Origin of the sequence: Ensifer sp. Root127 (assembly GCF_001425225.1) — a bacterium.
Taxonomy (GTDB): domain Bacteria; phylum Pseudomonadota; class Alphaproteobacteria; order Rhizobiales; family Rhizobiaceae; genus Ensifer; species Ensifer canadensis.
In genome coordinates, this window is record NZ_LMDX01000018.1 from 1 (window position 1) to 57,671 (window position 57,671).

Here is a 57,671-nt window from a genome sequence, read left to right on the forward strand (position 1 = left end):
CATCTTCATCCATGATTTGGTGTCCACCTATCTTTTGGTGGACACTTCATGCCTCAGAGCACTGCGCTTCAGAAGGCGCGCAGAAATTCGCGCTTACCCTTTTCACGCTTTATTAAATTGGCTGCGTCATGGGGAAATTGATCAAGAGAAGGTCTAGACTATTGAAAAACATATTCCTGGGACATTCATCAGAAAGCAGTCGGTTGGCGGACGCCATGCAGGATCAGTTCAAGCATCCTCTTGTTTGTGGTCGAGCTACCGACAACAGTGGGGTATGCGCCTTTAAGGTCAACGACAGCCACTTAGACAATCTCATACGGATAACGAAGCAAGTGGATTTTGCGGTTTTCTTGTTGACGCCGGATGACGCTATAGATCATCGGAACACGATGGCCTTTGCGCCAAGAGACAATGTAATTTTAGAGCTGGGGATGTTCATGGGAGCGCTGGGAAAGAAACGAACGTTCTTTGTCGCCCCAAGTGATTACGAGACGAGGATTCCGTCGAATTTCCGGGGCATTACGCCGATAATCTACGACTTCCTAGCGAGCGACAGCGATCCTCACCGCAGCGTTCAAGCAGCTTGCAGGCAAATACGAGATCTGATGGAAGACCTCCCGCCACTCCCTCGTAACGACGATCCTGTTGAGACAGGATCACAGCCGCCCGTACCTGAAGGCTTGCTAATCGCTCGTAAAATGAACAAGCAGGTTGTGTTTAGTGGCTCATTCGCGATGCAAAAGCGCGTCGTGGCGCTCGCAAATGCACAGTGGGATACGAACCTCGATGGCTGGAAGATCAGCGAGAAAGACTTGTCCCGAGCCGAAGCGCGTTGACGATGAATTAAGGCCGCCCCTATCTGAGACCTATGCTCATCTCGATTGCAGGCTCCCATTCCAAAATATGGTCACCATCTCGGAATGGGAAACTGGCAAGACAGGGGCAGTTAGTCGTTACAACCCTTTCGATGCCCCGAGCTTCTAAATGGTGGATCATGATCACCGCTGACGGATCATTTTCAGCTCGGAGTTCGTCAAGAGTCTGAAGCTTGCCGCCCAGATAGTAGGTTCCACTGATCTTCGGTTCCGGTCCGTGCCCGGGCTCCCGTGATTCGAACCAGAAGGCGTAGGGTTGGACTCCTCGCTCCAAGGTTAGCCGGTGGGCAATTCCGGCCGCCGCTTCGACGTCCCAAGACGATGTTTCGACGACGTACTCTGTACTTTTGAATGAAGCGTCAAAAAGAAAACGTATGTGTTTTGTGCTCATGTGGTTAGGTCCTTTTCGGAGGTCTAATTGGGCTCTCCAATCTTGCAAGGAACAACGGGAAGCTGGTTTGATCAACGCTGTCGTATTACCTTCTTGAGGATCCTGAGTTCGATTTCGGTTCGCCCAAGCGTGGCCGTCGCGGCAGATGCGCCGGTTCGCCCGCGCCCTATGCGTTTCGCAGCATCCTGGAACGCGTGTTATTGATCAGCCGTTTTGACGCGCCGAGCGCCTGTTCAATTAGTTGATTTAGCATCGCAGGTCTCGATGCGAGATTTTCCCACAACGTCCAAGTCGCATATCCAGCGTCTATGTTGTCCTGCAATCGGGCGGGCTTCCAGGTCCCTTGCCCTTCCCATTTGATTGTCGGAAGACCAATCCCCACCATGCCCATTTGCTGATGAAGTGAGGCATGAATTTCCCAATCGACATAGCGGCGATTTGGCGTCTCGGCGCCACACAAAACGATCGTGCAGGAGCTTCCGTGCAGGTGCGTTTCTCGGATCCGTCTCATGACATATTCAAAACTGGCGCTGTCGATCGCCCGCTCCAACGAGTTGTCGGTGATCATCTCGTAGCCGTCATGGAACAGCCTAGAGAAGCTGTCGTAGAAGGTTTGATCATTGCGGTGGTGGTAGCTCACAAACGCCTTCCTGCGGACTGGCTGTTGGGGGAAGAAGCTCACGGCGCTAGCCTTTTTCTCTCTCGTTTAAAAACGAACAGTTGCCGCCGATCGTATTTGGATCTGGCAATAGATCAACCGCGTATACGCTTGATCTAACTGATCTTTGTCCCCTCGCGACGTCAGGCGTGGCCGCTTTCTGTTTTTTCAAATCAAAAATATGTTGCGAAATTGCGGGTGGAATGGGTTGTCCGCACCCTACCGAAGTTCTTCTTGATCCTTGGCGGCGACGGCGCAGTCTTCGCCCATCATGCTCATTCGCGGTTGTTGAGAAGAGCCCTACTCTCCGGACCGGCCGTCGAGAACTCGCTCCCGTCAGGATCGACAATACTAATTTCTTCGCTTGGGTAATCACCATTCATCCGCTATCAAACCCTCAAGGGACTTTCGAAAAAAGCCGCGATGCGAATGTGCGAGGCACTGGACGTCAAATCGTAAGTCCCAGACCCAATTGCTCACTTAGCGTCATCGGAAGCATGCGCCGCCGATAGACTGCAAACAACAGAGAACACCAGCTATTGCGAAGGCTGATAGGATAAGGCCGACGAAACTTGGTGGGAAAGCTCACTGTCGGCTTTTGACAAATCGGCGTGTCCCGTCGGTTTTCACGATCCTGATCGAGTTGAATTCACTTGAAAGCACCTTGTAATCGACGATGAGGTTCCGCGCCAACAGGTAGCTCAGCGCCGGGTTAATCCGCCTTGGATCCCATCCATATCGCCGAGCGACCTCAGCCGTGTCGTGCGGGAACATAGGATCGTTTACAAGTTCCACCGCCATTCTCAACGCGTCATCTTCCGGAGACCATTCCATAAAGTGCTTGTCGAACTGAGCAAACAATTCCGGCTTCGGCATGGCGCGATTAAGACTCAGCTTTATGAAGTCTCGAAGCTCGTAAAGGGCGTCCTCAACGTCTTCCTCCGAAGCCGCAATCGCGGAAGCAAGCTCGTCGACGCCCTTTTGCGGATCAGCAAACATCGCCGTCTTGGTTTCCTCGACGAAGACCTTAGCAATCGCGGTGGCGGTTTGCGAATAGCTTGTCGATGGAAGAGATGTCGTCGCGGGTGCCGGTCCGAGCTGGGGTTTACTGGAAATCTCATGGATGTCGTTCGCGAGATCGCGTACGGCCGCATCGAAATTATTCGTGTCCAGTTCAGGTGAGAGCATCCCCGTAAGAAGTGTCGGCAGCTCGGTTGTGGACACGCCGTACCGAATGGGGATGAACTTCGCCTGACCCGAGACCCGTCTAACGAGCCCAGCGTCCATCTCAAGCTTTACCCACGGCTTTCCGATTGCGACTGGGGTGAGCAGTACAAGGAAGTGCGTGCAGTTGCCCAGACCCTCATCGATCTTTTGACGCAAACTGTCGCCTGAACCGATCTCCCATTCAGCCCACCAGATGTCGATACCTTTCGCCATCAACCCCAGCGCCAGCTTCTCGGCCAGTTCAGAATCTTCGAACGAATAGCTCAAAAACGCTTTGGGCGGCGCCTTTTGAACGGGCTGAAACAAAGTAACTTCCTGATCCTCGGGGCTCATCCGTTCCTTGACCACCGTCAACAGATCGGCCGACCCTTCGATGCTCAAGCGCAAATCATCGAGACTTTCACCGTGAACAATGACCGTCGGAAACTCGCCTGTCTCGGGATGCCTAATAGCGGAAAAGCGCTCCCTAAGCTGTTCCTTTGCGCTCTCAATCATCGCCTTCTCAATGCCTTCGGCGAAGTCGTTAGCGTTAAACGGACGTCCATTAAATTTCAGACCCATTTCTATATCTCCCGTCGCGCTCCTAAGTATGAACGGAAGGGGAACACGTCAACATTTCTGGTCGCTCATCTCAGGTTTTTGTCGCTAAAGGTTGCACAACAATCGAACGCGTGGCGATTTTGGCCCCCCACTAAGGAGCCATTTCTCTTTCACCGGGTTTGTGGCCCAAGAAATTCTTCGCGTAACTCCTCAACCATTCCTCCACGCGGACCGACTGCTCACCTGCCAGATCTTCGATGATCGCGTCCATGAAAAGCTTATCGCCGATGTGCTCACCAAGCGACCGGTAGGCTTCGAACTGCGTCTCCGTAAAGAATTGGTCGGCCGTCGAGTGATGTGGGAACGTTGGCTCGTCTAAACGATAGCGTCTAAGGAATTCACCTTCGTTGCCAGTCAATGACAGCTTCACGTAGAGTAGATAACCGATCTCCCATGGCTGCTCTTCGTTTCCAGTCGGGTATCGGATTTTGCAAAACCGGAAGTGGGACCGGCTGAAACCAGACTCTAGCAATCGCAATTCATCGAGCTCGGCATCGATATGGATGCCCATATCAATATATGCCAGCCGCTGCACATTGGTCAGGCCATGGAAGGTCATCCCGGGATCTGCCTCGCCGTCTATAGCGACGATGTACCGGCAACGACGCCGTAGTAACTCGTAGACCCCCAAGTTTTCAATGTGCCCGCCATCAGAGATGTTGACATAAGGGAGGTGCTCGTTGGCGCTCGCCGTAAACTCTCGAACTAGATAACTGAGACCGGGCCCCCTACGCCACCAAGTCCGTTTTGGCGAAGCCTGTTCGTCTTCGTTGTCGTCAGGTTTTTCCAGCCACGCGTTCAGTCTCGCATTGAACAGCGTCAGCCAAAAACTCGCGCGTCGTGTCGTCCGCAACCCCATTTGAGGCGACACAGCAGCACCAGAGAGAGCCATGGCCGCCGCGAGGTCAAGCTTCGGATTACATTGCTCCCACGCCTTGGTCTGATGATAGTCAACGAGCTTGCTTCCGGTCATGAGCGGCGTGAATGCGAATACATCCGAAAGACGACCGCGCATTTTCGGTTCTTCAGATCCCGGAGCATTCAACGCGCAATTGATGATCGGATAGAAGGAAAACTTAGGCTCAAAGTCGCTCAGTCGCGGCGGTGCCTCACCAGTATCTGTATAAATGAACGCGGTGGCGAGCTTCGACCGATAGTAACGGTAGAGTGAGGTCTCGTTCACATCGACCGCACACCAAAGAATGAAGACCATTGCTGCGATCGCGGCCAAAACGATAATTGTATTTGCTGGGGGCTGCTGGCCAAAGATCGCGAAGAAAGCATGTTCGACGAGAAGGAGAAAAATGATTGTTAAGATGGTCATCGCGACAGAACGCGCGTTCGCATACACCGCGAAAATTGCACCAAGAACCGCGATAAAGATCCCGCCAACGAGTAGGGTCGCGGACAAGTCGTCTATCCCCAAGGCTGAAACGAAATTTCTAGTCAGCCAGGCAATTCCATTGTGAAAAGCCCCCAGAACGAACCATATGAGTGGCAAGCAGAACATAGTGCCCAACAACAGGTGCCACCTTGTCAGCTGCTTTAATTGCAGCCTTTCTGATCGAGAAATGATACTAAGTGCGATCAAAGCTGCAACTGGAAAAACCCAACCTAGCCACGTCGGAGCCTTCATGTGCTCTAGAGCTACTCCGACAGTGAGTTCCAGCGCAGAGAAAAATGCTATCGCAGCGAATAAGACAATTACGTTCACGAAGACCCCGTAGGTCGATCGCATGACCAAGAGCAAACGTTCGGCAAAACCTCCGGAAAGGAAGCTGGCCCGCTGCCGAACCCCCATCAAGAGTTCGGATTCCTGCTCAGTTCGCTTAAATGGCTCCTGTTCGAGGCGCAGCCCGATATTGTCAGTGGAACGGGCTTGACCGACTAAAGATGTAAGGAAACATCCCGCATATCCGCCGCCCGAAACGGTCGAAAGGTAATCGAATTCCGGCAAGAGATTTCGACGAGCAAGTGCAGCAAGAACGCCAAGGGAGAACGTGGCGCTTCGTATCCCACCTCCAGATAGCGCAAGCCCCGCCGCCCAATCATCTCGGTCAATCTCATAATGCGCCCTGCGATCTCCGACGGCCGCCCGCTCCAACTCCATGAAAGGTTCGATGCCACCCGCCGGTCTCCATTTGGCATCCGGTAAGCTTTCCTCGTGCTTTCCTTGGCCGATTGACACGCCCGGATCATAGGATGCTGATCCGCCCTCCAACAAAGCTAGACTGCGCTCCAACTCCCGCAGGGCACCTTGGGTGCAATAAAGTTCAGCTCGAAAATCATCACTGGAGTCAAGCGCGTCCAAGGCACCGCTCTCACCCAATGGATGCCATTTTGCCGTGAACGGCCTGACTGATGAGTTCAGGGCATGCCAAACCAAGATCTCGAACGTGCCGCATCCGACGTTCTCCGCGGTAATCTCTCGCGCCCTCTTGAATAGCTCAACAATGCTTTTCAGAGCACTCTTTTCGGTACCGCTGCCGTAGGAGAGTCGCGCGGTTGCAATTCGAGAGACAAGTTCGGTCCGGAACTGATGGGCAGCGGCCTTGTTAGGCTTGTCTTCCATCCATTCGCTGTCGCCATATGCTTCGAGAAACTTTGGTCCGAAGAGGCTCGATTCGGAGCGATCCGGCAGTTTCGATCTGATGTTTAAGCTTGTCACGCAAGTCTCCGGATCGTCGTCGTTGGTCACATCTAGCAGCTTCAGTTGAAGCGATAGCAGTCATCTGAGCATCAGCAGTCAGACTGCTTACGCCCCTCTGCCCGAATAGCCTGCTTGTAACTGCGCCTAGTCCAAAATCTTGTCATCACTCACTGAATATCGCGAGGCGCTCTGATGAAACTGGAAGGGATCGTTGACAACCCGGTTCAAGTTCGACGATTGCGTCGTGTTCAACCAGTCAAGAAGGTCTGGGCACTGGTCGTCCATGTACACGCGATGACCCCTGCTGTTTTTGTAGCCGATATTTTCGAGAACTTCCTTAGGGACCTCCGGCGCTTCCTTGCCGAAATAGAAGAAGCGATCCGAAATCAAAACGCGATCAGTCCCCGTATCCGTCTTGATATTATAGATGTCGGGCGAACCGTTTGGCCGACTGTGATGGGAATCTAGCTGCTGCCAGCTGCCGTTATGCTGATGATAGATATTGTCGCCCAACATCATCGTTCGGCTCCCATTACGAACAGGTCGCTTGTCTTTAAATCTTGGATCGGCCCAATAATCGTCGAAGGACAACGCTTCGGTGACTTGCATCGCAAAAATGCAGCGCCCGACGGCACCGAGCTTGGTGCCGCCCATCCCGATCACCCAGTCGCCCTCCTGAGCCATTCTTCGGACCACCGGTTTGCAAGTTGCGAGTGTGCAGAGGCCATGGAATGGGTTCGGGGCAAAACCAAAGTCCCGTGCGACAACGTATATATAGACCGCCATGAATCAGCAGCGCGAGGTGGACGGCATGTGGACGGGAGCGCGTGAAGATCCGTCAGGCTCTTGGAAATCATTGTCCGTACCCTCCACCGCGCCGATAACTTTGTCCGGGTTCCAGTTCACAAGAGCGCTGCCGTAGTCCTCAAAGGCAGGCGGAATATCCGCTTTGGTGCCTCCCCTGGTGAACACGCCGACAATCCGCTTGCCGAGTTCGTGAGCCTTCTTGATTTCCCAGTTCACCCAAGGTCGAGCGTGCGTTTCTTTCCCGATCAAAACGATGACAGTCGACGCCCAGGACATCTTTATCCTCAGAAGACGCTTGATCGCGCGGTCGCTGACTAGCCCCTTGGCCAGGCGTTCCTTGTTGGCTGGCTTGGCCCGAATAGAACTGTTTCGGATCTCGTACCCCTTCCGGCTCAGGGAGTCGGTAAGTTTGGTGACGTGCTCGTCATCGGCATGATGGTGACTAACAAAAACGTGCCGCCTGCCAGGCATTTCGTTTCTCCACTTGTTTGACGAATCGTATACCATGGGTTGAATCAGGAAGCGACGGTTTGGGTGAATTCATGGCTGGAAAGCTGTTCATATTCGAAGGACCCGACGGGGTCGGCAAAACGACCATCGTGCAAGGGCTGAAAAGGAAATTGTCCAACAATACCTTTGAGTTTTTGAGCTTTCCTGGTCGGGACGAGGGTACCCTTGGCCGAGCCATTTATCGGATCCACCACGGTCCTGAAGAGTTTGGCATCAAGGTTATGTCTGAACTTGCTCGACAGGCGCTCCATGTTGCTGCCCATATCGATGTTATTGAAACACGCATCAGACCGTGGATTGCAGAGGGCAAAAATGTTGTCGTCGATCGGTTCTGGTGGTCGACCCTTGTATACGGCAGCGTCGGCGGCAGTGAACAGAAGGCATTGAAAGAACTTGTCGCGGCTGAAGAGACTGTATGGGGCGAAATCAAGCCAGCGGCAGCATTTCTGATCGACCGGGATAGCCCGATTGATCGTGGAGAAGACCTGAACTATTGGCAGGCGCTTCGCGAAAGCTACGCCCGGCTCTTAGCGCAGGAGAGCTGCAAATATCAGGTTCATACGGTCAGGAATATTGGATCCGTAGCTGAAGCGGTTGATGGCGTCGAAGCCACAATTGCGGAAGCCCTGCGTAGCTAGGCATCGTCTGCGAAATAAAATGTAGAAGTTGAGTTACTTGCCCGTTGCCCGCCTTTCTAGTTGTGTCAAGCTAGCCGGAATTTAACGTGGGTCGTGAACATGTCAGGTTTCATAAAAAACGTATTCATCAGCCACATTCATGAAGACGACCATGGTCTGGAAAAGCTGAAGAAGCTTCTCGGCGATCACAATCTTGCCGTCCGAGACTCTTCCATAAACTCAAACAACCCAAATAACGCAAAAAGCCCCGAATACATCAAAAACTCAATCCTTGCGCCTCAGATCCAATGGGCTGGGACTTTGATCGTCTACGTCACGGCGGATACCCGCCAAAGTGCGTGGGTGAATTGGGAGATCGAATACGCGGCGAAACTAGGCAAGCGGATCGTCGGCGTTTGGGCAGAAGGTGAACACGGCTGTGAGCTTCCGGATGCCTTAAGAGAGTATCGCGACGCGATGGTGGGTTGGCACGGCAACTCCATCGTCGAAGCCATCGTTGAGGATCAAGACAAGTCTGAGCTGCCTGACGGCACTGCAGCGCCAATCTTGCCAATCACACGACATCCCTGCGGTGCAAGATAATGAGCATTTATTCTTACATCGTCAGGTACGACAGCGGGTTCGCGCCCAATCCTTTCTATGGGATTTGCACCCTTGCGACATGCAAGCCGCTGATACGGAAACATGCCGCGATTGGCGATTGGATCACAGGCTGTGGCAGCGCAGACCGAGCGGTCAAGCGTGGCGACCATATCGTTTATGCAATGAGGGTCACCGAAACGCTGACCTTTCATCAATACAATGCCGATCCTCGTTTCGAACGAAAAAAGCCCGTCCGAAATGGCAGCCGAAAGCAAAGTGCCGGGGATAACATCTATTTCCCAGCAGCAGGAACCGGTGGTTGGTCTCAGCGTGACTCATTTCACAGCTTAGCCAACGGCATCCCGAACCCGAAGCATGTGGCAAATGACACGCAGGTTGACCGTGTCCTGTTGAGCGACGACTACGTCTACTTCGGCGGCGAGGGCCCCGGGTTTCCTGCCGACCTTCAGGACAAGAACGGCAGACACATCTGCAAGACTGGAATCGGCCGCTCGAAATTTACTGATGTCGGAATGGAGAACAAGCTCACCGCATGGCTCCACTCGATCGGCCCAAAGGGGTTACAGGGTTCACCATTTGAGTGGCTAAGCTTACGGTAAGGAGGACTTCTATGACTGCTTTGTCGCTCGGACTGAACGAATATCAAATACTGGCATCCCGGAGCGACCGGACACGTGACAAAGGCAATGGGTTTGATTTACCGGTTCTTGGACTCGTCGGCGAAGTTGGAAGCCTTCTCAGCGAAGTAAAGAAGCGGCAGCGAGATAAAGCCGCGATCATCGGCTACGAGCAAACGGTCCTTGAAGAACTTGGGGATACGCTCTGGTATTTGGCCATAACTGCTGATCATGCCGGCATCAAACTAGCGGCTCTGGCTGGCGCAGACCCCGGGTCTGACCTGCCATTCACCGCCTTGCAGCCGCAACACTCCCTGCCCCTCAATACGCCAAGCGCACAGTTCGAAAAAACGCTTCTGCGCCTGACGGCGGCGACCGGCGAGCTTGCTGCCGAAGTCGATGGATCTCACGGCGACGGGATTTTCTTGCAGACCCGATTGGGCAGCGTTTTGACGCATCTTGTGCAAGCGGCAAATGAGGCAGAGGTTCTTCTCGAAGCTGCTGCCCGCGCCAACATTCAAAAGACCGAGGACCGGTGGCCGCAAGAGCGCGTATATCCCGAATTGTTCGACAGCGCTTTCCCTAGCGATGAGCAGTTGCCGCGAACTTTGGAAATTGACATCTACGAGCGTGATGCGAGCAACGATAAAAGGTATGTGCTCCAAAGCTGCAACGGGCTTTTCATCGGGGATCGACTAACCGACAACATCATGGAGCCAGACGACTATCGGTTTCACGATGTTTTCCACTACGCCTATGCCGCCGTTCTTGGCTGGTCTCCTGTTACCCGGGCGCTCCTCAAACGGAAACGAAAGAGCAAAGCCCGCGTCGACGAGGGCGAAGATGGTGCTCGCGCCAGCCTAATAGAAGAAGGCGTCGCTACATATGTTTTTGGTATCGCGAAAGATTTTGACTTTTTTGCCAATCAGAAGCCAGGTGACCTGAGTTTAACCCTTTTGAAGAACGTCCGGCAATTCGTTCGTGGATACGAGGTCCACACCTCTCCTCTTTGGCTGTGGGAGGAAGCAATCCTCCAGGGAAATCACGCTTTCCGGTATCTGCGAGAAAATCGTCGCGGTCGGATCAAGCTTGCTGTAGAGAAGCGGTCGCTGTCTATAGAGGAACTTCCAAGATGAACACCGCTCAGTTCGTTGAGACGCTGGCCGACCTTTCGTTCACGGATGCCTTCAATCCCTATTCGGATGCCTGCGGCGATTTCGATCAGCATGACGCCCCCGCCATTCGGCGAAAAAACTTGAAGCTCGTCCTCGACGCGGCAATTGAGCGAAAGGTCGATTCGATTTGGATTGCCCGCGATCTTGGATACCGTGGTGGACGTCGCACCGGCCTCGCGCTGACCGATGAAGCGCATCTAACCGATCATTCGGTACTATACGGCGACCTTCCCCTTGTCCGCGCCACGAAGGGTCCAGCACTGGCAGAGCGAACCGCGAGCGTAATCTGGCAGACCTTGAACCGTATCCAACGCCCCGTCTTCCTCTGGAACGTATTTCCTCTTCATCCCCACGAACCTGGCGCCCCTCACTCCAATCGCTGCCACACCCGCACCGAGCGCAATGCTTGCCGTCCCCTGCTTAGCTGGCTGCTAAACGTGCTTGACCCTCGCGTGGTCGTAGCAGTTGGGCGGGACGCCCAGCTCGCGCTTGCCGATCTTGGTATCGGCGCAATGCAGATTCGGCATCCGAGTTATGGTGGCCAAAGCGACTTCATTTCCGGAATAGAGGGACTGTATGGCTTGCCGACCAGCGCGGAATCTCCTCAGCAGCTGGCGATGTTTTGAGAACGAGGGATGTCTTTATCTCGTAGCGGTGCGCTTGACCTAAGCCGGGACCGTTTTCTCAGGTTTTCTGCCGCTCTGCCCTACTCAGCTCAGCGACCGTTGGAGGGAGACACAGTCCTCATTATCCCGCAATTTCGACCGTTGCTATTTCAATGGCCAATCTTGTCGGTGATAGAGGCGCAGCACGATACCCAGCACCGCCCCTGTTCGAGACGTATTGAACGTACTTCGCGCCATGGTTGGAAGGCGGCCGACTAACAGCTATAGTCGCTCCGCCGTCCGATTGTTTGCGGTAACGGTAGCGGGGAATCGCATGGTTGATACAGCTCGTCCGTTTATCGTGATTTACGTCGTCTGGCACCCGAGCTTCGCTATGGGACATGCGGTGGCCAAAGGCCTTTTCGAACATTTCCGGCGCGAAAGTTATGTAAAGATTACAGGCGGCACCGGAATCAGTGTCCTATACCGCTACGCGCTGGCTAATGGTTCAGACCAACCGCTCCCTATTGACTTCACAATGGCCGAGACCTCTTCCGTCATTGTGCTGGCCGATGAGAATTTCGTCAACGATCCCGTCTGGATGACTTTCCTTCGAAAAATTGCTGATCAGACAGGTTCAACCGGACTTTCAACGCGACTTTTCCCGGTTGCGATGGCGCCAGGCATTGTGGCTGCTCTCAAGGTCGATGAGCAAATTTTACGATGGGCGGACTGGAAAGGCAGCATCGATGATCTGACGGCCACACTCATCGGCCATTTGACATTCCAATTCTGCCGAATGCTCCGCCATTATCTTGAGCACCTCAGACGACCAAATGAGACGACCGAAGCGCTTCTCGGATATCTGAAAAAGGTCGACATCTTCCTCAGCCATTCCAAGAACGACACAAACGACGCAGGCGTGCATGTCGCGATGGCCATCCGAAAGAAGCTAACCCAGAGTGACGGGATGGGCAGTTTTTTTGATGTTTACGACATCCCGCCTGGCCTCAAATTTCAGGATGTTCTTCTCACCCAAATCTCGGTGAGCGCGGTTATCGCCATTCACACTGACTCCTTCTCATCCAGGGAATGGTGCCGCCTGGAGATCATCGAAGCAAAACGCCACAACAGGCCACTCGTGATCGCCAACTGCATTTCTGACAAGGATGAACGTGGCTTCCCCTATCTCGGAAACGTGCCGATTATCCGGCTGGATCAGAAAAAAACGAAGCGGATCGATGTCGTTATCCGCGCTTTGCTAGACGAGATTTTGCGGAATTTTCTGTGGCAATGCCGAGTTGAACTGATGCGTCCCAAAGCCACATCCGGCGTGACTTTCCTCCCCCGGCCACCCGAATTGATTTCCCTCGCAGCTCTCGTTCCAGCTACAGACGGCAAGCCATCGATCATTGTTTATCCAGATCCGCCGCTCGGTGCCGAAGAAGAGCGCTTGTTTTATGCGATCGCTCCGCACATACAACTTCGCAGCGCCACTGAGTGGCTGGCAGGAGCAACCCGTTGACCTATCGTGAGGTTTTCGACAACAAGTCGATAGCTGTTTCTACATCGGAAAGCCCCGATATGGCCGGTCTTGGATTGCATAAAGAGCACCTGCGAGACGCGATGGCCGAGATTGCAAGGCACCTGTTGGCCCTTGGCGCAAAACTTGTATATGGGGGCGATCTTCGTGCCGAAGGGTTTAGCAACCTCCTATTTGAACTCGCCGCCCGTTACAGGCGCGACACCACAAATCGTTCCACAGTGGCTGTGACGAACTACCTCGCCTGGCCTGTTCACATTCTTCAACAGCCCGAGCAGATCGATCAGGCCGTTGCCGACCTCCAAGGTACCGCAGAGTTACGCTTGCTAGATATCGACGGCAAAAACCTTGGTCTGGAAGAGCGTCACAAATTGCCGACCCATCAGCCGTCGGAACCCGAGTGGGCTAAAGGCTTGTCGGCCATGCGGCACACCATGCTTGCCGAGACGGACGCGCGGATAATCCTTGGTGGCCGCGTTGACAAATTCAAGGGCGATATGCCCGGCATCGCCGAGGAGGCCCTCTATTCGCTTCAAGGCAAACAGCCACTTTACGTGATGGGGGGGTTTGGCGGTTGTGCCCGGGATGTGGCCGAAGCGATTGGTGTCCTGGATTATCAGACCGCGAGAGCATGGCCCGGGCTAGAAAAGTTTGCCGCATTCAACAGCGATCAACTGAACAACGGCTTATCTAAAGAAGAAAACAGGATTCTCGCGAGCACTCCGCATGTGGATCAGGCCATTGTTCTGATCTTGCGTGGATTGACCAGAGTACAGCGTCGCGTCCAAGGCGGCATGATTGCGTAATCAGCCTTCTGTCATAGGTGGCGGAGCTATGTGGCTCAAATACACGCCGTCCGTGTCATGATCGCGGGTACCCAAACCAGCCCGGCAGTTTAGCACCCAGGCCCAAGCCATCATGAATGCACCATCTCTGCCCCGCGAAATGCTAGCTCCTGGATCGACTTCGAATTCTTCACTAGCCTCTGAAGTTGAGGCGAAGATACAACTGCTATCCCGCTGTTAGCTGATCTGAACCCTTCAAACTGGACCGATTTTGGTTAGAGTTTTCCGGTGATTTTTCCTGGCTGGGAAAGGAACGGAAGACGATGAAGGCATCGCAGTTTTCGGACGCGCAGAAGGCGTTCATTCTGAAGCAGGGTGATGAAGGGGTGACGGTTGCGGAGATCTGCCGCAAGGCGGGGATCAGCCAGGCGACCTACTTCAATTGGAAAAAGAAATATGCCGGTCTGTTGCCGCCGGAGATGAGGAAGCTGAAGCAGCTCGAGGACGAGAATGCGCGATTGAAGAAGATCGTTGCGGACCTGACGCTGGACCGCGAGATGCTGCAGGATGTCATTCGGCGAAAGCTTTAAGGCCTGCTCGGAAGCGGGAGGTGGTGAAGGGTATGTGCCGGGATTGGACGATCTCGATCCGGCGTGCTTGCGGTGCACTCGACTTTGATCGGTCGACTTACCATTACACCTCCCGTCGTGCCGATCAGGCCGGTCTGGAACGTCGTATTCGGGAGATTTGCGAGACGCGCGTGCGCTACGGCTACCGCCGTGTGCATGTGCTGCTGGAACGCGAAGGTTGGGGCACCAACATCAAGCGAACCTATCGCATTTACAGAGACTTGGGCCTGCAGTTGCGCAACAAGACGCCGAAGCGCAGGGTCAAGGCAAAGCTTCGGGAAGATCGACAGATGGCGATCGGTCCGAACGACGTGTGGGCGATGGACTTCGTGCACGATCAGCTCGCGACCGGAAAGAAACTGCGGGTTCTGACGGTGGTCGACACCTTCTCACGCTACGTGCCAGTGCTTGATCCGCGTCACAGCTATCGAGGTGAAGACGTGGTGCAAACGCTGGAACGGGTATGCCGCCAGGTTGGCTATCCGAAGACGATCCGTGTCGATCAAGGTACGGAATTTGTGTCCCGCGATCTCGACCTTTGGGCCTATGCCAAGGGCGTGATCTTGGACTTCTCACGGCCGGGTAAACCCACGGACAATGCTTTTATCGAAGCATTCAACGGCCGCTTCCGAGCGGAGTGCCTGAACCAGCATTGGTTCCTGACCCTTGCGGACGCCCGCGAAAAGATGGAGGATTGGCGCAGAGACTACAATGAGTTTCGGCCCCATGGTGCGATCGGCAACAAGGTACCGATCTCACTGATGAATCCGGGAAGCGCCGCCAGCCCGCTTCCCTGAGATAGGCCGGAAAACTCTACCATCCGCTGGTCCAGAAACTTGGGGCGGTTCAAAACCCGCCGAGACTCTAATCGCCGCCGGATGAAACTTTGGTGGCAGGTCAAGCCCGATTAAAGCGTCGACTGTTCGGATGCAGTCGCACCCGACCAAAGATCACGATTTCAGACTCGGAGGCAGCAACGGCCCCACTAACCCAGGAGCTGACTGCGCGCTAAAAGGACTTCCCGGCGTCGTCGGACGTTAGGGGTTTTCACCAGGCTTCAAACCGCTCCAGCAGCGCCTTGAGCTGATTGTTCTGCAACCGTAACTTCTCCGCCAATTGGCCCCTCAACTGCCTGACTTCCTCGTCAAGCGCCGCGACCTCATCGCTGAACGTCAGTGGCGGCCGCACATCGAAGCTTTCATCTTCTTCACGCTTGTCGGCATCGACGTCTGCAACATTCCTGACCGCTCTTTGACTGCGTCGCCGCGTTTCCGTAGACCGTTCTTGGGGAGGCTGTACGCGCTTAGGGGGAAGTTGATTGTCAGCGCTTGGCTGGTCAACCGGAACGGCGGCGGCCTTGTCGCTTGGGTCGGCCGGCACAGCAACGGTGTCGGGCGCGATATCGGGGATGCCAGCGGACTCATTTGACGTTTCTACCGTCGGAGTTGTGATGCCGTCAGCCGTGCCCAACGGCATCCGTGTTTGCTCTGCCGGCGCCTTTGATGTCTCGTCCAGTTTCGAAGTCTCGATTTCTCGCGGGCTGTCCGGCTCCTTGGCCTTGCGTCCCTGTGACGCCAGTTCAACCAGATACTTCCATGGCGATTTCATAGCGTGCCCTTACCGCGAACGATCGCACCGGCATCCATTACCCTGTGGCGTGTGGTGCGGCCGACCTACTCGATCGGTCTTTCGCCGGATGGTCAAGCGAGACCGAGCCGCTTGCGTAGCTCCGCATTCTCAGCCCGCAGCTTCTCGGCAAGTGCCTTCCGGAGCCGCGCGTTCTCTTGCTCAAGCTGGAGTAAATCCGCTATGTCCTCTAGGACTAGGACTGGGACTGGGACTGGGACTGGGACTGGGACTGGGACTGGGACTGGGACTGGAGCCATCTTTGTTTGCTGTACAGCTCGATTTTTCTCCTTGTCCTTTGCCTTGTTTTTCGCAACCGACGTTGCGGACGCCCCCCCATCGTTCGACTTTTCTGCGCGTTTTTTACGTCCCCTCGTGGTTTTGGCACCGTCTGCTAAGGGTGCTTCAGCGGTTGCCTCTGAGACCACATTTTTCGGCTGCGGACCCCTGCGCTTTTTCGGCGGCGCGGCTTCTACCGGAGTTGTCGTCTCGACGATCTCGGTGTTGTTTTCGTCTGCCACTAGTTATTCCCCTCTCTCCAACGGTCTATCTTTCTCTAACGGGGAGAGAGGAGTCAATGACGGCGTGTGCCACCCGGCCTGGTTTGACCGAACACCTAGGAGGAATGCGGGCCCATCTACTTGCTTGGAATCTCGTGAATGACAGGCGATTTCTGTTTTGGCCGTCAGATTTTTTTGGGCGGGACTCTAACGTTGGGGGCCACCAAATCTACGCTCTGTTAAATTTCTTTCGCTAGCTTCGGACCCCAGAATATTGAGGGGTCCATCCAATGAATACCGCGTCGCAGATGATGCACCATCACTTCCTGAACAAAGAAGAATCTTTCATGTACGATCGCGAAACCACGTTTCCGATGGAGGACACGAGGAACGAGGCACGCATCGAGTACACGGAAAAAGGCATGACACAGTTGAGCTCCCGCCGCTGCGAAATCATCAAGCTATCGAAGAGTGGTGCGATCCTCGGTATCCTGACCAAGTATCAGCTGCCGCAGAATTTCTATCTCGATATTCCTAGCGCCCGGATCCAGATGGTCGGCTGCCTGCTTAAGCGCGTTCACGCCAATAACATCGTTGAAGCGCGGTTCCTGCGGCTTTTGACCGACCGCGATCTCAATCGCATCTTCGTCTACAGTACGCATCCGAACCACCGGAACCGCACGCTCGACATCTATCGCTGAACGAGCCGCGCTATAAGCGACCGATACCTCTACGCGGCGACATATGTGCAGACAAAGAGCATCGTGGCGTGTCATCGACTGCCCCAACCACATTCCAATTCCTAGCGAGCGGCTGTTGCGCTCTAAATCTCAATCACGTAGCCGGGCCGAAACCCGTTGTTCTGCCGCTCATGGAAATACCCTCTTGCGTTGCAAAGGAAGCGGGTTTCGTCTTGGAAATAATCCAGAAATGATGCACATGTCCGTGTACCCAGTACCAGCGCCTGCCTTTCTGGATGACGGCCGTCAGATCGGACGCAAAGGCCGCATTCGAAGGGAAACCCACGAAGTTCGGGTGGAGGGATCTAGGCGATGGCGCATGATGGCTTAGCACCATCGTTTTCCCGTCGAACGGCCTTCCAAGCTCCGCCTGGATGAAAGCGCGGCTCTGCCGATGGCGAGCGATCATTTCCTGAATAGTGATGAGACCAATTTCGCCCGGCTTGCGTTCATCAGACCGATAGATTTCGGAAAAGTCCATGATTTCTCTGAGACAAACATGGAAAGCCAAATCGCGCCGCTCGTCAACCGGCAGCTCCTCAGCGCCGTCAGGGGCGCCAAACGGAACCTCGAAATCTGTCCATAGTGTTGCCCCGATTACCCGAAGACCATCGATTTCGAAGGTATCGTTTTCCAGAACGTGGACGTCGGTCCCGGCGGTTTGTTTCCTGACGAAATCCAGCGCCCAGTCGATGCTATTACCGTAATAGTCATGGTTGCCGAGTGTCGCGACGACGGGCACGTGCGACGCGATCACGGCGTTGAGAAAGCCGAGCGACCTGTCGATACGTCCCGAAATGTCGCCCGCGCAAATGCAAATATCTGCATCCGACACGACCGCCGGAGGAAGCTACTGCGAAGAAAACATCGTCACCGTCGTATTCGAAGCTACCAATCAACATTTCTGTCTCCTGATTTGGTTGAGCGCCTTGTGAATCTCATCTCGCCCGTCGAAGTTGAGATCGTCAACCTGCTGCCTGCCAAGGCCGTCGGCGAGCTTCAATGCATCATGCGGGAATGTGAAGGGCTTTCCAGGGAGCGTAAGGGATCTGTCAGCGAAGAGGAAATCAGCCGCCTGAAGAGCCGGCGAAGGCACTTCCCTCGCAGTTGTCGAGCCGACGGAGGGGAGCACTCAGGCAGCGGGGGAAAACGCGACCGACGTTACGACGGCAGGTCACGGTGACACGATTGCAAAGGCAGATACCGCCTCGTCCACGGCTCGTTCATTCAGCCCGATGCAGGACAACCACTCGGCACCGACGGGGTCTTTCCAGTGGCCCCCGGAACCCCGATGGTTAAGCAGTCCACTTGTGGCTATTTTGACGGTTAAGGTGTCCTTCTATTCCGCCGCAACGACACGGAAGCCACCTGTCCTCCCGGCCTCTTCGAGGTCGTGCAGGCGAACGCTAGGGCAGACCTTGGTCCCAATGTTGGCGAGATGCTTATGATGGGTAAGATAGATCACCTGTCCATGCATCCCCATTTCGGCGAATAGGCGAAATGCTTCTTCTGCCCGGAAGTCGTTGAATGTTTCCATAATATCGTCGGCGACAAATGGAAGGGGGGTACGGTTGGCGACGAACTCATGATACCTCACGCAATGCCAGATACAACTGGAAACGAGTCCCTTTCGACAATTCGTTCGCCGCTTTCGATCCGCCTCCGGCAGATACCGCAATCAGGATGTCCCCGTCTTTTCCGGGTTGGGCGGCGACGCCCTCGTACGCACCCCGACTTATAGTTTTGAACGCATCGGACGCACGGGCCATCATTCCGCTGCGGTGACGGTCTCGATATATTTTCAACCCGTGCTCGGCAGCCGCTATGCCTGCGCGCAGGTCCATGTAGCGGCGAGCGCTTTCTTCTATTTCGAGCAGCGTTGTCCGTCGTTGCTCGTCCAACGTGGCCACCTTGGCATCGCCGCCGACGGCATCCAACGCGTCCTGTGCCTTCGACTGGCTGTGAAAGAGCTCCCGACATCTGACGTCCTGGTCTTCGACAACCGGCGTTAGTCTGGCGAGTTCGTCTTCAAGCGCAGATCGGTCGACCCCAACTGTCAGTCGCTCAACCTCCGACACCGCAGTCGCGCCGGCGGTCTGAACAAGTTCGAGCTCAGCCTCAGAAACAGAATTTTCCAACTCGTGGCGACGTGCCGCAAGTTCGATGCGGCTCTCCACGTCGTCGAGAGTAACGACACCGAAAAACTCGACCATTTGCGCGACCTGTGCCACAAGAAGGTCCTGCGCGAGGTTCATGTCGTGCTCTTCTCGACGAGCTTCTGCAAGATCACGCTCCAGCTTTTCACGCCGGTCAGCATCCAGGCTCGCTGTCTTGATCCGCTCCTGGATCGCTTGGTACAGCGTCAAAGGCGCCTGTTCGGTCACTACATCGAGGTTTGTCGATAGCTCGACGACCTTCAACTCGAATAGCGACTTGTCCTTCTCCATTTTCTCAATGCGATCGATAAAGCCTTCCCTCTCCGTGACTGCTGAAGCAAGCCTCTCGAGAACCGAGAGGATTTCGGTGACGGCCGCCACGTTTGGTACGTCTCCAAGCTCGCGGAGCCAACATCCTCCACAAACGGTTTCCCATTGCACGCGCCAGGCTTCCGCAGCTTCGTCGGCCACACAAAGGACTCGGGTCCGCTCGGCGACATCGTTCCGAAGTCGCTCAACATGCGCGGCCGCATTAGCAGCAGCATGAAAGGCATCCAGCGCTTCCTCGGCGACAGCAACGAGTGCGTTGTAATCGGCGTTTGGGTTGAAAGGGATCATCGCGCCGCTCAGCGCTTCAAGGAGCAATCGCTTAGCCTGCTCATTATGATCGCGGATGTCGGCGACTTCCCCGTCTACGGCCATCAGCTCGCCTCTGGCTTTGAGCGCCACGTCTCGCTTGCGAAACCACTCTTCCAGCTCCCAGGGGTCGTTCGCAACAGCGATGCTGGAAGCCGTGGCTCCGAGCGATTGCCGGACCTCCGAGCGAATAGCTTCCCTGCCCGATGTTGCACTTTCCAGCACCTTCTGCTGGCTTTGAATATCCGCTCCGACGGCCGCTCGGCGTTGATGGAGCTGGTTGAGCCTGCCGACCTCCGCGAAGTGAATGAGCCGCTGCGCTGTAAGTTGATCGTCGGCCCGCATCACCTCCAGGAAGGCGTCGGCGGTGGCAGCGTTGAGGGCATGCCGATGAGCCGCCCAAGCCATTTCACGCGCTGCGCGGCTGGCAGCCGCGCCCGCCTCGTCTACGCTCCCGGTCTGCTCCCGCAGGCTTGCGATTTCAGCATCGAGACGCCGTGCCTCCGGCTCTAGTCTTTCGAGTTCCGATCGCGACGCTCGATGCTGCTCATCCAAAAGCGAGAAGCTTGATTTCCATGCTTCCAACCGAGTGCCCGGCGGCCGAACCACAAATCCCAGATCATCGGCAGTGCCCTCCCAAGGCAGAAGCGCTGCTTGCGCCTCGGAGAATGCCGTTGACGCAGCATCGCGCCGCCGCGCGAGCGAACGGAGTGCTATATCTTGGTCCGATTTCGGAGCGGCCTTGAGCGTTGCTTGAAGCGCGTCGAATGCCTTCACTCGCTCCGCCGATGTGCAAAATTCGAGGTCGGTTCCTTGGCTTTCATGCTCGAGCGACCGTGTGATCCTTGCCAATTCTTCCTGGGCCGCGCGGCGTTTTTCATCGACCCCCGACTTCGAGGCGATCAATGCCCTGAACGAGCCTCCGGTGAATGCGTCTAAAACAAGCCGCGCCGGCGTTGGTTCTTCCGGTCTGCCGAGCTGGAGCAGTATGCTCCCGATCGATAATTCAGCCGCCCGGGCTGTAAGCTTTGGTATGTCCCTTTCGGCGGTTACGTAACGAGCTCGAAGTTCCGAGAGTTCATCGATCTGGCCAGCCGCTTGCAAGGCAGCCGCGTCCACAACGATCCTTGAAATCCCATCTTCGACGGACCGGATCGAGTTCGACACATCCTGCCGCTTCACGCGCAGTTCGATCTCTTGCCTTTTGAGTTCGGGGACCTGCCGCCGCCAGGCAGCGGGCGGCTCACGAACGACTTCAAAACCAGCAAGCCTGTCCTTGAGCGTACTGAGCCGTGTCAGGACGGGCAGCGCATTCAATATGTGTCTGATCTCGTCGATCCTTCGTTGCGTCCCCGCCCTCGCACCGATCGTGTCCTCGTATTGTCGTACCAGTCGGTCGCGTTCGAGAACAAGTCGCTGATGTTCGCTTGCCTGGAGATCTAGTGCATCGCGCTGCTGCTTCAAATCAGCGAGCCGTGCCTTCAACTCGCCAAGCACGCCGCTTTTTGCTCGATATTTATAGAAGCCGTCGGTGTCCGACCGGATGGACATCAACTGCCTGCTTAAATCCGAAAGGCCTGCGCTGGCGGCGAACAGCAATTCTCCAAGATTGCCCTTGCTGGCGAGGATTCCCTCCCCGCCTTTCACGAGACTCTCGTCGTCGAGCGAGAACATAGGACTAAAAGCGTCCCGATCGATCCCGCCAAAATCGGCCCTTATGTCGACGTCTGGCAGGACGCGCTCCATATCGTCGAGGAGACTGTTCTGGGGTCTTTTGATCCGGACGAACTCACGGTCTTTCCCAGCAACGTTGATATCCGCCCCGATGCACATCGTCGGATAGGGGTGCAAGAACCCATACTTACTGGAATTGCCGATCCCGAAGACGAGATCGAGAATCGCGTCGAACGTCGTCGATTTTCCCGCCTCGTTCGGGCCGTAGATGATGTGTAGGTCCGGCGAGCCATCGGGCCGAGGTCCGAAATCTATAACCCCATCCGTGAATTTGCCGTAGCGGGCGAGATCCAGCCGGTTGATCCGCATCTATTCCTCCTGCCCGCCACGCAGTCGTGCAACCACTTCGGCGGAGCCGTCGCGCGCATAGTCCCCGAGGACGTTCCGGAAGGACGCTTCGTCCATTCCGAAGATATCTCTGAGTTCGGCCGGAAGTTGGCCGCGAAGCTCTTCCGCGATGGAAATGAGTTCCTTTTGATAGGCTGTCGAACTGAGCACGTCACCGTCTATGATGGACGACAGCTCTGCGAGCGCGCCTGCACCGCTCCCTGCATCAGAGGGCTCCGCGCACGAGGTCTGAACCTTGTCGATCCAAACGTTTCCGATCATGCTCAAGGAAGCGAATGTCGCCGCTGTGATGGACAAATACGTCTTTGGCCCCATAAGAGCGATCAATTGGCGATCGTTGTCAGCGTCGCGCCCGAAGCGACGCAGCAGATTCTGTAGGGTATCCGTGTGCATTCGCTGCGGCGGTATGTAACCACTGCGGCTCGGCTTCTTCACGCTTCGCTCTGTTGGTGCCACTTGCATTATTCCACTACAGGGCGAAATTGACCGATTCGGAATTGCGCTAAGGTAGGGCGGCGAACGAAATTTCCAAAGGCCGCGCTGTCAACCAGCCGTAGCCTTCGCTCCGCTATCGAAGTCTGATCATCACGCGATACGCCCAGGCTCCTTAAATCGCCGTGCCGCAGCAAATTTTATGTTATCCCGGTGGCGCGAGAGACGATTGATTGCTACTCCAAGCAGCAGTTGAGCGGGGCCGAATCGTGTTTCCAGATGAAGTAAGCAAGCGAATACAATCACTTTTCCGACCACCGCCGGTCCTTCTTATCGGCAGCGGATTTTCGTGTGGTTTCGGACTTCCCGGAATGCGCGATTTGGCGGACCATCTTCTCGAACAATTGTCGACTTCGGCGATATCCGACGAGGCGCGGAAACTCTGGTATCGGCACCGCGATGAGATTGAGAAAGACTTTGAAAACGGCCTGAATCAAATTCCAATCGGTGCAACGTCCCGTTCCGAACTGACCGACGAAGTGCGGCGTCTTCTGTCGGCTGTCATATGCGCGAGAACGGTGCTCGCGGAAGACAGAATTCGCGCGCTGCCCGAACCTCACAAGTCTGCGCCGGCGCGCTTGCTGCGACGGGTTTTCGAAGGAATTCCTCAGAATAGCGAGTGCGCGCCCGTCATCACGACCAACTACGACACGCTGCTTGAGCTCTTTTGCGACCTAGCACAACTGCCAATTGACACTGGATTCGACGGACATCGATATCGATTCTTCCGGAAAGATGCCGTTTACCGCACCCACTTCCGGCCGGAGACCATCGCCGGAAAAAAAAGCGTGCAGGTCGAATACCGACGTATGCCAAACGTTCGCATCATGAAACCCCATGGCTCGATCACGTGGCATTCCACCATGGCAGGCCCTGTCGAAATACTGGACTATCAAAAGGCATCCTCGCGCGCGATCGTCATCCCGGGTCCGACCAAATACGAGGATGCCCTGATCACCCGGTTGTTTGACTCGGTTCGAGCGGAAATGAACGGGGTTCTGAGAACCGCCAGCAGCGTCATGTGCATCGGCTTCGGCTTTAACGACGCGCATCTGCAGGGCGTGATAACCGAACGCCTCGGGAACAAGATGCCTTTGCTTGTCCTCACGAGATCGTTCACACCCAGCATCCGCAGTCTGATAGCCCAGTTTCCACACGTCTTGGCGATCGTTCGCGACGGAGACGGCGGCGAGTGTCACGTTGATGGTCAGGTTTACAAATCCGAGCATCCGATTTGGGAGCTGGATTGCTTCCTGCAAACCTTCCTGGAGTAGACTAGATGGCGATTTTCGCGTTTTCCCAAGACCAATCCCTTGGCGAGGTCCGGAGTGTCGAAACCTCTAAAATCACCGTAAGGGTGACGGACGCGCAACGCCTTCAAAAAGCACGTGTAGGACGCCTGGTCGCGATCCAGTCACTTGGTGATGAATGGCTCCTGGGGATTATCGAGCGCGTTTGGCGACATGCTGTTGAGATCGACACGCTTGAAATCGAACCGGACGTTGAAACCGCCTCCGACTTGCCCATCGAAGAAAACGGCGTGTCCATCAGCCTCGTGGGGACTTACAGGGAACGCGAAGGTGAGCGGCGTAACGTGTTCTCGCGCGCAATTTTCTCGCTGCCGGAGATCAATCGACCGGTATTCGCGCTTGACGAGAAATCGCTCGAAAATTTCATGGGCATCCTTAGCGCATCCACAAAGGGGGACGCAAAAGTCCCACTCCGGGTTGGGCGCTACACCCTAGATGAATCGGCCGTTGCCTACGTGGATGGGGACAAACTATTTCAACGACACTTCGCGCTTTTGGGAAGCACAGGATCCGGCAAATCATACGCCGTTGCATCCATCCTTGAGCAGGCTGCTCAACTCCCCCACGCCAATGCGATAATCCTGGACCTTCACGGCGAATACTCCAGCATGAAGTTTGCGCGCCAGTTCAGGATAGCGGGGATCGGCGATTTGAAATCGCCCGGCGAGGACGCTCTGTTCCTGCCATTCTGGCTCCTCACCTACGAGGAGATGCAATCGCTTTTCATTGATCGGTCTGGGGACAACGCGCCAAACCAGGCCCTCGCGCTGATGGAGAGTGTGGTCGATCTCAAGAAGCGTGCAATCAGCTCTTTCGACAAACCAGACCTTCTGGAAGGTTTCACTGTGGATACGCCAGTGCCCTTCAAACTCGAGCAACTCATAGCCTCGTTGACCGCCAAGAATGAAGACGAAACGGATACGGGCGACGTCTATGCTTCGGGAGCAAAGAAGGGGCTCCCCAAAATGGAGAAAGGGCCCCTAAACGGCAAGCTGTCGCGATTTCTTGTCCGAATGCGTACAAAATTCGACGACCGCAGATACGCGTTCATGTATCAGCCCCCGGAAGAGTATGGAGACTACGAGGCGCTCCAACGCCTTGCCAAAAAACTGCTTGGATCGGGAAACCTCGAAGACGGCAAGAACAGCGGCATCAAGGTCATCGACTTTTCAGAAGTCCCGTCTGATGTCCTTCCCGTGGTTGTCGGCCTGGTGGCGAGGCTGGTCTACCAGATTCAGTTCTGGAGCCGGCCGGGCAGCGATGGCGACGATCGCCATCCCGTAGTGATGATATGCGACGAAGCGCACCTTTATCTCCCTAGCCGACAGTCCGAGGTCGGCCCGCTGGAGAGGAGGGCACTCGAAAACTTCGAGCGCATCGCCAAGGAAGGCAGGAAATACGGCGTTAGTCTGATGGTGGTCAGCCAACGGCCTTCCGATGTCAGCACGACCATTCTCAGCCAGTGCGGGAACATTGTCAGCCTTAGGCTGGCAAACAAGACCGACCAGGCGGTTGTTCGGCAGCTCCTCCCGGAAAGCCTCGAGAGCTTGATGGAGATTTTGCCGACACTTGACGTGGGTGAGGCGGTAGTGGTCGGTGACGCCGTACTCCTCCCAACCCGCATCAAGCTGGACAAGCCAAAGAACCTACCGCGAAGTGCCACGATTCCGTTCTGGAAACGTTGGGAAATGCCGAAGGCACCGGTAGACATCGCGGAGGCCGTGGAGAACATGCGGAAGCAATCGAGGAGCTAGCCAGCAGGCAGTGTGATCGGCGGCGTGCTCGTTGCTCGTGTATGCTTTAGAGCTCGCCGTCGCTATGCTCCCGAAAGGCGGCAAACTGCCGAACCTACCATTTCAGCTGAGGAACCTGGCACGAGGGGCGCCCAAGTAGGGTCACCCTTGGACTTCAACATCTGCTGGTAGGTATCGTGACTCCCAAGAGTTCGTACTCGCTTGGCACGACAATCGTACTCTCGTTTTGTGTACGTCCAACCTGTAGCAGCACTATATCGGGTATTCACGGAGATGGGGTTACCCCACTTGCCGCGCGTAACCTGAATGATTGCGTAAGTCGCCTGCGGCTCCGACGGTCGAGGGACCACCACTCTTTCGGACAGAATACCGAGATCAACACCTTCAAAATCCTCTGCCGACGAGGGCGAGGCAAATGCTACGCAACCTGCCAACAAAAAGCTGATACTGAAACGCATAACTTATTCACTCCAGACACACATCAGGAACAGTTGTTCGGGGTATCTGCTCGGCTCATGCGTTAATCTGGAGCCACGCTTCGATCTGCTCCTGCAACTCATGGAGCATCATTTCGTAATCGCCCTGCCACTCAGAGAATGCACGCTCGCGGATCTCCTCGACAACTTCGCTCGGAAGCTTCGAATTACGATATCCAAAGAACTCGGTGGCCGCCTTGAGTTGGTTGTCGACCACATGCACCTGCATCGAGTAATCATCAGGCCATTCCTGTTGCGCCTTCTCAACGACGATCTTGCCGACTTCATTGCTCGATAGGCTGTCCAAGTATCCAATCATCGTCCGATAGCTCTCGACCTGTTCAGCGATGACGTGGGCCTGCATGCTATAGTCTCCGGGCCACTCTGATGCTGCGCTCGCCTTGATGGCAGAGTGAACATGTTGCGGTATGTTGCTCATTCAGATCCTCGAATTCGAATGCAGTTGATGGTCCAGTGGCCCATTCAGGCGCATCGCCAATCATTCACTTCAAATGTTAATTTCAACTGTACGTAGCGCCTCAACTGCGGCACCGTAGACACACTGCAAGGTCATTCAAAGATGGCGATCGACAGGCACGGCAAAACGCGTGGTCGCGGTAAGGCTTCGAGGTCCAGACCTTATTCCATTTACCGAACTCGCAATGCATTAAGCGGCTTCAAACTCGCCCAATAACTACCGCAGTCCAGCGAGCCAGCTGGACGCAATCTTCACCCGCCAAGCGGCGGGGTCTTTTCTTTTCCGCACCAACTGCGCACGCGGACGGGCCACAACATGTCTCAACTGCTGACAAGCGACTTGGCGAGCTCAGGCAACGCGTCCAAGTCAAGTCGCTCACGCAACGTGACGGACCACATCAGCTCTGGTGTGAGGAAATGATCGAAGCGGGCGAGATTGGGCTGCGCTAGCCGAGCTGCCATCACCCGCTCGTCGGGGACATCTCCGTTGGCAATTCCATCGAGGAACGACTCTACGCTCGACAGGTCACAGTCCTGCAGTTCGATGACGTGGGAATATTGTGCAGTTTCGAATTCCCTGGCTTGGCATGCGAGGGCGAGCGTCCCAAGTTTCCGCGTACCGACCCACGGAAACAACATCACGCCGGATCCGAAGCGTACGACCGAACTGCGGTCGAGACCCAAGGCATGATATGCTTCGCGGGCAGACTGCAACATCGCGGTCGCCGCGCGGTCGATGTATGCATATTCGTCACTGGTCGTCAGGATGTCTCTCATCATTGAAATTATACGGTCATGGATTAGCCCGCCACTTCCAGGGAAATAGGGCGGCTTGCCGTATGTCGCTGGCCTGACGGTGATCACACGCGCAACGTCGTCAATCTCCAAAATCTTCCACCGCCTTCCGGCAAAGATGAGAGTTTCCCCTTTGGCAAGAAGCGAATCCAGCGGATAGGTGCCGAGCACTCGGGATTCATGAATGATGCGATATTCACGTTCGGTCGCAAACACGGGATAGAACTCGTGGCTCTCCGTCAAGAACTCCCCTGTTTTGCCAATCAAAAGCAACCCGTCGGGAGCCTGTTCAATCAACGTTGTCTCAGCAGATGCCATACACCTCAGGACCTCAGCGAACATCCCGCGGTCAACCAATCTGAAGGGACCTCGCTCGCAGAGAACCTTGTAGGCGGCCGCCGGCCTGATGCCACCCGTCTGCATGATCAACGCCAAGATTTGATGGATCAGCGTCGACAAATGCAGTCCTCTCGGTATCGGCGGCTCGCACCAACCCATACGGAGGCACTCCACCATCGCGATCGCCTGCACCAGGTCGAGTTTGAGGCGATCGACAGGATGAGTTCCTCGATCTGCAGCCAGTTCGGCCACGAACACTCGGAGGATCGCTGGATTTCCCTCTCGTCTGCCGGACCGGCCAAGACGCTGCCTCAGTGAGGCCACCGAGAATCCTGGGCCGATTTGAGCGACGGATTCGACGCTGCCGATGTCGATGCCGAGTTCTAGCGTAGTGGTTGCCACCGCCGTCGTCGGCCGAGGATCGTCCCGAAGGCGAACCTCGACCTCCTCGCGCTCCGACTTGGAAAGACTGCCGTGATGCGGATAAAACTCGTTCGAAAGACGCTGTTCCTCGCACATTCCACGAAGGAGGTCGGAACAGACCTCGACCCGTTGTCTGGACCCGGCAAAAAGTAGATTTCGACTACCTCGCAGAAATCGAAACAGGTCGTCTGCCATTGGTGACGGTATCCCGAAGTCTTCCCCTCCTCGGTTGACATCGTCCCTCACGGCTTCCGTCTGTGTGTCGTCGGGTCTTTGCGCTCCAAGGCTATAGCCACGGATTTGCAATCGAATTCCGTTGCCCTGATCGTTGCCATCAATCAAGCGGACTTTCTCGCCTCCGCCCGGTCTGAGAGCTTCGGCTGCCAGGTGCATATCGCCCAAGGTCGCAGAGAGGCCGATACGGTCGATTCGTTCTCGGCCACACTCAACTTCAATACGGTTGAGGATGGACTGCAACTGCATGCCACGCTCCGTACCGATAAACGCATGCAATTCGTCGACAACAACCGCCTGAAGGGCCGAGAACAGATACGCTGTCTCGGAACCGCGTCGGACGAGCATGGCTTCTAGTGATTCCGGCGTTACGAGAATGACGCCTGAAGGTCGCCTTCTGGCCCGCGCTTTTGCCTCCGCGGCTACGTCGCCGTGCCATTTGTGCACTAAGATATCGCATGCCTCGCAGACGGCCTCGAGCCGGCGATGCTGGTCGTTGATCAGCGCCTTCAGAGGGCTCACATAGAGCACTGCGAACCCGCCGGACTCCCGATTAGAAGCTATAACCCGGGTTAACAAAGGAAGGATCGCGGCTTCTGTCTTGCCCGCCGCCGTCTTCGCGGAGATCACAACATCGCCACCAGCCAGTACAGCGGGGATAGCTTTTTCCTGCACGTCGCGCAGACTTTGCCATTTCTGCTGCCATATCCAGCGTTGGACGGGCGGGGCAAGAAGGTCAAAGGCGGAGCGTTGCAAGCTCGTCATCCGGATCTTCGCCGTCACCAGCTACCTCGTGGTCAGCAGAGCCATCGCGGTCTTCGTTGACATCCACCTGGTCCAGCAAGTCCTGCCACCGCGCGTCGGGATTTTGCTCCATAATGGCCATCAGATCCACGAACGCCTTGACGGTGTTCCGGGGAGTCCGGAAGTACGCCTCGCCAACCCGGTTTGCGCAATGCGCCATGAACGCTGCAAGAGCTTCGTCCGGAACGAGCCAACGATCCGGATTGCCGGACGCGAACACGTCGCGAAGCCGTTCAAGCAGATGATAGAGCTCCTCTGGAGTGAGATTTGGAAGGTTGATGACAGGTCCGGAATAGTCGGCAAGCCCCCTGCCGGCAAAGCTGTTCTCGGCGAGCCGGCTTTGCAATGCCTCGTAGGAATAGAGCCCTCGGCGGGTGTCAAGTAGGAACTCGGGCGTTCCGCCGAGTATGAACCCAATACCCTCGGTCGTGCCCTGAAGCACATCGTTCAGAATGCGCAGGATTTGCTCGTAGTTTTGCTTTCGGGCTTGCGAGCTCTGCAGCTTGTAGAGATTCACCAGTTCATCGAGGCAGACAAGTAGACCGCCGAACCCAGCGATCCTGACGAAGCGGGCCAGGAGCCGCAGACCGTCGTAGAATGTCGAATCGTCAATGATCGACCTTACACCGAGATCGGTGCGGGCTTCTGTCCGCGTCGTATATTCGCCCCTCAACCAGCGCAATGCTGAATCCTGGAGGAGCGAATTTCCATCCTCGTACCCCCGAGCATAGGCGGCGATCACCGTGGCAAAATCATAGCCCGCGACCATTTCACGGATATCGCCGAGCCCATCCCTTACAGCTTGCTCAATGGAAATCCCGGATGCACCCGCCCGTTCGGTCGCCCGCTGAATATAGCTCTCAAGAATGTTTCGGAGGGCTCCGCCTTCCGGCGCTGTGCGGGTCGAGAGACTTCTGACCAACTCCGCGTACAGCGTCCTGGCTTGCCCGCCAGTTGCATGGATCCGCCTATCAGGCGACAAATCGGCCTGGCACACAGCGAGTTTGCTCTGAAGCGCGATCTGGCGAACCAGAAACAGAAAGAATGTCTTCCCGGCTCCGTATGAACCGATCACAAATCTGATGCTCGCGCCACCTTCGGCAACGCGTTGGATATCGCGGATCATTGCCTCGATCTCGCGCTGCCGTCCAACCTGTACATGCTGCAAGCCGAGACGGGGTACGACCCCCGCCCTGAGCGCGCTAAGAATGGTGTCGCGATCCCGCGGCTTTATTGCCGCTTGCTTGTTGGTCATGCGTTCGTGCCTTCCAAAGAACTATGAGAGATTGCGGCCGCCTTGGGAGGCGGAAGCAAATAGGAATTGATTTCAACGGGGTCGTCGCCTTCGATCAGCAATTCATCAAAGCGATCGAGCGCCCAGTCATTAATGGCTTCACGCGCCGCGCCCGGCATCAGGCCAGCTGCTCGGACAATCTGCTCGAAATCGTCCAGTGGCCATAAGGATCGTGCCGACAATTCAAGCAACAAAGCGTCATACCGTCGCTCGAGCCCATCGAAGATCTCCTCGCGTGGCTCATCAACTGCAATAGAAACGGCCGGCATGAGTTCGTGCGCAGTGTCCTCATCTTCCGCGAAGATGTCGGCGAGTACGCTGGCGGTGACGCGGGTCTCGCTTCGGATCGTCTTCAACGCGGAAAGATCAATGCGTATGGCGGGTTTGTCCGTCGGCGGAGGTGGAATCGGCGCTCCCGTAACCGGCTCTCCTGCCGGCACTACCAAGCCGAGGTCATCGTCACCGGCTGCGGCGTTTCGCGGCAGATTTGCATGGAGCTGATCGTAAAGTTCACCATGATCCAGTCCCATTCGCTTGAACAGGGTCTCCAGCTTTTTGACCTCCTCGGCGTGAATGTTGCCGTCGGCAGCAGCCATCGCGACAAGTTGCTCCGCAATTGCCACTTGTGCCTGCAGTGGGACATCCTTTAGTTTCTTGATCCAGTCATCAAGGCGTTGCGGGCTGGCCTCATACAGCCTGATTTCCGCTTCAAGACGGCGTCTTTCATCGGTGGTGATACCCGGGGCCGTTGCGATCCGGGCAATCAGCGCGTTGCGTTCGAGGTCATGGAAATGCCCGTCGGCATGCCCCACGATCATCCCAAGCATTACGCTTAGCTGCGCCGTTCTATAGGCGTCGCTAGCGTCTCCAACATCCTCAGCCACTGCGAACACGATCACATGTTCGTTGGCTGTGGCATTCTTGGGCGCGTAGCGAGGGTCACACGTCACTCCCAGACCAAAGGCCGCCAACAGGTTCCCCAGTTCCCGGAGTCTCGGCTTTGTGGGAGCCGCACCGATCTCGACGCCCGCAATTCCAGCAATATCCGCTAGCCGCGCGGCTTGTGATTGACCGGCCAACTCCTCGACTTTTGCCAAGGGGGCACCGGGAACCAGCAGCGCGCTGTCTCGTCGTAGTTCGCGGGGAAGTTTTGCGATGGCTGCAAGGTTCGGCTGGAGCCCCGGAAGTTTGCCAATTGCCCGACTGTACTCATCCAGTTGATCAGAGCAGGCATCGAACAGCCTTCGCGCCGTGGTTATGGGCTCGGCCCGATCGGTGATGTCGGGGACGTCCCCACCAAACACAGGTACATCGATCTCGAACGTTCCGCTGCACGCGCGGTAGCGCTTCTTGATCTTCTTGAACTTGCCGCCCTTCACGCGCAGACCATCGGGATGAAGTGCGGTCAGTTGCAAGGTGAATAGCTTCTCAAGCAGCTCTGGCACGCGTTTGGCTGGTGTGCGAACCCGCGTTTCCGGGTGCGTCATCACGAAGCGAAGCAGAAGATCCGGTTCGATGTCACGCCCCTGGCTTACCCGGTTTCCCAATGCGAGTTTAACGGCGGTCGGCACCTCATATCCTGTGGGCTCTACCAGGCGGATATCTTGTTCCGACGGCGTCTCCCGTCTGAGGGTCACAGCATTCAGAAGTTCGTTCGCGTATCGCTGGAACGAGTTATTCCAGCCATATATGCCCCGCAAACGGCGTACTTCGTCAATAACCTGTTCCTCGTCCGCAGAGCCGGGTTCGAGCATCAGGCGGCGCTCAAGCCCGTAGAAGTACAGAAACACGTAGCCGATGTACGTTTCGGGGTCCGAGCGCGATCCTGCCAGCCACTCAAGGTAAGTACGTCGGGCTTCCTGGCTCAACTCCGAATAGGATGGCCAGTAGTACATCGAACTTCCCGACGGATCTCCTTGGTTCGCTATCCTCAGACTCGGATTGATGAGGCAGTTCTCGTTTTGGTGCACTGTTCCTTGCTTAGGCAGAAACCCTCCGACGTAGATCATTCCGGCCCGAATGGTGATCGAGCAAACTGTGACGGCCACTCCTGCCGGCAGCCATGGACCCGCCCTATTCTGCCCTTCTATGAGTGGCGGGCGGTCGGCATTTGAGGGCGCGACAGAACTACCTCGGTCGACGATCCACTGCTTCACAGATGCCGAATGTTTGGACAGCGACGCGCTTTGGCCGGGAACTGGCGGCTCTCCGTGAAACGGGAGGTTCACGGGTATCACCCATCCATTTTTCGCGTTCGGTTTGCGGTCCTCCTCATCACGCACAGTTTCGCCTTGGATGAGCAACAAAACCGGTTCGTCGTCATTCGACGCGAACACGACTCCTTCCGAACTCGAACCGAGCGCTTCCCCAACCGAGCCGGCCGTGATCGAGGCCTGCTGTTCTTCTAAGGGCTTGTTCGCTGTGGCCTTGCTGGCATTTTCGGCGACCCATTTGTGTACTGCCGCATTGTGGCGCGCCAATGAGTTTGCCGCAACGGCGGCCTCGCCGGGCGTGGTCGAGGGTCGCTTGTCTTTCGCGGTATTTTTGGACGCCGCCTCGCCTGTTTTTCCGGCAACCGATTCTTGCACCGCGGCATTGTGGCGGGCCAAGGAGCTTCCTGGTGCAGCGGCGACAGGTGTTTCTTCAACCGTGTCACTGGTTGGCGCGGCGGGCGCGAACGACCCGCCGATTTCGACCGCCGCTTGCGCGTCATTCGCCATGCCGCGCCGCTTGGTTCTTCTCCTACTCGTCAGCACCAGCGTCAGCACACCGACCGCACCTACAAGCGCCGCCACAATGCGGTTGGTGCCCCAGTCGGATTCTGAGGCGGTCGGCGGAGATGTGGTGCGCTCCGCCGTAAGGCTGAGCGGGCTCTCGGTTGCCGATTTCTGGCTGTCCCCGCCGGCTCGTCCGCTCTTTACCGCGGCCGTTCCCGCTTCTGAAATTGACCGCGATGGTTCAACCGTCTGGGATTGTCCAACCGTTTGGCGGGCAATGGAAATGGTTTCTCCCGTCGCAACGCGACTCTCCTTGAGTGGCGAACTAACCACCGCTGAAGGCTCGCGGCTCTGAGTTGTCAACGGCGGGGGAAACAAGAGCTCAATGGTGGGGTTGTCAATGATACCGGTCGACTTGAGTCCGCGGGCCTTTTGAAACGCACGAAGTGCGCTGCCGGACTTCCTCCCCCAGACGCCATCGACGACGCCGGGGTTGAAACCATTTGCAAGAAGGGCCTGCTGGATTTCGAGGAACGATTTGCTCGCAGCGAAAGACGTAGCCGCAAGACTGAAGACGAAAATGGCCCCCACGGACGTGATGATTGATGCCCTACTACGCAAAATTGCCCCGCGCTGAACTAAAAGCACTATACACGGACAAGTTGGCCAATCAACACGGCAGACGGACGTCGAATTTGTCTTGTCGATACTCTCCAACTCCGATTGACTTGGCCACCCGGCAATAGTTGAATGGCTGCGCTCAATGACCAACACTGGCCGACCAATGAAATGAAGACCCTGCTCTCTTACGCGAGGGCGGGCGGCCTGGGTGTCGATGAGGTGCTTATAATGGCTCTTACCCGAGAGCTGAAACCATCTGGCTTCGACGCTGGCGGAACCGGCCTACGGGCCCTTTACTTCTAGGAGCGGCTTTTCTGAAAGGCCGCTGCGCGCGAGCTCAGGTGGCAAAATAGTGCCTTCGAAAGATCGGAAGCGAAGATCGGAAATTTACGTCGAAATATTAATTTATGTGCATGATTTAGCTTCCGATTTTTGATCGGTAAGATCGGAAATTATGATGGCAATCGATCGTTCAAGAAAGATCGGAAGCGAAGATCGGAAATAAACTTGTCCCATACAAGCTAACGTCTTAGATATATAAGAGTTTTAACGGCGGTAAGATCGGAAATATGGAAGAAGTCCCCACACGCATTGAGCCAGCATTCTTCGAGGACGTCATCCCCTCAAATCTGTCTGACCTTGTAGTCGAAATCAAGACTGCTGTCGCAGGTCTCGGAAGTGGCCTGCACGATGACGCTGCTTCAGAGCTAGCGGACCTGGTACGATTGATGAATTGCTACTATTCGAACCTTATCGAAGGGCACAACACTCGCCCTAAGGATATCGAACGAGCACTGGCGGGTGCTGAAGTAGAAGAAGCAACACGACCGTTGGCGTTGGAGGCCGCCGCGCATGTAATCGTTCAACGTGAAATAGACCATCTCGGCTACCGAGGTACACTTCCTGCACCAACCTCCATCGAATTTATTTCCTGGGTGCACCGACGATTTTATGAAGAGATGCCGAATGAATTTCGCTTTGTCGAACGACCCGATAAAACAAAAGCTGAGATTATACCTGGCCAGTTTCGAACGACGACATTCGATGATGTCGCTGTTGGCCGACACCACCCGCCATCATCGAATGTCGTCGGTGCCTTTATGCTGCATTTTTCCAACAGATATAAAATGGCGCAGACTAGCGCCACGAACCAAGTGATATCAATCGCTGCCGCTCACCATAGATTGAATTTCATCCACCCCTTCACAGACGGCAATGGACGTGTCAGCAGATTGATGTCGCACGCAATGGCGCAAAAAGCTGGTGTCGGTGGGAAAGGGCTCTGGTCAATCTCGCGCGGACTAGCTCGTGGCTTGAACGAGAAAACAGAATACAAGCGCATGATGGACTACGCTGACACGCAAAGAATGGGCGAAAGGGACGGACGCGGCAATTTGTCCGCCAAAGCACTGCAAGACTATTGCGAGTGGTTCCTTTCTGTCGCACTTGATCAGATCAATTTCTCAAAAACAGTCTTTGCATTCGAAACCTTGGAAGCCCGCTACCGAAAGCTGGTGGAATCAGTGACTGACGATAAATGGGCTGCCGATGTGGTTTCAGCGGTGTTGCGCCATGGTTCACTGGATCGTGGTGATATCAACCTGATCACAAAGACCACCGACCGAACCGCTCGGAAAACGACGAAGGAGTTGGTCGACGCTGGTTTCCTAAAGTCAAATTCGCCGAAGACGCCGGTTCGTATCGCTTTTCCGCTCGAATATCGGGAACGTCTATTTCCAAACCTGTTCGCGGATGGAGAGGTAGACCCGCCTAAGCCTTCGATTCCATCCTTTCTGACCCATGGAAAGAAACAAGAAGTAGCAGGGAAGTTCTTTGACGCTGGCGAGGAATTTGCAAAACGCATGACCTATGTCCCGACGCTACAGCAGTCGATGGGCACCAGAAAGGTCTTGGGCGATATGGCCGCGCAGGAACTTTTGAAGACTGCAGCATCACAAGTCGATTGGCGGGTTGTTGAAGACCGCGTCATCGCTGAAAGCATTGGAGAGCACGGCCAATCTCGCGCAGAAGTCATCGAAGCACTTTGCGAACATAGCCCAGGTGCCGTATCACAACAGCAGAGAGACGAAATCGAGAAGCGTGTTTTTGATGCCGCACCACAGCTTGTGGCAAAATATAATACGAGATTTACGGGACGTAAGCCTAAACGGTGACATGGACTTGTCGCTTACGATTTCGCCGTCTTCCAAGCGTATCCACATTCGCGGTAAGATCCTGAGGTCCCTACAAAGATTGTTCGTCATGAAGCCGTCGGCCGCAAGATCGAGCGATTGCCCCGGCCGGAAAGGCTTTTGAGCATCTTCCGACCGCAGCAGCCTGTGGCTGTTTCTGTGGAGGGGCCGGGTTTCAGGCGGCTACCACGGTGTCGCCTCACGTAATCTTGTAATCTTGTTACCGTGTGCTCATTTAGAATGTTACTGCGTTGCCCAGCATGAGGGATCTGGAGCGACATGCGGGCTAGAGTCCTGGCATCACCGATGAGCCGCTGCACGGCTTGCTGTCGCCACACCCTTACTCGCTTCTGTAGCGTGCGATGCAGTCGCAAGCTGTAGTGTCCAGGGTAACGAGCTTGGAATTCGAGGAGCTTCAAGCTCGGTCTGATCTGGATGTTCTTCAAGGTACACTGCCATCTCCTCCCAATGGTCTTTAAAAACATCGGGCGGCGACCACGTGGTTTGTCACTGAACCGACGATACGTCTTCGAGCCGATGACAACGCCGCGCGCGTGAGCCGCTTGGCGCCAGAGACTGACCTTGCGGGCGAGCGTTTTGTACTGTTTGCGGGTAAATCGACCCGGAAACTGGATGCACAACTCGTCGAAGAGCTGCATGGCGTTGATGTTGGGGAATTCTTCTAATCGGCGGCACACGATCGGCCACGCCGCACGGAGCGCTTGGATGCGGGCGTGGCCAGGTTCCGCGTAGACCGGTTTCGGCTTCTCCGGTGTTATCGCCGGCGTTACGGCGACGGAAGACGGAATTTCCGGCTCGATCGCCTCTGTCGGGCTCGCAATGGGGGCTTGTGTTGTCACCTTTTGTAGGCTCCGCAGGCAACGCGGTTTGGCTTCGATAGAGAAGGTTGGACGAATCTCGCCCGCGTGCCAGGCGCTCGATAGGCTCGCCAGGAAAGCGGCCAGATTGGGCGGTTCGCATGTCGCTGGTGGCGGTGTTTCGCCGTCGACTAAGGCTGCGAGGTAAGCCTGTACAGCACGTATTTCCTCCAGAAGCTTCAGCGGATCGAGCGCGGCGGCGATCTCGCTTAGCTTGCTCCTGACGGCCCTCGGAGTACTCTCCCGGAGGCGCTCACAGGGAGTCCGTGGCGGTTGATAGCGTTTGGTCACCTTTGCACCATCGCGCTGCTTTGCTGCCAGCTTGAACGAGGGCTGGAAGAAGTTCACGAACAGTCTGCATGCCCCGTAGAGACGCGTGATCGCCCTGGCCGCCGCCAATCCCTCGAAGCGCCGATAGCCCAACAGCTTCCGTACGACGGCGCCATTTTTCTGCTCTATCCAGGCTTGATCGTTCTTGCGGTAAGGCCGTGACCTGGTGAGTTCGATGCCGTGAGCGAGGCAATATTCGATCAACCTGTTGTTGACGAACTCACTGCCATTGTCCACGTCCAGGGCTCTCAGAGGGAAAGGCAAGCCTATGCGAATACGCTCGAGTGTCTCGACCACGAGGCTGCCTTCTCGGACCACGATGGGCGCGGCCTCCGTCCAGCCGCTCGCGATAAAGGTCAGAACCAGACTATGAACGTAGCTACCGCGGTTGACATCCCCGCAATGAGCCACCAGATCCATTTCCATGCTGCCAGGAAGCGGCTCGTTCCAGTCGGCAAAAGTGCGCATTTTGATACGCCGCCGCGGCTCTGGCACTATTCTCGGCTTTTTCGCTCTGTTGGTGCGCCGCGGCATCTGGAGCAAACGGTCGATCGTCGCGGCGCTCATCGACAGGATCTTATGGCGTATCTCTTCCTCGAGCTTCAAATGGCCATTGCGTTCCAAGGCCGGCAATAATATGGGCAGTAATGCTTTGAGGCGTTTGCCGCAGACACGGTCGGAAGCCTCCCACACCACAATCAACGCACTCCGAGCGGCCTCGTCGTATAGCGGCCGGCGTTGACGCGTCTGCCGGCACTTTGGTGCAGGTTGGCAATTCAGGACACGAATTGCGGACTTCTCATGATACCCCGAAGACGCAACTCGGGTGATCAACCGTTCCGGCCACGAGGGTAAAATGATCGACCTCGACAAGGTAGGAGCGCATGCCTGGCGGGACGCCAGTGGCGTTTGTCTGCCAGGAATTACCTTCGACCACGGCTACCGAGTGAAGGCGCGGGTGATACACGAACGGGATCAGTTCGTGCGCGGCATCGAGCCGAAGGACTTCGATATGTTCTAGCACAACGGCTCTGTTTGGGATCTCTGGGACGCCACCATCGATCTCGCGGCTAACGCCGGTACGCCGGGGCATTTCGGACAGCCAGGAAAGTACCTCTATCGTTATCAGCTGCTGCGGGACTTTCGCGCCGTCACGCCGTGGTTCTCGGACCCGTTTGGGCATGAGGTCGGGATCGGGACTTGTCTGCTTTCCGGATCGATCCAGGCGCGGTGCCGTTCATGGAGTGACGGTGCATTCACCGTGCCAGAATTGGAGAGGATGATAGTCTACGAGGTGCATGTCGGCGATTTCAATCGCAATTTTGTGGGCTTGGTCGCCCAGCTGGACCACTTGGTCGGCCTGGGAGTAAATGTCCTCGAGCTGATGCCGGTATCCCCCACGAAGGAAGAGGTCGGGATGATCGATGCGTTGACGGCAAATTCGAAGTCGTTGAGCAGAATGTCGGCGATGCGGCTCTCCGACTGCGACAGCCGCTCTTTTTCATGCTGCAAGGTTGCGAAAATATCCATCCGGACGGCCACTCCTATCTGAGCCGCGGGCGGGGGGAAACCGCACGCACTTTCCTCATCCCGCGACATATTGTTCGTCCTTGGGCTTATAAGCGACGCAGTCGATTTCCACCTTGCAATCAACCATCATCGAAGACTGCACGCATGCACGCGCCGGCGGATGAGCTGCGAAATATTCCTGATAAGATCTTGTTGAAGCTCCAGAAATCGCGCGGGTCGTCCAGCCAGACGCCGACTCTCACCACGTGCTCGATACCGTAGTCGGCCTCCTTCAAAATAGCCAGCCGTCTGCCTCCACGGCGCGCGCCACGGCAGCGATTTTCCGCCTGCCCCGATCTCTTCGGCGCCATAACGTTTGATGGACATCAGAAACTTGTGCAAATTATTTTCGCATTACGGTGACAAATCACTACAGAAAGTCGAATTTGACCAGAGAGAAACGCCAATCATGAAAAGAATTTCAGTAAGGGCAAAACAAATGCGGAATCCCTTCCAGAATCCGTTCTCTGCCAGCGACGCCGCCCGGCATCAGATCTGGGAGATGCTGGTGACGCGCGACATCGGCGCTTTCCTTGCCGCCGACTGGTCGCTGGTGGCCGCCGATTTTATCGAAGAGGGTTTCATTGGCATCGATGCAAAACGGGCAGCAAGCCCTGACGATTGGCGGCTGACGTTTCCGTCGCTTGCCGCCTATCGCGACGAATGGCTGCGCCAGGCCCGGGATTTTGCCGAGCAGTCCTTCGCGGAAGACGCGCGCACGGCGATCTTCACGACCACGACCCTCGAGGACATCGAGGTCAACGGCGACCGGGCGCTCGCCCGCAAGAAATTCGATGGCGGTATCAGGAAGGCGCAGCGTCGATGTCCTGAAGTGGCAAACGGTATATTATTGCCGGCTGCATGAAGCTCGGTGGAAGATCTGCGGCTTCACCGGTTACTTGCCGAATCCGATGGGTGATTGAAAAGGCGACGGCATTGCGCATTTTTATGCGGCTTTGGCCACCGAAACGAACACCTTCTCTCCGAACTGCATCGACAGGCGCGCCTTCGAAGCGTCGCTCTATGCGCCTCCCGGCAAGCATCCGGAAACGCCGACGCTCTGCACCGCGCCGATCACCGTCGGCCGCCGCATGGCGGCGGAGAAGGGCTGGCAGCTAATCGAGGGAACGGCCGCCTGGGCCGACCCTGCCGGACTGGTGAACCGGCGAACCTATGAGGAGTTGCGCGACGAGATCCTCGGGCAATTGCGTTCGGCGCTCCCCGTCGACGCCGTTGTGCTCGGGCTGCACGGAGCGATGGTCTCCGACGGCTACGAGGACACCGAGGGCGATCTCCTGACGCGCATGCGCGAGATCCTCGGGCCGGACTGCTCATCTGCGTCGAGCTCGACCCGCACAGCCCTCTCACCAAAAAACGCGTCGCAGCCGCCGATTTCTTCGTCTTCTTCAAGGAATTCCCGCACACGGATTTCGTCGATCGCGCCGAAGACCTCTGGCGCATCGCCGTCGACACGCTCGAAGGGCGCGTCCGACCTGTCATGTCGGTGTTCGATTGCCCGATGATCGACGTCTTTCCGACGTCGCGCGAACCGATGCGCAGCTTCGTCGACAAGCTGATGCGGATCGAGCGGGAGGATCCGGACGTCCTGTCGCTGTCGGTCGGGCACGGCTTCATGGCCGGCGACGTCCCGGAAATGGGCACCAAGATGGTTGTCGTGACCGACGGCCGCCCGGAGAAGGGCCAGGCGCTCGCCCGCGAACTCGGCCTCGAACTCTTCGAAAGGCGCGGCACCTTCCGCATGCCGGAAGTCGACGAACGGCAGGCGGTCGCCGCGGCCGTCGCCGCACTCGCCGGCCCGGTGGTGATCGCCGACATGTGGGATAATCCCGGCGGCGGCACGGCGGGCGATGCGACGGTCGTGCTCGAGGAACTGCTCGCGAACAGCGTGACGGATGCGGCGATCGGCACCATCTGGGATCCGATGGCCGTGCAGATCTGCATGGCGGCGGGCGAAGGCGCCGAAATCCCCCTGCGCTTCGGCGCGAAATCGGCCCCTGGCACGGGCCATCCGATCGAGGGCACCGTTAGGGTGGTACGGCTGGTGCGCAATGCCGAAATGCGCTTTGGCGAGAGCTTCGCTCCCTTCGAGGATGCCGCGCATATTCAGTATCGCGGTATCGACATCATTCTCAATTCTACACGCGCCCAGAGCTTTGACCCGAGCCTGTTCTCGGTCATGGGTATCGATCCGAATGCGAAGAAAATTCTGGTGGTCAAATCGACCAACCACTTCTACGCCTCGTTCTCCAAGATCGCGTCGCAGATCCTCTATTGCTCGGCCGGTACGCCCTACCCCAACGATCCGGCGAAAACGCCCTATCGGCGCGCGGCGCGATATCTGGCCGATTGCGAGCGATCCTCATCGGCGCGAACTCCTCAACGCGATATGATGCAACTCCGCAGCCCAAAAGGATACATCCGGACCGGGTGCAGCCCGTAGTCAGGATTTCCTCTATCGTGATGACGGCCTGCGGAAGTGATCGCCGTGGACGGTCGGCCCTGACGAAGTCCTCAGCAGACAAGCGAAGCTGGCGATACCGCCTCTTCCTTAAGCCAGGCCGCAAAGGCCGCGGCGCCGGCGCTGAGCCGACGGTTTTGTGGCATGACGAGCCAATAGGAGACCCTTTCGGACCGGACGGTCTGCGGGAACGCCTGGATCAACCGACCGGCGGCGAGATGATCGCGAACCATGTGCATGCGTCCGATCGCAACGCCCTGGCCGTTCAGGGCCGCCTGGAGCACGATATTGTAGTCTGTGAGCTGCAGCACGCGAGCGCTGCGAATATCGACGCCGGTCTCGCCAAGCCAAAGCTCCCAATCGACCGGGTTCCAGGACCCGAGCAGGGTGTGACGAAGCAAATCCGCCGGTTCGACGAAGCGTGAACCATCGCCAAACAGTGTCGGGCTGGCGACCGGACTCAGCTTTTCATTCATCAACCACTCTGCCTTCACCCCCTCCCAACGGCCGATGCCGAAGCGGATGGCGAGATCGACATCGTCCGATGCGAAGTCCGTCAGGCGTAAAGTCGGCTCGAGTTCGACCTCTATCTTCGGGTGTTTCGACATGAAGCCGGCGAGACGCGACACCAGCCAATTGGCGGCGAAGGAGGGCAGGACGCTGACGCGCACCCGTTGCCGCTCCGCCTGCCGGCGCATCGCCGTGGTCGCATCGGCGATGATCCGGAATGCGTCCATCGTCCTTCCGAGATAGGCCGCCCCCTCTGGTGTCAATTCGATGCTCTTGGCCCGGCGGATGAACAGCCGCACGCCGAGCATGTTCTCGAGTTGTTTAATGTGATGACTGACTGCGCTTTGCGTGATGAGGAGCTCTTCGCCTGCGCGGCGGAAGCTGAGCAATCGGCCGACCGCCTCGAAGGCGCGCAAAGCCTGCAGCGGCGGCAGGGTGGTGGAAGTGCGCATTAGTCCTTCAATTCAAGTCCAGACATTAGTCAGATCGATCACACCATAGCGAAGTTTGAATTGGAAGCAATCGGACCCGCTGTGCATCCTCCCGATAGTTTCAAGGGAGACCGTCATGTCAGAAACCATCGCATCCAAACTTGCCGCGCTCGGCCATCGATTGCCGGAAGCATCAGCGCCAGCGGCGAACTACGTTTCCTCCGTCCGTGCCGGTAACCTTCTGGTCGTCTCCGGCCAAATCAGCGTCAGGAACGGCGAAGTCCTCACCGGGGTGCTGGGGACCGGGGTTTCCATTGAGGAAGGCAGACTGGCTGCCGAATGCGCAGCGATCAATGTCTTGTCGCAGATCGCCGTTGCGACCGATGGTTCGTTGGCGGCCGTCCAACGCATCGTTCGGCTCGGCGTCTTCATCGCCTCATCTAAGGACTTTACAGAACAGTCCCGGGTTGCCAATGGCGCTTCGGACCTGTTCGTCGGTGTGTTTGGTGAAGCTGGCCGGCATGCGCGTGCCGCCGTGGGCGTGGCTGCACTGCCGGCCGGCGCAATTGTCGAAATCGATGCACTGGTGGAACTGGAGCCGGCCGCATGAGCGATGCACTGGACGTGGAGCAACTTCGATCCGAGACGCCGGGCTGTTCGACCGGCATGCATTTCAATCACTCCGGTGCTTCGCTGCCCTCCCAATCGACACTAACAGCGATATGGGACTATCTCAGAAGGGAAGCGGCCGACGGTCCCATGGAGGCGGCACACGAAGCAAGCGCACGTCTTGAGGAGGCGCGAGCCGACGCGGCGTCATTGATCGGCGCTAGGCCGAGCGAGATCGCGTTCCTTGGCAGCGGCTCGACTGCCTGGGGCGCAGCGTTTGCAGCCTTGCCACCCTTGGCCGCTGGCGACCGCATCCTTGTGGGACGCCACGAATGGGGCGGCAATCTTGCCACCATGCAGGCAGCTGCGGCGCGCACCGGAGCGCGTATTGAGATCATTCCGGGGCAAGAGGACGGGAGCATCGATGCCTCCGCTCTCGCGTCGATGATCGATGAGCGCGTGCGTCTCGTGTCGCTCACATGGCTGCCCGCGAATGGTGGCTTGATCAACGATGCGGCTGCCGTCGGACGCGTGACCAAGGCGGCCGGCATTCCCTATTTCATCGACGCTGGCCAGGCCCTCGGCCAAATCCCGATCGACGTCGCCGCGCTTGGATGCGACGTGTTGAAGGCGGCGGGCCGAAAATTTCTCCGGGGCCCGCGCGGCACGGCGATCCTTTATGTCAGGCAGGAATTCCTGCCACGGCTGACGCCGCGCTACCTCGACGTGCTCTCCGGACCGATCGTCAAAGGGGTCGTCCAGATCCGTAGCGACGCACGCCGGTTCGAAGCGGGCGAGATTTCGCCGGCACTTTTCCTCGGGCTTGGCGCGGCCATACGCCAGGCAAGGTTGGTCGGCATCGGTGCGATCCGCCAGAGGATCGGCACGCTCGCGAACGGTCTGCGCGACAGTCTGCGCAGCATCCCGAATGTGACGGTGCGCGACCTCGGTACGGAATTCTCCGGCATCGTGTCATTCACCGTAAAGGGCTTTCCGGCGACCGAAGTGCGCACGGCCTTGGCCGAAAGGCAAATCACGATCGGCGCGAATGGTGTTCCCTACACACCGCTCGACATGACCGTGCGTGGACTCGACCAGATCGCGCGGGCTTCGGTAAGCTATGTCAACACCGTGTCGGAGGTTGCCCATCTCTCGCAGGCAGTCGCCGATATCGCGCGGCGAGCATGAGCCCGCCCCCTTCTTCGGGCAGGCTGCCAAACAGGTAGTAAAGACAGAATAGTCGGAGCATGTGATGGACTTGGGTATCAAAGGCAAACGGGCGCTGGTTTGCGCTGGTTCGAAGGGGCTGGGCCGGGGCGTCGCCGAAAAACTCGCCGAGGCGGGCGTCATCCTGACGCTCAATGCCCGCGAGCCGAAACAGCTTCGCGAGACGGCGCGCGCCATCAGCAAGGACTATGGCGTGGAGGTGGAAATCGTCGCCGCCGACGTCACGACGGAGGAAGGTCGCAATGCGCTCCTGCGGGCGGAGCCACGGCCGGATATCCTCGTCACCAATGCAAGCGGGCCGCCGCCGGGCGACTGGTCGAGCGTGACGGAAGACAATTGGCTGGAGGCGATCAGGGCCAATATGCTGGCGCCAATCCTGCTCATGAAGGCCGTCATTCCGGGCATGATCGACCGGAAATGGGGCCGCATTGTCAACATCACCTCGGCCTCGGTCAAGTCGCCGATCCCGGAACTCTGTCTCTCCAACGGCGCGCGCACCGGGCTCACCGGCTTCGTTGCCGGCACGGCCCGTCAGGTCGCCCGCCACGGCGTCATCATCAACAACCTGCTGCCCGGGGCGCATGAGACCGAGCGTTTGGAAAAATTGCTAACAAAATCCGCCAAGGCACGCGGCATTTCGCTCGAAGAGGCTCGCGCCGAGGAATATGCGCAGAATCCGACCGGGCGCGTCGGCACGCCGAGCGAGTTCGGCGCCGCCGCGGCATTCCTGTGCAGCCAGTATGCCGGCTATATCGTCGGCCAGAACCTCCTGCTCGACGGCGGCGCGCTCAATTCGACGCTCTGAGTTCGCCGGCTCTCATGGCTCAATCGACGATCCGCCGGACCATGATGATGTCGTCGACTTCCCGGCCGTTGCGGATGCAGCCGCCGGGAATGCGGCCGACCGCCTCGAACCGCTCGCGGCGGTAGAAGGCGATTGCCGCCGCGTTTTCGGCGCTGACCGACAGCTCCAATTGCCGGATGCCTTCATTCCGCGCGCGGTCAGTCACCGCTGCGAGCAGCAGCCCTGCGGCGCCGCTGCCGCGCGAGCTCCGATGCACGTAGACCATGACGACGGTGGCGCGGTGCGCCATTTTGCTGGCGCTCTGCCGTAGCAGGCCCATGATGCCCACCGGATCGTCGTCGCGGAAGGCGACGAAGACGGGATTGTCGGTCAGCCGCCGGCGCCATTCGCCCTTCGGAAGCTTTTCCCAATCCTCCGCACTGCTGGCAAAGGAATCCGGCTCGGTGCGCAACGCCTCGAGCCGAATGCGCCGGAAGGTCTCGATATCGCCCGGGCCGAGCAATCGTATCGCTACGGTCACGCTCAGGCCGCCGGGTCGAAGAGCGCCAGATCGATGTCGGTCATCTCGACCCGACGTTCGAAGGCCACGCCGTTTTCGTCGAACAGGTGGCAGTCGGCGGCGCGGATGCCGGTCGTCACCTGTTCTTCCGTCCGGATGACGGCGGTACCCGGCAGCATGGCGCAATAGTTCTCGCCCTCGCCGCCGAGCGAGGCGTAGGCAACCGTGTGTGCGCCCAGGCGCTCGATGACCGACGGGTTGATCGCCAGCGTCAGGTCGGCGGAGCCCGTTTGGATGTGCTCCGGCCGCACGCCGAGCGTCACAGAACGGCCAATCATGCCGCTGCGGGGCGTAACCGGTATGACCGCCTGCTGCCCTCTGTAGTCAATTTCGACGCCTTCCTCGCGCAGGCCGCTGCAGGTGACCGGCAGAAAATTCTTTGGATGGCCGATGAAGCCGGCGACGAAGATGTTGGCCGGCTTATGGTAGAGCTCGAGCGGCGCGCCCGTCTGGGCGATCTCACCGACATTCAGCACGACGATCCGGTCCGCCATCGTCATCGCCTCGATCTGGTCGTGGGTGACGTAGATCATCGTTGCCTTCAGTTGCCGGTGAAGTTTCGCAAGCTCGATGCGCATGTCGGCCCTCAGCGCCGCGTCGAGGTTCGAGAGCGGTTCGTCGAAGAGGAAGATCTTCGGCTCACGCACGATCGCCCGGCCGATCGCCACGCGCTGACGCTGCGAAAGCATGCCCGGCTTCTGCTGCAGCCGCTGGTCGAGATGGAGGATGCGCGCCGCATGCTCGACCTTCGCCTTGAGCTTCTCCTCCCCCATCTTCTCGACGCGCAGTGGAAGGCGATGTTCTCGAACACGGTCATGTGCGGATAGAGCGCATAGGACTGGAAGACCATTGCGATGCCGCGCTTGACGGGCGGCAGGTCGTTGACCCGCTTGCCGTCGATGACAATGTCGCCGGCCGTCGTCTCGTCGAGGCCGGCGATCATTCGCAGCAGCGTGGACTTGCCGCGGCCGGAGGGGCCGACGAAGACCACGAATTCGCCGTTCTTCACCTCGAGTTCGATGCTCTTCAGCACCTCGTATGTGCCGTAGAATTTCTGAACCTTGTTGAGATTGAGCTGTCCCAAGCCACTGTCTCCGACCGGCGGCGAAGCCGGCTTATCCGCGAATTGGAGAGACCGCGGGAACTAGAGCCCGCGGTCTCTTCGGGCTTACTTGTACTGTTCGAGATCGGCAGCGGCCTTTTTCAAGGCATCGGCCGGCTCCGCCTTGCTTGCCGGTGACAACGGATTGGACCATCTCGATCATGGTGTTCTGGAAGCCTTTGTAGTCCTTGAAGAGCGGCTCCGGACCGCCATAGGCGATCCCGTCGATCAAAGACTTCCAGGATGCATCGGCCCTGACGAATTCATCGACCTTTGGCGACGGGCGCAGCGGCGTCAGTCCCGCGCCGCCCTGCAGTTCATACTCGCCCTGCGGACCGGGAGAGGTGATAAACTTAGCGAATTCGATCGCCTTTTCCTCGACGCCAGTATCCTTGAATATCGCCAGGCTGTCGGTGATCAGGAGCGTGCCCTTGGCCGAGGGGCCGAGCGGCAGCGGCGCAATGCCCCAGTTGATCGTCGTTTCTTTCAGCCGCGCAGCGGCGCCGGAGCCGGCCTGGATCATGCCGACCTTGCCGTCGAGGAAGATGGCGCGGATTTCGTTTTGCTCGTAAGCGGTCGCCCCTTCCACAGAATAGGCCGTGATGTCCTTGTAGGCCTGCAGGACCGCCAGCACTTCCGGGCTGTCGATGCTTGTCATCGTCGATAACCTTGCCGTTGTTGGTGTAAACCCAATGCATGAATTGGTGCATCGTGTTGTATTTTGATGTCGGAAACGTGCATTGGCAGGTGCAATTCCCTCGCGAACGGCGCCTTCAGCTTTTCGAGATAAGGTGTGCCACGATCGCCTATCTGGAGCGGTTTGCAGCCAATGATTGACCTCAGGGAAATCGGATGAGCCTACGTGTGTGCAGCCATCTCTTCGGCATGCGCTGCGGAGGACGGTGCGAGCGGGATCGGAAACGCTGGTGTCCCTACCAGATCGGGCTATCCGAGATGCTATCGTCTATGTCACCTCGGCCCCATGAGGATATCGACTGGCTTTTCAGCCGGCACGCAGAGTTCGGCATCAACTATGACCCGCTGCAATCCGAAGCGGTTCCGGAGGTCACGACAACAGCGAATGACCGGCGTTACGATCCGATGCGTACCGTCCTATTCGGCACTCGCGGCAGACGGCGAGCGCGCCTCGGCACTTGTGATTGCGGAGACGGGAAGCAAGGGGCCTTCAACGAGGCGTCTGTTCGATCATACTTCGGGGCCAGATCGATGCCTCAGACGTTGACCGGGACGGGCGTCCGCAGAAGCGACGAGGGTCTGTCAGTTACGGGTTAACTGACGGACCGAAGCAAACGCTTCACGGCTGTACCGGCGTCCAGGCCGTGTACGCGTTCGGAAAGACACTGATTTCGTCCTCAGCACGAAGTCTCACGCTTCGCATGTTCGGCGCGGGCCCGGCACGGCAACTCGATTTTGCCTCGCCATATCCCGATGCCGCGAGCAGGGGCGAACTCCTGGAAGTCGCGATAAGCACCCTTGCTATATCGTCCCCAATCCACAGCGTTACCGTTCTCGACAAGCCAGCGGTTGACTTCACGGCCGTCGGCGCGGAAGCGCACAGCGACGAACCGTTGGTACCGATCCCGCTTGACGAATTCGCAAGGCCGCGGCGTCGATGAACTGGTCGGGCGCGAAGGCAGCCTCCTTGCCGCACCGGTAGATACTGCCGTCACCGCCCTCGCAGGTCTGCTTTCCGGAGCATCCACTCCGTGCAGGCGGATGCGCTCGCCGCTGATCTCGATGGTATCGCCGTCGATGTCCAGCTAAATGCCCTCGGGGCACTCCACGGGACCGCCTTTACAATTCCGTAAATGCGCCGCTAAAGGATAGGTCGCCGCAAGTCCTCGGCTCTCGACGAACTGAACAGCGTAGGCCATCGTCTCCGGTGCTATCGTCAGTCTCGTATCGTCGAGGTCGTCTGCCTTCTCGGAAAGATATCTGTCGATCATCGTCGAGAGGTCCATAGGCGAGACCTCTTCCCGTCCGCGAAAGAGCTCCGTGTCGAGCCGCGTCATCGTCGTCGTGTCACCGCTCCCACCTGGCAGCACGCCAACTGACGGAGCGCCAGAAAAAAAGGCGTCCTTTAGGCCTTCTTTCTCTAAGATTCCGATGAAGGACGCAATCGAGCGAATTCGCACCTGAACCGGTTCCTGGTGAGGATTACCATCATTTTCGACCATCTCTTCCTCCCTAGAATGAGATCAATGAATTGTTGAGGATAACGGCTCCGGGCTCTCTGCCGATGTTAAATCGCAAGATGCTGTTATCTATAGCCTCGTCTGCGGCTCGCTGTTCTATAGTGGGTGCCGGCCTTTCGCGGCGGAAGACCGGTCTAGGGGCGGGCGCTAGGAACCTTTCGATCTCCGCCTTGGTGGGGATCGTGTCATTGGCCGCGAAGGCGACAATCACCTGGTGAATATCGGCCCGGGAAGACGTCAGCCCGTAACCGCCTCCTGTCGTCGTACTTCCGACAACCGGAGTGATCGCAATCGTCGGATCGATCGTCCCCTTCAGAGTTGTTGTGAAAGTGATATTGGACACGAACGTCGGTGGCCCCTTCGGGTTCGTTGGGGGAGCCGCCAGTTCGGCGAAACTGTTCAACGATAAGAAGTCCTGAAGCTGCTCCGCTAGACCAATGCGTCCGGTAATCGGGTAGACATAGTTCGCCACGTGGACCTTTGAGTTTTCGCAATATTCCTCCGACACCTCCCGGAAGAGGCCGCCAAAGGTGTCAGACTGACGAAACGATTGAATGTTTTGGCGGGAGCGATCAAGCCGTGCCGTGAAAGGCCAATTTCTGTTGCCCGAAGTGAAAGTGTCGACCGCAGTCACGTCGCCATCGATATTCGCTGTGATTGTGCCGTTGAAGCTGAAGTCGTACACAACGGCGTATTCCTTGAAGCTGGCGATCAGGCGCTTGAGTTCTGGATTTAATCCTCGCAGATCGATGTTGGAAAGTTTGTTTTTTCGGTCCGCCAACGTCCAACCAATATCGTTGGCGACCTTGTCGCCTTTCAGCTTCACAAGGTAGCCAGCCAACTGGCCGCGAATAGCATCTCGCATTTCACAGCGGATTTGCTGAACCACAACCGGCGTAGATATACCGGTAACGTCCTCCTGTTCCGGCACGATTACACAAGAGCTAAGTAATCCAATTAACGGCAATATGCCGTGCTTTGTCCTAATCCCCAATGCCACCCCCCGACAGCAAAACGGCACGATACTACGGACTGCGACAACTTTGAAGGGAGAGCTCCGTTGGCGTCGCTTTCACGGGGATGGCAGCACAAGGCTCCCATCGCGCGCGGACAGCGCCGACTTTCCGGCCGCATCTCGTGAGGGACCTGGGCGCTGACGTCGATCTGCGCGTGTTGCCTGCTTCCAATTTGTCCTCGAGATGAAGGCGGCAATACGGTCCCCACGTCGACGTAGTTAAGGGGATCCTCGTAGCAGTATGGCGCTGGTCAGGTGACGGTAAAGCTTCCGGTGGTGATGTACAAAATGGTCTGTTTCTCGATCCTTTTGCGGTAGAGGCGCCTCTGACGGTAGCGGCGGGTTGCGGTGCGGAGCCATTTCGGCTGCGCAGCACCGCTTCACGTCGCGGGGTGATGGTCTGAGCCAATTCGGCAGGTGTCATCCAGCCGATGCCCGAGTGCGGCCGGTGATCATTGTAATCCATGCGCCAGCTTGAAAGAGCTGATCGAGTGTGAGGCATTGACGAGAAGAGTGTCTCGTTCAATAGCTCGTCGCGGAGCCGTCCGTTGAAGCTTTCGATGAATGCGTTCTGGACCGGCTTGCCTGGGCAATGTAATGCCAATCCACCTTGGTTGGGTCCGTCCATTGCAAAATCGCGTTGCTGGTGAATTCGCTGCCGTTGTCGCTGACGATCATCCTGGGCTTGCCACGTTCCTCGATGATCCGATCCAGCTCACGGGCGACCCGCAGGCCGGAGAGCGACGTGTCGGCGACGAGAGCCAAGCATTCCCTGGTGCAATCGTCGACGACCGTCAGAATCCGGAACCTGCGGCCATCGGTGAGTTGATCCGACACGAAATCCAGCGACCAACGGTCATTGGCTGCCATCGGGATCAGCATCGGTGCTCGGGTGCCTATCGCTCGCTTCCGGCCGCCACGCTTGCGCACCGTCAGCTTCTCCTCCCGATAGAGCCGGAAGAGCTTCTTGTGGTTCACAAGGTGTCCCTCGCGCCTGAGCAGCACATGAAGGCGTCGATATCCGAAGCGGCGGCGTTCATGTGCCAGCGCCTTCATTCGCTCGCGAAGGCCATGATCGTCGTCGCGTCTGGTTTCGTAACGGATCGTCATGCGGCAAAAGCCGATGGCTTTACACGCCCACCGTTCGCTCATCCGATGTTGGTTCATCAGATGCGCGACAGCTCTCCGCTTTGCTGCGGGCGTCACCACTAATGGGATGGTCCGCCTCGTCCTCCCGCCTCATCATGAGGCGGCCAAACCAATGGAGGAAGCAATGGCTCATCGCAATCTGCCGCGGCCGGCCGCGGTCTATGGCATTGATATCGGCAAGAATGTCTTCCACGTCGTTGGACTGAGCGCCGACGGTACACCCGTTCAAAAGGTGCGCTTTCGGCGCGACACCCTTCTCCAGTTCTTTGCCCGGGCAGACCCGAGCATTGTTGGCATGGAATCCTGCGCGGGGTCGCAGTGGCTTGCCCGCAGGATACAGGCGCTCGGGCACAAGGTTCGGCTGATCCCCGCGCAATTTGTCAAGCCGTACGTCAAGTCGAACAAAAACGACATCATCGACGCTGAAGCGATTGCCGAGGCGACGACGCGGCCGACAATGCGCTTCGTCACGGCGAAGGCAACCGATCAGGTCGACCTCCAGGCGCTGCACCGGATCCGCGATCAGATGGTCGGCTCGAGGACGCGCTTGATCAATCAGATGCGCGCCTTCTGCCTGGAATATGGCGTCGCTTTGCGGCAGGGAGCGGGGTTGTTCAAACTTGATCTACCCCAGGCTCTGAATGACCCAGAGAATGATCTGTCACCGGCAATGCGTCGGCTGCTGGGTGATTTACACGCCGATCTCCTGCGCCTCGAAGAGCGCATCCGCCAAGTCACCAAAGAGATTGAGGCAATAGCCGATCGGGAAGACGTTACGCGCCGCCTGATGACAATCCCTGGGATCGGCGCGTTGGGCGCTACAGCATTGCTGGCCGCCGTCGGCGATGGGCTGCAGTTCCGCAAAGCCCGAGATCTAGCGGCGTGGTTGGGATTGGTGCCGAGACAATATTCGACTGGAGGAAAGCAAACGCTGCTGGGGATCAGCAAGCGCGGCAATCGATATGTCCGCAAGCTTCTGGTGCATGGCGCACGGTCGTGCCTCCGACATCTCGACCGGACGCGCGATCGGTTGGGCAACTGGCTCAACGGCCTTGAAGCCCGGATGCATCCCAACAAAGCCGTCGTTGCACTCGCGGCCAAGATGGCACGCATCGTCTGGGCCGTTCTAAAACGATTGCGCTTCATTCCCTGGTCCTCTCAATGGGCCAGAGCTTACTTCAAAATGGATTATTTCAACGTGTCTCCTGTACCGCGCGCCAATGGCGGTGGGTGTGATTTGAATCGAATGTGAGCAAAACGGCGATCCCTCTCGGGTTCAGCGACCTATTCGAAACGGGAGACGGGCTACGGACATAGTGGACACCCGTTGTAACCTGCATCTTGCTGGCCTATCATTGAAGTTTGAGCAGGATCGCGGCGATCACCATCTGGGTTTGATCCCCCTCCGCACTTCATACCGGCTTACGTAACGACTCGGGAATGAGGCAGAGTCGAGCACTGAACTCATGGGCACTTCCGAGAGCGAAGTCATAGTATGTACTGGACGTAGCTTGCGACTCTGGTGAAGCACAGCCATGCCTTTTAGCGGCCGTGATCTCCTCCCAGATCGCCATGATAATCTTCTTGAACGAGAGCGAACACCATTCCGGAGGTTACCGAGAATTCGGCGCGGCATTTCGCCTCCGAGCATCGGAAACACGTCAGCGGACGCTGTACGGCTCCAGGCAACCACAGCGAGGGCAATCTGGCTTGCCGCTGTTATCGTGGCGAGAAAGCGCCGATGGCGCGATTTATCCTATCGTGAGAATAAGTATCGTTCGTAGGCAACTTTAGTAACCGGTGAAAGGTTGAAGCACGTTTTCGCAATTTTTAGGGCTGCGATTACAACCCGGTCGGCCGGGTTCATCGGCCGTGCGCGAAACGGGGCAGCGACTTAAGCCACCGCCCCGCAAAACGTAGGTGGCTTCGTGGAACTGGCGCTACAGCTCCTGACGCTGTGCAGGTCGTTCTCTCGGTAAAGAGCCCGCCACCTTACGAAAGGTCTAGACATGATCTTCACCCCTTTGTTCCGCACGGGTACCAGCGGAACTTAGAGGCGCGGCATATCAGACGCCCGACAGCCCGAACGCAGCTGACAGGAGGAGATCCTGCTTCAACGGCGCAGCCCTTCGGGTTTCGACCGCAGCTTCTCTGGCACTTCGCCGCCATAGGCCCAGTCGAGCAGCTCCACGGTGTGCAATATCGGGATCGCCGTGCCTGTGGCGATCTGTGTGATGCAACCGATGTTCCCGGCAGCGATGACATCTGCGTTCGTGGCTTCCAGGTTGCCGACCTTTCGCACCTTCAGTTTGCTGGAAATTTCCGGTTGCAAGATATTGTAGGTGCCAGCGGACCCGCAGCACAGATGACCTTCTTTCGGATCCCGCACAGTGAAACCTGCCATGGACAACAACTGCTTCGGGCCGGTGGTGATTTTCTGACCGTGCTGCATCGAACATGCGGAGTGATAAGCGACCGTTATCCCCTTCGATGGAAGCGTCGGGAGTGCGAGGCTGGACAGGTACTCCGTGATGTCGCGAGCAATGGAAGACACCGTGGCCGCCTTCTGGGCGTAGTCCGGATCGAGCTTCAACATGTGCCCGTAGTCCTTGATCGTCGTTCCACAGCCAGAGGCGGTGACGATGATCGCGTCTAGCCCTTCTGTTTCAATCGCGCGGATCCAGACGTCGATGTTCGAGCGGGCGCTGTCGAGCGCCAGGTTTTCACGCCCCATGTGATGGACGAGCGCTCCGCAACATCCCTCCCCGTCAGGCACCACCACCTCGATTCCGAGGCGGGTGAGTAGTCGGATTGCGGCGGCGTTGATGCCGGGTTCCAGGACGGGCTGCGCGCAGCCCGTCAGAATTGCCACCCGACCACGTTTGGTTCCTTGCGCCTGATGAGTTTGCGGTAACGAGTATGGTGATAGTGGTGTGATCCGCCTTGGGGCCAATTCAAGCATCGCGGCGATCGGTTTCAATGCCGGGAAACGTTTAGCAACCATTCGGAACGGCCGGCCTACTCGCGCCAACTTCAGTGCCATGCGCAACCTCTTCGGATGCGGCAGGATTGACACCAGCAGGCCACGGATGACCCTGTCCATCAGCGGCCGACGATAGCTTTTTTCGATGTGGGCGCGCGCGTGATCGATTAGGTGCATATAGTCGACACCGGATGGACAGGTCGTCGCACAGGAGAGGCAGGAGAGACAGCGATCGAGATGGGTGACAACCGACTGGTCGGCGGGCCTGCCGTTCTCGAGCATGTCCTTGATGAGATAGATCCGCCCGCGGGGGCTGTCGAGCTCATTGCCAAGTGTGAGGTACGTCGGACATGTTGCGGTACAGAAACCGCAATGCACGCAACGCCGCAGTATCGACTCGGATTCGGCGGCGGCGGGATCCGCCAGTTGGGAGGCAGTAAAGTTAGTCTGCATCTGCAAGGCTCCGCGAACGCAAGAACGCGTTCTTCTCTTTCAATCGTCTCGATCAAGAAGGCTCTTGGAGCCGCCCATGATAGTTCTCTAAGGCAGCGCTGGTGCTTCCGATCGGGACCATCGTGATCAACGTCATCCCATCTTTCCTGGATTCAGAATTCCGGCCGGATCGAAGCTCTCCTTGATCTTTCGCGAGAGCATGGAGATGCTGGCGCTACTCGGTTCGAACAAAGGCACCGCCCGGCGCGCATCGGCACTGGCTCGCAGCAACGTCGCGTGTCCGCCGAACGCTTTGAGGTGCCCGCGAAGAACATCGGCATGGGGATCGCCTTCAGTTCTCAACCAAATCAGGCCCCCCTGCCAATCGTAGAATGCGTCGACATTCACCGTCTCGCGCAACGCGGCAACCAGACGATGACCAGAACTAGGAGCCACCGATACCCGCCAGAGCGCCCTCGTGGACCCGTCGCAGAACGGCGATACGTCGCGAACCGTTCGCCAAAGCGTGACGCTGCTGTCCGGGTCCAGTCGTTCGGCCGGTCCGAATGCGCTCATCGCTCGTAGTAGTTTCACGGCGCGTTCCTGCACCGACGATGCCGTCCCCTCGAGACGAAGAGCAGTCGTGGCGACGGTGTTCGCTTCTCCATCACAGCCGCCCCCCGCCCTCCCCAGCGGCAAATGCGCAGCCCCGGACACCTCCACTGGCAGCGCCATTGCCGCGGCCATGGCCGATGTTGCTGCTGGCTCCGCGAGACCGGAAATGAGAACGGTCGTCTCAGTCACGGGGCGGGGCAAAACGCGGAACGTCACCTCGGTCAGCAGGCCCAGCGTACCGTGCGATCCCGCCACCAGCTTCGTCACGTCAAGTCCAGTGACGTTCTTCATCACCCTTCCGCCTGCCCTGACGATCTGTCCCCTCCCATTGACGAAACGCGCGCCGAGGAGACTATCTCTCGCCGCCCCGGCGACGATCCGCCGTGGCCCCGATACGTTAGCGGCGAACACTCCGCCGATCGTCGGCGCACCGATGGTCCCCATTAGGGCCCTGTGGTCCATGGGTTCGAAAGCCAACATCTGGTTCTTGGCCGCAAGCACCTCTTCGACGACCGCCACCGGCGTACCAGAGCGCGCGGTCATGACCATCTCGTGCGGGGTGTACGCGACGATGCCAGCAAGTTCGCTCGATTGAAGCCGTGCTTCGGCGGCGACGGGATTGCCGTAGCCGCTGCGGGTGCCATTCCCGCAGATGACCAACGGTTCGCGGCGCGCGGCATGCACGGCGATGATTGCCGAGGCCTCTTCCTCGGTTTTCGGCGCGAAGCTCTTCATGCGGCACCGCGCCCGTCGAGCGGAAAGACCTTCGAGGGGTTCAAAATCCAGTCGGGATCAAACGCGGCGCGCACGGCCATCATCTGTTCAAGGTCAACTGCCCCGTACTGATGCCGCATGAGATCCCGCTTTTCGATGCCCACGCCGTGCTCTCCGGTAAGGCAGCCCCCCACATCGACGCAGAGCTTTAGGATGTCGTTTCCGGCAGCCTCCGCTTTCGCGGCCTCCACGGCATCGTTTGCGTTGAAAAGGATCAGCGGATGCATGTTCCCGTCGCCAGCATGGAAGACGTTGGCGACACGCAGGCCGTAGCTCGCGACAATCTCGCCAGTTCGGCGCAGGACATTCGAAAGTTCGCTGAGGGGCACTGTGCCATCCATGCAGATATAGTCGGCGACGCGCCCGGTCGCGCCAAAGGCGGATTTTCGCCCTTTCCAAATGAGAGCCGCCTGCTGTGCCGACTGGCATTCTCGAACGACCTTAACGTCATGCCTGCGCGCGATTTCGACGATATCCGCCAGCGTCGCACTCATCTCCGCCTCGGAACCTTCGACCTCGACGATGAGCAGCGCATCGACGTCGAGCGGGTAGCCAGCTTGCGCGAATGCTTCGCAGATTTCGATCGCCTGTTTGTCCATGAATTCCATAGCAACGGGAATGACGCCGCCGCCGATGACATCTGCTACGCACGCGCCAGCTGCCTCAGAAGAACTAAATCCGAAGAGCACCGGACGCGCGCCTTCGGCCTTGGCTATCAATCGCACGGTAGCCTCGGTGACGATTCCGAGTTGGCCCTCCGAACCGCAGATAATCCCAAGAAGATCGTAGCCGGCGGGATCGAGTGCTTTACCGCCAACGTCGATTATCGTTCCGTCGAACAGCACCATTTTTACCCCGAGCAGATTATTGGTCGTCACTCCATATTTCAGGCAGTGGGCGCCGCCCGAATTCATGCCGATGTTGCCGCCAATAGTGCATGCAAGCTGAGAGCTCGGATCTGGCGCATAGAAGAAACCAGCGCCAGATACCGCTTCCGAAACGCTGAGGTTTGTTGCGCCCGCTTGAACCGTTGCCGTCCGATTGACCAAATCGATATCAAGAACGCGTGCCATCTTCGAAAGTCCGATGACAACCGCGTCCTCCTGCGGAATCGCGCCGCCGCAGAGCGAAGTGCCCGCCCCGCGTGGGACCACCGGAACCCCATTCCGGCTGCAGTATCTGAGAACGTCCGCGACCTGTTCGGTCGTCTCCGGTAGTGCGACGGCCAACGGCATCCGCCGGTACGCGACAAAGGCATCCGTTTCGAAGGGCTTGAGACCGCGTTCGTCACTGATGAGGGCGTCCTTCGGTAGGAACGAGGCAAGGTCCGCAACAATCTCGCGTCGGCGGGCGAGAACAGCAGGGCGCGGTTCCAAGAAAAGTATCTCTGAGTCCATATCGCTTCCGTTACTCCCGACTGTTGAGGTTCGACCTGGCCGGCAATGGCCCCTGGAGCTCAGCTCGCTTCGGGCCCGCGCAGGCTGGCAAGAAAATGGTCGATCCCGGACTGTGCGCAATCGCTGTCCTGGGCGGGCGTCCCGGAACTGACGCCGATGGCGCCGACGACGTCGCCGTCCACCACGACGGGAATCCCACCGGCCACCACCATGAGCCGCCCACCGATTGCGGAATTGATGCCGAAAGCCGGTTTGCCGGGCTGACTTGCCTCCCAGTAACTTTCGGTCGTGCGCTTGGCGCCTGCGGCAGTGAATGCCTTATCCTGCGCGATGATCGTGCTGGTCACCTTCCCGCCGTCCATACGTTCGAACGCGATGAGCTGCCCCGACTCGTCCGTCACCGCGATGCACATTGGCACCGCGATTTCGCGAGCACGTTCACGGGCGCCCTCGATGAGTATGCGGGCGTCGGGCAGACTTAACCTTCTGATCGTCAACAAAGCTGTAGCTCCTCTGGATTTCATCGATGCGCGACAAGCGCCAAGGTTTCTTCGCCCGGGCGGTCCGCAAGGAATGCCAGGGCTGCGGCCCCGACCAGCCCGGAGTTTTG

42 protein-coding genes and 9 pseudogenes (1 of these 51 running past the window's edge) are annotated in these 57,671 nt (G+C 57.5%); 20 read left to right on the top strand and 31 right to left on the bottom strand.

The window, feature by feature from the left end:
• Positions 1–128 precede the first annotated feature (128 nt).
• On the top strand, positions 129–836 hold the full coding sequence (locus tag ASD03_RS19620; RefSeq protein ID WP_082557351.1) for a TIR domain-containing protein: 708 nt from the start codon (positions 129–131) through the stop codon (positions 834–836).
• 19 nt (positions 837–855) lie between these two features.
• Here the strand turns inward: ASD03_RS19620 and ASD03_RS19625 are convergent, their stop codons facing one another.
• The 6 genes from ASD03_RS19625 to ASD03_RS19650 all read right to left on the bottom strand — a co-directional run bounded on the left by ASD03_RS19625 (position 856) and on the right by ASD03_RS19650 (position 7,679).
• Positions 856–1,266: a hypothetical protein gene (locus ASD03_RS19625; RefSeq protein ID WP_057215349.1), complete on the bottom strand. Its 411-nt coding sequence runs from the start codon at positions 1,264–1,266 to the stop codon at positions 856–858.
• Between the two features lie 166 nt (positions 1,267–1,432).
• Positions 1,433–1,906 carry a TIR domain-containing protein gene (locus tag ASD03_RS19630; protein WP_244494659.1) on the bottom strand — a complete coding sequence of 158 codons (474 nt, stop codon included), beginning with the start codon at positions 1,904–1,906 and terminating at the stop codon, positions 1,433–1,435.
• A gap of 603 nt (positions 1,907–2,509) precedes the next feature.
• Positions 2,510–3,712, bottom strand: coding sequence for a toll/interleukin-1 receptor domain-containing protein (locus ASD03_RS19635; RefSeq protein WP_057215355.1), 1,203 nt, complete (start codon positions 3,710–3,712; stop codon positions 2,510–2,512).
• Between the two features lie 130 nt (positions 3,713–3,842).
• Positions 3,843–6,449: a patatin-like phospholipase family protein gene (locus ASD03_RS19640; RefSeq protein WP_348523274.1), complete on the bottom strand. Its 2,607-nt coding sequence runs from the start codon at positions 6,447–6,449 to the stop codon at positions 3,843–3,845.
• 96 nt (positions 6,450–6,545) lie between these two features.
• Positions 6,546–7,187, bottom strand: a complete 642-nt coding sequence (locus ASD03_RS19645; RefSeq protein WP_057215362.1) for a hypothetical protein — start codon at positions 7,185–7,187, stop codon at positions 6,546–6,548.
• Positions 7,188–7,190: 3 nt separating this feature from the next.
• Positions 7,191–7,679, bottom strand: coding sequence for a TIR domain-containing protein (locus tag ASD03_RS19650; RefSeq protein ID WP_057215365.1), 489 nt, complete (start codon positions 7,677–7,679; stop codon positions 7,191–7,193).
• Between the two features lie 59 nt (positions 7,680–7,738).
• Between ASD03_RS19650 and ASD03_RS19655 the strand changes: the two genes are divergently transcribed.
• The 8 genes from ASD03_RS19655 (at position 7,739) to ASD03_RS19695 (ending at position 15,110) form a co-directional block, all read left to right on the top strand.
• The gene (locus ASD03_RS19655; RefSeq protein ID WP_057215368.1) at positions 7,739–8,356 is read left to right on the top strand and encodes a hypothetical protein; all 618 of its coding nucleotides are present in this window, start codon (positions 7,739–7,741) and stop codon (positions 8,354–8,356) included.
• A 99-nt stretch (positions 8,357–8,455) separates the two neighbouring features.
• Positions 8,456–8,938 (top strand): TIR domain-containing protein, encoded by a 483-nt coding sequence (locus tag ASD03_RS19660; protein ID WP_057215371.1) that lies wholly within the window; start codon positions 8,456–8,458, stop codon positions 8,936–8,938.
• The gene (locus tag ASD03_RS19665; RefSeq protein WP_057215375.1) at positions 8,938–9,558 is read left to right on the top strand and encodes a hypothetical protein; all 621 of its coding nucleotides are present in this window, start codon (positions 8,938–8,940) and stop codon (positions 9,556–9,558) included. The genes ASD03_RS19660 and ASD03_RS19665 overlap by 1 nt, the downstream gene beginning before the upstream one ends.
• Positions 9,559–9,569: 11 nt before the next feature.
• The gene (locus ASD03_RS19670; RefSeq protein WP_057215378.1) at positions 9,570–10,712 is read left to right on the top strand and encodes a nucleoside triphosphate pyrophosphohydrolase family protein; all 1,143 of its coding nucleotides are present in this window, start codon (positions 9,570–9,572) and stop codon (positions 10,710–10,712) included.
• Positions 10,709–11,377, top strand: a complete 669-nt coding sequence (locus tag ASD03_RS19675; RefSeq protein ID WP_057215381.1) for a uracil-DNA glycosylase — start codon at positions 10,709–10,711, stop codon at positions 11,375–11,377. Before ASD03_RS19670 ends, ASD03_RS19675 begins: the two co-directional genes overlap by 4 nt.
• 313 nt (positions 11,378–11,690) lie before the next feature.
• Positions 11,691–12,881 carry a toll/interleukin-1 receptor domain-containing protein gene (locus tag ASD03_RS19680; protein WP_057215384.1) on the top strand — a complete coding sequence of 397 codons (1,191 nt, stop codon included), beginning with the start codon at positions 11,691–11,693 and terminating at the stop codon, positions 12,879–12,881.
• Positions 12,878–13,705 carry a hypothetical protein gene (locus ASD03_RS19685; protein ID WP_057215387.1) on the top strand — a complete coding sequence of 276 codons (828 nt, stop codon included), beginning with the start codon at positions 12,878–12,880 and terminating at the stop codon, positions 13,703–13,705. Before ASD03_RS19680 ends, ASD03_RS19685 begins: the two co-directional genes overlap by 4 nt.
• Before the next feature lie 302 nt (positions 13,706–14,007).
• A protein-coding gene (locus ASD03_RS19695) for an IS3 family transposase (RefSeq protein WP_156408011.1) occupies positions 14,008–15,110 on the top strand; the annotation gives its coding sequence in 2 pieces (ribosomal slippage) (positions 14,008–14,269 and positions 14,269–15,110; 1,104 coding nt in all).
• Between the two features lie 250 nt (positions 15,111–15,360).
• Here ASD03_RS19695 and ASD03_RS19700 read toward each other — a convergent pair.
• Complete coding sequence (locus ASD03_RS19700; RefSeq protein ID WP_057215397.1) at positions 15,361–15,921, bottom strand: hypothetical protein; 561 nt, start codon at positions 15,919–15,921, stop codon at positions 15,361–15,363.
• A gap of 808 nt (positions 15,922–16,729) precedes the next feature.
• Here ASD03_RS19700 and ASD03_RS19710 point away from each other — a divergent pair.
• On the top strand, positions 16,730–17,140 hold the full coding sequence (locus ASD03_RS19710) for a hypothetical protein (RefSeq protein ID WP_057215403.1): 411 nt from the start codon (positions 16,730–16,732) through the stop codon (positions 17,138–17,140).
• A 133-nt stretch (positions 17,141–17,273) separates the two neighbouring features.
• Here the strand turns inward: ASD03_RS19710 and ASD03_RS19715 are convergent, their stop codons facing one another.
• From ASD03_RS19715 to ASD03_RS40640, 4 genes are all read right to left on the bottom strand, one after another.
• The gene (locus ASD03_RS19715; RefSeq protein WP_244494660.1) at positions 17,274–18,014 is read right to left on the bottom strand and encodes a metallophosphoesterase; all 741 of its coding nucleotides are present in this window, start codon (positions 18,012–18,014) and stop codon (positions 17,274–17,276) included.
• Between the two features lie 504 nt (positions 18,015–18,518).
• The gene (locus tag ASD03_RS40635; RefSeq protein ID WP_244494661.1) at positions 18,519–18,716 is read right to left on the bottom strand and encodes a hypothetical protein; all 198 of its coding nucleotides are present in this window, start codon (positions 18,714–18,716) and stop codon (positions 18,519–18,521) included.
• Between the two features lie 46 nt (positions 18,717–18,762).
• On the bottom strand, positions 18,763–22,014 hold the full coding sequence (locus tag ASD03_RS19725; protein ID WP_244494662.1) for a YhaN family protein: 3,252 nt from the start codon (positions 22,012–22,014) through the stop codon (positions 18,763–18,765).
• On the bottom strand, positions 22,015–22,488 hold the full coding sequence (locus tag ASD03_RS40640; protein WP_244494663.1) for a hypothetical protein: 474 nt from the start codon (positions 22,486–22,488) through the stop codon (positions 22,015–22,017).
• Between the two features lie 368 nt (positions 22,489–22,856).
• Between ASD03_RS40640 and ASD03_RS19735 the strand changes: the two genes are divergently transcribed.
• Together ASD03_RS19735 and ASD03_RS19740 are read left to right on the top strand one after the other, a co-directional pair.
• On the top strand, positions 22,857–23,819 hold the full coding sequence (locus ASD03_RS19735; protein WP_057215412.1) for an SIR2 family protein: 963 nt from the start codon (positions 22,857–22,859) through the stop codon (positions 23,817–23,819).
• Between the two features lie 5 nt (positions 23,820–23,824).
• Entirely contained in the window at positions 23,825–25,609 is a 1,785-nt protein-coding gene (locus ASD03_RS19740; RefSeq protein WP_057215415.1) for an ATP-binding protein, read from the top strand.
• Positions 25,610–26,122: 513 nt separating this feature from the next.
• On the opposite strand, the gene ASD03_RS19745 is transcribed toward ASD03_RS19740, so the two are convergent.
• From ASD03_RS19745 to ASD03_RS19760, 4 genes are all read right to left on the bottom strand, one after another.
• Entirely contained in the window at positions 26,123–26,449 is a 327-nt protein-coding gene (locus ASD03_RS19745) for a hypothetical protein (protein WP_057215419.1), read from the bottom strand.
• Between the two features lie 434 nt (positions 26,450–26,883).
• Positions 26,884–29,136 carry a DEAD/DEAH box helicase gene (locus ASD03_RS19750; protein WP_244494664.1) on the bottom strand — a complete coding sequence of 751 codons (2,253 nt, stop codon included), beginning with the start codon at positions 29,134–29,136 and terminating at the stop codon, positions 26,884–26,886.
• The gene (locus ASD03_RS19755) at positions 29,090–30,412 is read right to left on the bottom strand and encodes an ATP-binding protein (RefSeq protein ID WP_057215426.1); all 1,323 of its coding nucleotides are present in this window, start codon (positions 30,410–30,412) and stop codon (positions 29,090–29,092) included. The genes ASD03_RS19750 and ASD03_RS19755 overlap by 47 nt, the downstream gene beginning before the upstream one ends.
• Positions 30,409–33,759: a TerB N-terminal domain-containing protein gene (locus tag ASD03_RS19760; protein WP_057215429.1), complete on the bottom strand. Its 3,351-nt coding sequence runs from the start codon at positions 33,757–33,759 to the stop codon at positions 30,409–30,411. The genes ASD03_RS19755 and ASD03_RS19760 overlap by 4 nt, the downstream gene beginning before the upstream one ends.
• A gap of 599 nt (positions 33,760–34,358) precedes the next feature.
• Between ASD03_RS19760 and ASD03_RS19765 the strand changes: the two genes are divergently transcribed.
• Complete coding sequence (locus ASD03_RS19765) at positions 34,359–35,963, top strand: Fic family protein (RefSeq protein ID WP_063997093.1); 1,605 nt, start codon at positions 34,359–34,361, stop codon at positions 35,961–35,963.
• 86 nt (positions 35,964–36,049) lie between these two features.
• Here the strand turns inward: ASD03_RS19765 and ASD03_RS19770 are convergent, their stop codons facing one another.
• The gene (locus ASD03_RS19770; protein WP_057215432.1) at positions 36,050–37,891 is read right to left on the bottom strand and encodes a DDE-type integrase/transposase/recombinase; all 1,842 of its coding nucleotides are present in this window, start codon (positions 37,889–37,891) and stop codon (positions 36,050–36,052) included.
• 154 nt (positions 37,892–38,045) lie between these two features.
• Here ASD03_RS19770 and ASD03_RS39120 point away from each other — a divergent pair, with 154 nt between their 5' ends.
• Positions 38,046–38,210 (top strand): hypothetical protein, encoded by a 165-nt coding sequence (locus tag ASD03_RS39120; RefSeq protein ID WP_156408012.1) that lies wholly within the window; start codon positions 38,046–38,048, stop codon positions 38,208–38,210.
• 395 nt (positions 38,211–38,605) lie between these two features.
• Here the strand turns inward: ASD03_RS39120 and ASD03_RS39125 are convergent.
• Together ASD03_RS39125 and ASD03_RS19780 are read right to left on the bottom strand one after the other, a co-directional pair.
• A pseudogene (locus ASD03_RS39125) lies at positions 38,606–38,719 on the bottom strand (RpiR family transcriptional regulator); the annotation flags it as partial.
• Positions 38,720–38,774: 55 nt separating this feature from the next.
• Positions 38,775–39,085: pseudogene (locus tag ASD03_RS19780) on the bottom strand (RidA family protein).
• Between the two features lie 112 nt (positions 39,086–39,197).
• On the opposite strand from ASD03_RS19780, the pseudogene ASD03_RS19785 reads away from it, so the two are divergent.
• Positions 39,198–39,681: pseudogene (locus ASD03_RS19785) on the top strand (hypothetical protein).
• A 12-nt stretch (positions 39,682–39,693) separates the two neighbouring features.
• Positions 39,694–41,169 (top strand): annotated as a pseudogene (locus ASD03_RS19790) (M81 family metallopeptidase).
• Positions 41,170–41,290: 121 nt separating this feature from the next.
• Here ASD03_RS19790 and gcvA read toward each other — a convergent pair.
• Positions 41,291–42,199 (bottom strand): transcriptional regulator GcvA, encoded by a 909-nt coding sequence (gene gcvA / locus ASD03_RS19795; RefSeq protein ID WP_057215438.1) that lies wholly within the window; start codon positions 42,197–42,199, stop codon positions 41,291–41,293.
• A gap of 115 nt (positions 42,200–42,314) precedes the next feature.
• Between gcvA and ASD03_RS19800 the strand changes: the two genes are divergently transcribed.
• From ASD03_RS19800 to ASD03_RS19810, 3 genes are all read left to right on the top strand, one after another.
• On the top strand, positions 42,315–42,788 hold the full coding sequence (locus ASD03_RS19800) for a RidA family protein (protein ID WP_057215443.1): 474 nt from the start codon (positions 42,315–42,317) through the stop codon (positions 42,786–42,788).
• Positions 42,785–43,975 (top strand): aminotransferase class V-fold PLP-dependent enzyme, encoded by a 1,191-nt coding sequence (locus ASD03_RS19805; protein ID WP_057215445.1) that lies wholly within the window; start codon positions 42,785–42,787, stop codon positions 43,973–43,975. The genes ASD03_RS19800 and ASD03_RS19805 overlap by 4 nt, the downstream gene beginning before the upstream one ends.
• A gap of 64 nt (positions 43,976–44,039) precedes the next feature.
• Positions 44,040–44,819, top strand: a complete 780-nt coding sequence (locus ASD03_RS19810; RefSeq protein ID WP_057215448.1) for an SDR family oxidoreductase — start codon at positions 44,040–44,042, stop codon at positions 44,817–44,819.
• 19 nt (positions 44,820–44,838) lie between these two features.
• On the opposite strand, the gene ASD03_RS19815 is transcribed toward ASD03_RS19810, so the two are convergent.
• The 7 genes and pseudogenes from ASD03_RS19815 to ASD03_RS19850 form a co-directional block, all read right to left on the bottom strand.
• Positions 44,839–45,339, bottom strand: a complete 501-nt coding sequence (locus ASD03_RS19815) for a GNAT family N-acetyltransferase (RefSeq protein ID WP_057215451.1) — start codon at positions 45,337–45,339, stop codon at positions 44,839–44,841.
• Between the two features lie 2 nt (positions 45,340–45,341).
• Positions 45,342–46,462: pseudogene (locus ASD03_RS41325) on the bottom strand (ATP-binding cassette domain-containing protein).
• Positions 46,463–46,546: 84 nt separating this feature from the next.
• A pseudogene (locus ASD03_RS19825) lies at positions 46,547–47,199 on the bottom strand (extracellular solute-binding protein); the annotation flags it as partial.
• A 654-nt stretch (positions 47,200–47,853) separates the two neighbouring features.
• Positions 47,854–48,261: pseudogene (locus ASD03_RS37945) on the bottom strand (thermonuclease family protein).
• On the bottom strand, positions 48,262–48,678 hold the full coding sequence (locus ASD03_RS19840) for a hypothetical protein (protein WP_057215462.1): 417 nt from the start codon (positions 48,676–48,678) through the stop codon (positions 48,262–48,264).
• A gap of 10 nt (positions 48,679–48,688) precedes the next feature.
• Positions 48,689–49,627, bottom strand: coding sequence for a hypothetical protein (locus ASD03_RS19845; protein WP_156408013.1), 939 nt, complete (start codon positions 49,625–49,627; stop codon positions 48,689–48,691).
• A gap of 418 nt (positions 49,628–50,045) precedes the next feature.
• Positions 50,046–50,920 (bottom strand): annotated as a pseudogene (locus ASD03_RS19850) (IS3 family transposase); the annotation flags it as partial.
• A gap of 64 nt (positions 50,921–50,984) precedes the next feature.
• On the opposite strand from ASD03_RS19850, the pseudogene ASD03_RS19855 reads away from it, so the two are divergent.
• A pseudogene (locus ASD03_RS19855) lies at positions 50,985–51,992 on the top strand (IS110 family transposase); the annotation flags it as partial.
• 981 nt (positions 51,993–52,973) lie between these two features.
• Here the strand turns inward: ASD03_RS19855 and glcF are convergent.
• From glcF to ASD03_RS19880, 5 genes are all read right to left on the bottom strand, one after another.
• On the bottom strand, positions 52,974–54,296 hold the full coding sequence (gene glcF / locus ASD03_RS19860) for a glycolate oxidase subunit GlcF (RefSeq protein ID WP_057215468.1): 1,323 nt from the start codon (positions 54,294–54,296) through the stop codon (positions 52,974–52,976).
• A gap of 132 nt (positions 54,297–54,428) precedes the next feature.
• Positions 54,429–55,625: a glycolate oxidase subunit GlcE gene (gene glcE / locus ASD03_RS19865; protein ID WP_057215471.1), complete on the bottom strand. Its 1,197-nt coding sequence runs from the start codon at positions 55,623–55,625 to the stop codon at positions 54,429–54,431.
• Positions 55,622–57,061 carry an FAD-linked oxidase C-terminal domain-containing protein gene (locus ASD03_RS19870; protein ID WP_057215474.1) on the bottom strand — a complete coding sequence of 480 codons (1,440 nt, stop codon included), beginning with the start codon at positions 57,059–57,061 and terminating at the stop codon, positions 55,622–55,624. Before ASD03_RS19870 ends, glcE begins: the two co-directional genes overlap by 4 nt.
• Positions 57,062–57,120: 59 nt before the next feature.
• Positions 57,121–57,561, bottom strand: coding sequence for a heme-binding protein (locus ASD03_RS19875; RefSeq protein WP_057215477.1), 441 nt, complete (start codon positions 57,559–57,561; stop codon positions 57,121–57,123).
• A gap of 20 nt (positions 57,562–57,581) precedes the next feature.
• Positions 57,582–57,671, bottom strand: the final stretch of a protein-coding gene (locus ASD03_RS19880; protein WP_057215479.1) for an ROK family protein. It continues 891 nt past the right edge of the window; only the last 90 of its 981 coding nucleotides appear in the window; its start codon lies beyond the right edge, outside the window — the gene reads right to left on this strand; its stop codon occupies positions 57,582–57,584.

Coding starts and splice junctions, on each gene's coding strand:
- ASD03_RS19620 (WP_082557351.1), top strand. CDS start 129: ATGGGGAAATTGATCAAGAGAAGGTCTAGACTATTGAAAAACATATTC.
- ASD03_RS19625 (WP_057215349.1), bottom strand. CDS start 1,266: ATGAGCACAAAACACATACGTTTTCTTTTTGACGCTTCATTCAAAAGT.
- ASD03_RS19635 (WP_057215355.1), bottom strand. CDS start 3,712: ATGGGTCTGAAATTTAATGGACGTCCGTTTAACGCTAACGACTTCGCC.
- ASD03_RS19645 (WP_057215362.1), bottom strand. CDS start 7,187: ATGGCGGTCTATATATACGTTGTCGCACGGGACTTTGGTTTTGCCCCG.
- ASD03_RS19650 (WP_057215365.1), bottom strand. CDS start 7,679: ATGCCTGGCAGGCGGCACGTTTTTGTTAGTCACCATCATGCCGATGAC.
- ASD03_RS19660 (WP_057215371.1), top strand. CDS start 8,456: ATGTCAGGTTTCATAAAAAACGTATTCATCAGCCACATTCATGAAGAC.
- ASD03_RS19665 (WP_057215375.1), top strand. CDS start 8,938: ATGAGCATTTATTCTTACATCGTCAGGTACGACAGCGGGTTCGCGCCC.
- ASD03_RS19670 (WP_057215378.1), top strand. CDS start 9,570: ATGACTGCTTTGTCGCTCGGACTGAACGAATATCAAATACTGGCATCC.
- ASD03_RS19675 (WP_057215381.1), top strand. CDS start 10,709: ATGAACACCGCTCAGTTCGTTGAGACGCTGGCCGACCTTTCGTTCACG.
- ASD03_RS19680 (WP_057215384.1), top strand. CDS start 11,691: ATGGTTGATACAGCTCGTCCGTTTATCGTGATTTACGTCGTCTGGCAC.
- ASD03_RS19700 (WP_057215397.1), bottom strand. CDS start 15,921: ATGAAATCGCCATGGAAGTATCTGGTTGAACTGGCGTCACAGGGACGC.
- ASD03_RS19710 (WP_057215403.1), top strand. CDS start 16,730: ATGAATACCGCGTCGCAGATGATGCACCATCACTTCCTGAACAAAGAA.
- ASD03_RS40635 (WP_244494661.1), bottom strand. CDS start 18,716: ATGGAAACATTCAACGACTTCCGGGCAGAAGAAGCATTTCGCCTATTC.
- ASD03_RS19725 (WP_244494662.1), bottom strand. CDS start 22,014: ATGCGGATCAACCGGCTGGATCTCGCCCGCTACGGCAAATTCACGGAT.
- ASD03_RS19735 (WP_057215412.1), top strand. CDS start 22,857: ATGCGCGATTTGGCGGACCATCTTCTCGAACAATTGTCGACTTCGGCG.
- ASD03_RS19740 (WP_057215415.1), top strand. CDS start 23,825: ATGGCGATTTTCGCGTTTTCCCAAGACCAATCCCTTGGCGAGGTCCGG.
- ASD03_RS19745 (WP_057215419.1), bottom strand. CDS start 26,449: ATGCAGGCCCACGTCATCGCTGAACAGGTCGAGAGCTATCGGACGATG.
- ASD03_RS19755 (WP_057215426.1), bottom strand. CDS start 30,412: ATGACCAACAAGCAAGCGGCAATAAAGCCGCGGGATCGCGACACCATT.
- ASD03_RS19765 (WP_063997093.1), top strand. CDS start 34,359: ATGGAAGAAGTCCCCACACGCATTGAGCCAGCATTCTTCGAGGACGTC.
- ASD03_RS39120 (WP_156408012.1), top strand. CDS start 38,046: ATGATCGACCTCGACAAGGTAGGAGCGCATGCCTGGCGGGACGCCAGT.
- gcvA (WP_057215438.1), bottom strand. CDS start 42,199: ATGCGCACTTCCACCACCCTGCCGCCGCTGCAGGCTTTGCGCGCCTTC.
- ASD03_RS19800 (WP_057215443.1), top strand. CDS start 42,315: ATGTCAGAAACCATCGCATCCAAACTTGCCGCGCTCGGCCATCGATTG.
- ASD03_RS19805 (WP_057215445.1), top strand. CDS start 42,785: ATGAGCGATGCACTGGACGTGGAGCAACTTCGATCCGAGACGCCGGGC.
- ASD03_RS19810 (WP_057215448.1), top strand. CDS start 44,040: ATGGACTTGGGTATCAAAGGCAAACGGGCGCTGGTTTGCGCTGGTTCG.
- ASD03_RS19840 (WP_057215462.1), bottom strand. CDS start 48,678: ATGGTCGAAAATGATGGTAATCCTCACCAGGAACCGGTTCAGGTGCGA.
- glcF (WP_057215468.1), bottom strand. CDS start 54,296: ATGCAGACTAACTTTACTGCCTCCCAACTGGCGGATCCCGCCGCCGCC.
- glcE (WP_057215471.1), bottom strand. CDS start 55,625: ATGAAGAGCTTCGCGCCGAAAACCGAGGAAGAGGCCTCGGCAATCATC.
- ASD03_RS19870 (WP_057215474.1), bottom strand. CDS start 57,061: ATGGACTCAGAGATACTTTTCTTGGAACCGCGCCCTGCTGTTCTCGCC.